Below are 56,329 nucleotides of genomic sequence, written 5' to 3' on the forward strand. Positions count from 1 at the left end.
AATTCTGTGGCCCCGCGAATACGGTGCGGCAGAACATGACCGAGTACGACGAGGGCATGATCTTCATCACCGCAGCCGGTGAGGGCGCCCTGATCGGCGTCTCGACCATGCCCGACGTCGACGTCAGCATGGTCGCGCACCGGATGAACGAACTCGCTGTCAGAGTCGGCCGCGAACTCGGCAGCCTGCCCCGCCACAGGCCCGGTAGCGATCGGGCATGAGCAAGCACCGGCGCGATCCCGACCTGGTCCGTGCCTACGTACGCACGGGCGGACGTACCCGTGCGAGTCGTTCGGTCGACCTGGTGACACTTGTTGTGGCAGCACAGGATCCGACGCCCGGTGCCAGTCCGGACGCGCGCCGGGTTTTGAACGTCTGTAGTCGGCACGCTGCACTGTCGCTCGCCGAGGTGGCCGCATATCTCGACCTGCCGCCCTCGGTAGTGAAGATCGTGGTATCGGACCTGCTCGACAGCGGCCATCTGGTCAACCCGACCCCGGCGGATTATGTGCCGGAGGTCGCCCTGCTCGAGGAGGTACTGAATGGGCTCCGCGCTCTCGCCGTCTGAGCGCCCGACTGCCCTGTCCGAACGACCCGCCGCTGTGACCGACCGTACGGTCGACTATGTACCGGAAACGGTCACACGGTCGGTGAAGCTGTTGGTAGCAGGCAATTTCGGCGTCGGTAAGACCACGTTCGTCAGCAGCGTCTCGGAGATCCGTCCGCTACGTACGGAAGAGACCATTACCGAGGCCAGCGTCGGTATCGACGATATGGCCGGACTCCCGGGCAAGCAGACCACCACGGTGGCCATGGATTTCGGGCGCATCACGCTCAATCCGCAACTGGCGCTGTATCTGTTCGGTACGCCGGGGCAGCGCCGATTCCTGCCGTTGTGGGAGGAGCTGGCCAACGGCGCACTCGGTGCGCTGGTACTGGTCGACACCCGCCGCATCGACAAGGCGGACGAGGTGCTGTCCATCCTCGAGGAACGCGGCGTGCCGTATTCCGTGGCCATCAACGAGTTCGACGGTGCGCATCGCTTCCCGCTCAGCGAGATCCGCGATGCGCTCGATCTGGAACCGGGCACCCCGCTCACCGCGCTGGACGCCCGTGACCGCGGCACCTGCCTGCGCTCGCTGATCACGCTGGTGGAATTCCTGTTCCACCGGCTCGAACCGCGATCCTGAACGTTTCCGACCCGAGCAACGCCGCACCGGCCTCCGGTGCGGCGTTGTTCATATCAGGAGCTGTGCAGAGCGGCCAGCAGGGTGGTCAGGATCGGTGAGCGCCGGATATCGCCGCGGAGCACGGCCGACACCGGAATGCGCAGCGGCCGGCCCGCGAGTTTCAGGGTGGCGATACCTTCGGTGGCACTGTCGGCGTACAGGATGGTCCAGGCGTCCGGCCGGTTGATCAATTCCATCGTCGCGGTGTGATCCGGGGGGATCGGCGGACCGTAACTGGGCCGGGTCGGCAGTTCGGCGAACGCGTGCCGGACGACGTTGTGCAGAAGCACCTGTTCCGCCTCCGGGGGCAGCAGCAGCGGATATTTCCCCAACTCGGCCAATGTCACATCACCGCGGCCGGCCAGCGGGTGGGCGGTGGAGGCGGCGATCACGAGGTCCTCCACCCACAGCTGTTCGACCGTGAGACCGGGCTGTTCGACACTGCCTCTGATGAGAGCAAGATCACAGTCGCCGTCCGCGACCGCGGCGATGCGCTGCCGGAAAGGCTTGATGACGAACTCGATTTCGGCACCCGGATGCGCTTCGCGTGCTCCGGCTATCGCAGATAGCGATCTTGTTGCGAAAGACATGTTCGCCGCCAGGCGAATGCGCGGCCCCGAGTCGCGTACAGCTGCGCGAATAGCGGATTCGAGGCTCAGCATTTGTTTCGCAAGGGGAAGTAGCCGAATGGTTGCCTCGGTCGGAACAACGGAGCGCGTGGAGCGTTCGAAGAGCTGAACACCAAGATCATGTTCGAGCCGCGCGATTTGATGACTGATAGCCGATTGCGATATGAAGCAGCGCACAGCGGCGCGACTGAAGCTCAACTCCTCGCACACCGCGACGAAGTAGGTGAGCTGACGCAGTTCCATCAAGATCTCCATTCATGAATGATCTAGATAAGAGTCATCAATATTATGCGCCCTGACCCCCGAAACATCCAGCCTATGAATCGCGTTTACTCATGACAGAAGGAGGCTGTCATGCAACACGTGGATGCGGGAATCGAAACCACCGATGTGGTCATCGTGGGTTCGGGGTTCGGCGGGCTCGCCGCCGCGAAGCAGCTCAGCAAATCGGGAATCAATTACGTGCTCATCTCGGCGACGCCGGAACACCTGTTCCAGCCGCTGCTCTATCAGGTAGCGACGGGTGTGCTCCCGTCCACCGATATCGCCCCGCCGATCGCGCAGATCCTGCGCCGGCACAAGGGCTCGGATGTGCGACTGGGCAAGGTCGTCGATATCGACGCCGATGCCGCCGTACTCACCTACGACACCGAGCAGGGCCCGCGCAAGATTCGCTACGGCTCGCTGATCGCGGCCACCGGGGCCACCCAGTCGTATTTCGGCCGCGACGATTTCGCGGAGAAGACGTTCTCGCTCAAGACCATCGACGATGCCACCCTGCTGCGGGCGCAGATCGAGCGCGTATTCGCCGAGGCGGCGAAGGCCGATCCGGAAACCCGTGAACGGCTGCTGAGCTTCGTGGTCGTCGGCGCGGGCCCGACCGGCGTCGAGGTCGCCGGCCAGCTCAAGGAGCTCGCGAAACGCCACTACCACCAGGAGATCTCGGTAACCCTGGTGGAGGGCGCCGGCGCGGTGCTGCCGCCGTTCGGCGGCAGCCTTTCGGAGTATGCGCGCACTTCGTTGAGCCGCAACGGCGTCGAGGTCCTGCTGGACACCTTCGTCACCGATATCGAGGCCGGCAAGGTGACCGTGAAGACCAAGGACGGTGTCGAGCGCGGTATCGGCGCCGAGACCGTGGTGTGGTCGGCGGGTGTGGCGGCCGGCGGATTCGCCACGCTGCTGGCCGAGGCCACCGGCTGCGAAACCGACCGTGCCGGACGGCTTCTCATCAACCCGGACTGCACGGTGGGCGGGCACGCCGATATCTACGCCATCGGCGATATGACCTCGCTGAACGGCTATCCGGGCCAGTCGCCGACGGCCATGCAGGAAGGCCGCCACGTCGCCGACATCATCCGTCGCAAGAAGCAGCCCGGCACCCCGTTCGTGTACTGGGACAAGGGCTCGATGGCGGTGATCAGCCGGTTCAGCGCGGTCACCAAGATCAACGACCGCGTCAAGTTCACCGGCACCATCGCCTGGGCCACCTGGCTCGCCGTCCACCTCTTCTACCTGGTCGGCTTCCGCAACCGCTTCGTCGCGGTCCTGTCCTGGCTGGTGGCGTTCATCGGCACGGGCCGCCCGGGCTTCGACGAGAGCGACAAGCCGCGGACGACGACGGTTCCCGAGAACCGGCAAGCGGCTTAGCGTCATTCCCACCGAAGTTCCACCTTCCGGCCCGCGACAACGATGCGGGCCGGAACGCGCGGCGGCGGAGTCTCAGGCCGCCCGCTCGACTTCCGCGTCGGTGGTGGCCATGGTGAACAGATCCTCGGCGAGGACATCGGGATGTACGCGCCGAATGTCGTTGGGTTCCACCGTGGCGAAGCGGCCGGAATCGAACAGCTGTTGTGCCGCACTGTTTTCGATGAGGCGGCTGATGAGCAGAGCGCCCACCCGCACGCCGCTCGTACGCACCTGCTGGTCGATCGAGTGCAGATAGTTCAGCAGGGCCGACTGCGGCACGCTCGAACTGGCCAGCGCCGCCTGCGGTTCGCGCACCGATCCCCCCTGAGCGATGAGGACGGCGCCGGAGCCGCGGGCCGCCATCGCGGGCACCAGCGCGTGCGCGATGCGCACCGGGGTGGTCAGGTTGATCGGCAACCAGCTGCGCAAGGTGTCCGCGTCCAGCGACAACGCATCCACCGGTAGCCGGCTCACATCGCCCGGGCTGTAGATCACCACGTCCGGAAGCCCGTGCGCCGCCTGCAGTTCGGCGAGTGCGTGGTCGACCCGGGTGTCGTCGGCGAGGTCGGCGAGCAGCACATCCACCTCGATCTCCTCGGCCGCGAGCCGCGCCCGCAACCGTTCGAGTGTCTCGGGGTTGCGCGCGATCACGGTCACCGAATAGCCCGCACGCCCGAAACGCAGCGCTGCCGACAATCCGAGCGCGGGACCGGCACCGAACACTGCCAGATGTGGCATGACCGAACCTCCGTAATATGAGAGGGCGCTCAATTTGAGCACCCTCTCAAGTTAAGGCCAAGTCGAGTGGGTTTTCAAGTTGTTAGGGTGAGGCCATGGCCGAGAAGGTGGCGAGCACCGGGGATGCGACCGTCGGCGCGCGGCCGCGGCGTCGTGACGCCCGGGACAATCGGGACAAGATCGCCGCGGCGGCCCGGCGGCGGTTCACGGCCGAGGGCCTCGACGCCTCGCTGAATCAGATCGCGCGCGACGCCGGAGTCAGCATCGGCACGCTCTACAACCACTTCCCCACCCGCGAAGCGCTGATCGACGACGCGCTGCTCGAGCTGGTCGTGGCGTCGGGCCGCAGCGCGGAGGAGGCACTGCGGGCGGACGACCCCTGGACGGGCCTGGTCGACCATCTGATGAAGCTGGCGCAGTGGCAGGCGAACGATCGCGGCTTCACCGATATCTGCGTGTACTCACTGCCCGCCGACAGTCCGATCGAGGTGGCGAAACATCAGGGCCACACCCTGTTCCGGCAACTGGTGGCCCGGGCGCAGGAGGCCGGGCAGCTGCGTAGCGACATCACCGAAACCGATCTCGGTCTGCTGCTGTGGTCGGTGGTGCGGGCGACCGACGGCGTGCGCGACGTCGCCCCCGAGGCGTGGCGCCGGCATCTGACGGTCCTGCTCGACGGCTTACGCGCCGAGGCCGCCCATCCCCTGCCGGGCAGCGCGCTCGACCCCGAACAGGTCCGCGCGGCAATGACTCTCGGGTGAAGGACATTCGGCCGAAGACCCCCCGGACAGAGCAGTCCCCGGTAGTCTCCATCGATACCTGAACTTCAGTCGTCGCTGATTGTTCTGGATATTCGACTGGCTTGCCGGGGGCCTGGCCAGATCCTGGAAACCATCTCGTTGGTCGATCAACGTCTCGATCGACTACGTGATGATTTCCGGTGTTCCGGTGTATTACTAAGTCTCCTCCAGATTCTTCTCCAGTCAAGACTTCAGGAAGGAAAAACTACAGCTTGGCGAGCACTTTTTGCACCGTGAGCCAGGTGCGGGTGGTGATGTCCTTGCCGTAGACGGTCTCCATCCACGCCATGTGATTGGGAGTCCCCGCGACGGAGTTGTCGATGACCGCCAGCAGGGCCCGCGCCGGTTCGTCGAAGCGCACGATCCGCACCGCCGAGGCCAGGTCACCGGGTAGTTCGGGCGGCGCGGAGCCCGCGCGGTCCTTCACGAACGTCGCGGTGAGGTAGGTGCCGCGGCAGTGCGTGAGGCCGGGAAAGGGATCCGAATCGACCAGTTTCTGCACTTCGTCGCGGCTGCGGATGATGGTGCCCCCGGCGATGCCCAGCTCGGCCTGCAACGCCGCCTGAATACGCGATTCCATTGCGGCGATATCGGTTTCGGTGCTGCCGAAGACGATATTCCCGCTCGCCAGCACCGACCCGACGCCCTCGTAGCCGAGTCCCTCGAAGACCGCCCGCACCTTCTCGTTGCGCATATTCGGGTTGCTGGGCATGATCCCCCGCAACCAGGCCGCATACCGGTTCATGAGCGGAAGGCTACCCGGCGCCACCGACACCGAAGCCCTCGATCCGACTCCGCGGACGAGGCTCGCGCGAGGGCGTAGGTGAGATGGGCCAGCCCCGCGCCCACCGGCCGGATACCGGTGAGACGCAGGGGCCGCGGTGTCACCGGCAGCGCGTCGTCCCCGTGCTCGAAGAGGCGACTGCCGGCGCCCACCACCACCGGGAACACGGCCAATCGCAGCTCGTCGACCAGGCCACTCGCCAGGAGGGCATGGACCAGTTCGGTGCTCGCGTAGACCCGGATCTCACCGTCGAGCAGATGCCTCAACTTCGACACCTGCTCGGTGAGATCGCCCCGCAGCACGGTCGTGTTGTTCCACTCGGGATCCGACAGCGTCGCGGACACAACGTATTTCGGCATACCGTTCATCCGGTCCGCGGTCGCGCCGGTGCGCCGCGGATACCGGGCGGCGAAGTATTCGTAACTGCGCCTGCCCAGCAGCAGTGCCTGCGCGTCCAGCACATCGTCGTGAATCAGCCGGGCCCATTCCGCGTGGTCTTCCGGCGACAGCGCCGCACGCCAATCCGCGGCGCCGAAACCCTCCTCACCGGTCGGATCCTGGGTCACTCCGTCGAGCGACACATTCTCGAAGACGACAATCTTTCCCATGGCGGTGCTCCTCTCGTCGGTGGCGAACTGCCACAGAGACAGACACCGCCGCATCGGCGGAAATGGTCGCGTCCGGACCGACACATTCACCGCCGCCGCGGTGTCCATATTCGGTGGAGGTGTGTCATGACAGACGAAGAGGGTGACGTGGTGGCGACCGGCGACCTGATGGCAGCGGCGCGCGCCGGCGACGGTGCGGCGTTTCGGGCCTTGACCGGGCCGTACCGGGCGGAGTTACAGGTGCACTGCTATCGGATGCTCGGCTCGTTCCAGGATGCCGAGGACGCCCTGCAGGACACGCTCCTGGCCGCGTGGCGAGGCATCGGCGCATTTCAGGAGCGCTCCTCGTTGCGCACCTGGCTGTATCGGATCGCCACCAACCGGTGTCTGAACGCGCGCCGGGCCTCGGGCCGGCGCCGGGCGAAGGAGTGGGACGTGCCCGATGTGGAACCACCGGAGCCCTCCCGGCTCGGCGAGGTCGTGTGGTTGCAGCCCTGCCCCGACGCACTGCTCGAGCAGGCGCCTCCCGGCCCGGAGGCACGCTACGAGCAGCGCGAGTCCGTCTCGCTGGCATTCCTGACCGCACTGCAACTGCTGCCGCCGCGGCAGGTCGCCGTCCTCGTGTTGCGCGATGTCCTCGGATTCCGCGCGACCGAGACCGCCCGGATGCTCGACACCACCGTCGACTCGGTCAACAGTGCCCTCGCCCGGGCCCGCGCGGCACTCGAGCGCCGCCGCCCGACCGGCCGATCACCGGCCCCGGGATCGGCGGACGAGGAGGCCGTCGTGGCGAGATTCGCGCACGCGTGGGAATCGGCCGATGTGGACGCGCTCGTGCGACTGCTGACCGACGACGTCTTCATCTCGATGCCGCCGATCCCGTTCGAATACGTGGGCCGTGAGGTCGCCGGCCGCTTCTGCGCCGACATCTTCGCCGCCGGGCGGCGATTCGACCTGGTTCCGACGCGGGCCAACGGCCAACCGGCGTTCGGCGCCTACCTGCGCGGCACGGACGGCAGCAGTCACGGGACCGGACTGTACGTACTGTCGCTCGTCGGTGAGCGCATCAGCGCGCTGACCCGATTCGAGAGCACCGTGCTGCCGTGGTTCGGGCTGCCCCGCACGCTGCCGAGTCGATAGGGCTTCGAGTACGACAGCAACGCAGGTTCGCCGGATCAGTCCGATCCGGCGCCGACTCCCGCCTTCTTGCGTTCGATATCGGCCAGGGCGGCGGCATGCCGGGCCCGCTCCTCGGCGGCGTCGTCCCAGGCCTTCTTGCGGTTCTTGACCACCCGGGCCGGAGCGCCGACGGCGATGCTGAAGTCGGGGATCTCACCCTTCACCACGGCATGGGCCCCGAGCACGCAGCCGCGGCCGACCCGGGTCTCGCGCAGCACGGTCACCTTGGCCGCGATCCAGGTGTCGGGGCCGATGCGGACCGGACTCTTCACGATGCCCTGATCCTTGATCGGCATCGTCACATCGTCCATCCGATGGTCGAAGTCGCAGATGTAGCACCAGTCCGCGACCAGGGTCGACTCGCCGATCTCGATATCGAGGTAGGTGTTGACGACGTTGTCCTTACCGAAAACCACCTTGTCGCCGATGCGCAGCGAACCCTCGTGGCAGCGCAGCGCGTTCCCGTCGCCGATGTGCACCCATTTGCCGATCTCCATGCGGCCGAGCTCCGGGGTGGCGTGGATCTCGACATTGCGGCCCAGGAAGACCATGCCGCGCAGCACGATATGCGGATTCGCCATCCGGAATTTGAACAGCCGGTAGTACCGCACCAGATACCACGGCGTGTACGCCCGATTGGCGAGGACCCAGCGCAGCGACGCCACGGTCAGAAAGCGCGCCTGCTCCGGATCCCGGCGGCGCGAACCCCGCCAACGCGAACGCAACGGTGCGCCCCACATGCTCGTCACGGGCCAGCTCCCTTTCCTCGGGCGACGGTTACCTCGGTGGTCACCTGATCGAGGTACCAGCGTACTTTCGCACCGGGGACACGCGCTTGCGCCCCGGGAAATCGGGTCGCCGCCACTCCCCGGCGGCCGGAGGGCCGGTCGCATTCTCACCCAGCACGCTGTCACGGCGGTGAATGTTCTAGTCTCGTGCAGGCCCGTTACGAACAGATGGGAGTCCAGCAGGTGCGAAGCGGCAGCCGGCGACCCGAGCGCAGCGAGCACGACCGCGGCGGACACCACCCGACGATCTTGCGCCACTCGGTGATTCGGGGAGGCGCCCCGAGGCGCGTGATCGCGGCGGTGGGCACCCTGGGCCTACTGATGCTGACCGGATGCGGCAGCAGCACCGTCGACGACATCAAGGTGGGTTCCGGCAAGGGCTGGCAGTCGGCGTTCCACGACGCCCGCAACAGCGGCGCGAGTTCGGTCACCGGCGCCCGCCATCTGAGTCTGAGCTGGTCGCGGCCGATCGGCGGCCCGTTGGCGAATGCGACCACGATCGGCCCGGACGGCCAGCTGTTCGTCACCTCCCGCACCACCACCGACTGTGTCGGCAAGCCGGGGAGCACCGGCACGATCTTCTCCTTCCAGATGCCCACCGGCCGCAAGCGCTTCTGCAATGCGCTGGGACCGGATGCCGTCGCGGCGGCCTCGGCAGTCGACGGGGCGAGCAATGTGTACGTGGGTGACGACGGCGCGGTGTTCTCGTTCAACCCGCTGGGGCAACCGCGCTGGCGCACTCCCGTTGCCGGCGTTCCGGTCTCGGTGCAGTTCACCCACGACGGCACCGTGTTGTCGGTGTCGCAGTCCGGTCAGGTCGACGTTCTGGACCGCCAGACCGGCGACCGCGAGGTGTCGACCTATCAGGTGCTGGGCGACCCCGACTTCCTCGCCCATCCGAACGTCACGCGCCCGCCGGACGGGCAGGGCATCGACGACTGCGCCGTCGGCGGTCCGCAGTGCGCGGTGGCGAATGTGTCTGCGCTCGACCCGAATTCGGGCCGTTTCTATCTGACCGCCTGGCGCACCGGCGCCCCTGCGGCGTCCCTGGTGGCGCTGCACTACGCCGACAGGAAGGTCACCCAGGACTGGAGCGTCGACATCCTCACCGACGGCAGCGCGACGAGCCCGGCGCTGTCGGCGGACGGGAAGACGCTGTACGTGGGCGACAACAGCGGACGGCTGCTCGCCGTCGACACCGCCGACGGCCACACGAAGTGGACGCAGCCGCTGGGCTTCACTCCGCGCGGCGGCATCTCCCTGCTCGACGGCCTGCTGATTCCGGCCGGCGACGACGGACATCTGATGGCGTTGCGCGACACCGGCGACCGCGTCGATATCGCCTGGGAGCGCAAAGATCTCACGCTGCGCGGCCGTCCGGTGCAGACCGCCGGCGACACCGGCTACGTGGTGGTGCCGATGGGTGAGGCGCTGCATCTGCTGACCTTCGACACGAAGTCGGGCAAGACGATCGCCTCCGCTCCGCTGCCGGGTGCGCAGGGCACGACGGTGTCCACCGCGATCGGGCCCGACGGCCAGGTCGTGGTCGGCACCCGGATCGGCGAACTGTTCGCCTTCACACCGGACCGCTGATCTCCCCGCTCACCGGGCCGGCGGGGTTTCGCAGACGAATGCCGTTGCGGTCCGGCCGATCCGGGTGATCACCACGGTGTGCGGGGTGCTGCCCCGCGGTTTGATCCGGCGGCGCAGCGCATCGGGATCGACGTCGACGCCGCGGATCAGGATCTCGAGCGGACCGCAGTCGCGGCGGTGCAGTTCGGCGCGCAGCGCCTTCTCCCGGAATTCCAGCCGATCCAGAATGCGGAACCCGCGCACCCCTGGCGGCACAGTGTCGCCGGTGAGGTAGGCGATGCGCGGGTCCAGTTGCCACAGGCCGTATCTCGCGGCGTAATGGCGGACCAGACCGGCCCGGACCACCGCGCCGTCCGGGTCGACGAGCCAGGTTCCGGGCTCCCGTTCGGGAAGGTCGTCGGGCTCGGCATCGGTCAGCGACCACGACGAACCGTCGCTACGCAGCACCGTCGCCCGCCTGGTCACGCCGGATTCGGTGAGTCCGCGCGACCACAGGCAGGCTTCGCGCACGGCGCCGTCGAGGGACACGACCTCGACCTCACCGTCCCAGGAGAGCCCCGCGTAGCCGTCGGCCGCCGACCGATCCGTTCGCGCGGGCAGGGGTTGCGCGTCCGGCCGGCGCAGCGCGAAACGGTCGAAATCCAGTCCGGGAGCGCATTTCACGACCAGATCGCGGTCACGATGAGCGGCCAGCAGCTGCGGTAACGGTGGTTGCAGCCGATCCGGATCGTGGGTGCGTCGGCCTCCCGCGCGGCGTGCCGGATCGGCTATCACCACGGTGCCGGTACTGCACGGCCGCAGCGCATCGGCCTGCAGCAGAGCGACATTCGGCGCGTCGGCCAGATTGTGCGCGGCCATCGCCAGCCGCACCCGGTCCAGATCGCTGCCGAGCACCGCCGGGCATTCGCGCCGCAGCGCGGCCAGTTCCGCGCCGACCGAGCACGTGACGTCGTGCACGGGACGCCCCGCCAGCCGCCGGGCCCGATGCCGCGCCACGAGACTCGGCGTCGCCTGCTGCAGGGCGTCGTCGGTGAACAGCCACCCGGCCGCGTCGTCGAGTTTGGCCGCCGCGCGCCGGCGCAGCCGCACGGTCTCCACCAGTGCGGACGTGCGGTCGCCGTAGTCACGCCGCAGAGTATCCAGATCCCGCAGCATCGTCGCGGGAGTCAGCGCGTGTTCTCCGACCGCGGACAGCGCGTCCCGGCCGGCCGCACTGTCCAGATAGTCGACGTCTCGCGAGGTGAACGAATATCCCATCAGCGCGGCCCCGGCCGGTGCGAAACAGCCTGCCGCCCACTACTTTCCGGCGGCACCCGGCTTCACGCCGGTGATCATGGCGTTGTAGAAGAACTGGCGCGGCACCACGTGGCGCAGCACCTTCTCGTCGAGCTTGCTCAGACCGAGCCACGCCTTGTACTGGGCCATCCGGTAGCGCCAGGTCAGTTTCTCCTCCGGCACCGCGGCCTCGAAGGTGCGCACCGGCCAGCCCCACAGCGCGGCGGCGAATTCCTCGGTCTCGGCATGCACCTGCACGGCGCCCGCGCTGCGGGCGATCTGCTCGAGTTCGGAGGGATCGAAGGTGTGCAGGTCGACGACGGCCTCCAGGGCCGCGGCCCGCGACGACTCGTCCAGTTCGGCCTGCGGTCGCCGCCAGTCGGACAGGAACGGCAGCTTGGTCACCTCGGTGGTGACCTTCCAGGTGATCTGGCCCAGTTTGCGGGCGTAGAAGTTGCCGATGGTGGTCGGCTCACCGGCGAAGACGAAGCGGCCGCCCGGCTTCAGCACCCGCAGGCATTCCCGCAGCGCCTGCTCCACGTCCGGAATGTGATGCAGCACAGCATGTCCCACGACCAGGTCGAAGGTGTCGTCCTCGTAGGGGATGGTCTCGGCGTCGGCGACGCGGCCGTCGACATCCAGCCCCAGGTTCTGCGCGTTGCGGGTGGCGACCTTTACCATGCCCGGCGAAAGGTCGGTCACCGAACCGGTTTTCGCCACCCCGGCCTGCATCAGATTCAACAGGAAGAAGCCGGTGCCGCAACCGAGTTCGAGGGCCCGCTCGTACGGCAGCGGCGCATTCGGGGCGACGGCGTCGAAGCGGCCGCGCGCGTACTCGATGCACCGCTCGTCGTAGGAGATGGACCATTTGTCGTCGTAGGTCTCCGCCTCCCAGTCGTGGTAGAGGACCTGCGCAAGCTTGTTGTCGGTGAGCGCGGCCTGGACCTCGGCCTCGGTGGCGTGCGGGTTCGGCGCGGGGTCGTCAAGACGTGCGGTCATGGTCGCACAGCGTATCGAGTGATCACACGGAGTGGGTCAGCGGCCCAGGAATTCCGCGGCGCCCGGACCGGACGCCGAATAAGAACGTGTTCCTACGCTGCGGTCTTCTGTTTCGAACAGCTCCGCCCACTCGGCGCGGGCGCGGTCCAGGCCGTGCGGACCGGCCTCGAAGACCCGTTTCGCGGCGGCCAGCGCGCGGGCCGGGCCGGTGGTGAACTGCCGCGCCCACCGCAGCGCCGCACCGAAGACGTCGTCGGGGGCGACCACCTCGTCGACCAGCCCGATCGCCGCCGCCTCCTCGGCATCGACATAGCGGCCGGTGTACACCAGATCCTTGGCCGGGCCCGGGCCCACGAGCAGCCCCAGCCGGCGGATGCCGGCCACCGGGATCAGGCCCGCCCGGATCTGCGGCAAGCCCAGTTTCACGTTGTCACCGATCAACCGGCGGTCGGCGCCCAGAGCGAGCTCGAGTCCCGCACCGACCGCGTACCCGGTGATGGCGGCGATCGTCGGCTGCGGAATCCGGGCCAGACAACCCAGCGCCTGCTGCAGATCCGCGGCGACGGCGCCGGCCTGCCGGGGCGTCCACCGCGCGAGTTCATCGACGTCGTCGCCCGCGCTGAAGATTCGCTCGTCGCCGTAGACGATCACGGCCCGCACCTCGTCGTCCGCCGCGAGGGCGTCGGCGGCCGCCGCGAGTTCCAGCGCCAGCTGCAGATCGATGAGATTCAGCGGCGGCCGCGCGAAACGCAGTACGGCGATTCCCGCCTCGACACGGTCCACGGTCACGAATTCGGCCACGGCGGCGAGCCTACTGTGCGCGGCGGGACGCACCGGACGTCGGGATGTTCGCGCGGGCTCAGTCTCGCTTCGAACCCTGCAGCCGCGACGCGTCCGGCATATCGGCGAAATAGCGGGTGTTGTTCGGGAACTGCAGCATCGGCTGACCGTCGACCGGTTCGAAGATCGGCATGATCGGGCTGATCGCGCGGTCGTCCGCGAGAATCTCTGCGGTGGAGGCGAATTCGGCGATGGAGCTCAGCTGGGTCCAGGTCGGCGGCAGCAGGACGTCCTCGCCGGCCCGCCAGCGATCCAGCGCCTGCGCCGGGGTCCGCCACGCGACGTCGTGCGCCTCGGTGGTGGCGCCGTCGGCGCGCTGCCCCTCGGGCAGGACCGCGACGAAGAAGTAGGTGTCGTAGCGGCGCGGTTCCACCACCGGGGTGATCCAGTTGTCCCACGGGCGCAGCAGATCCGCACGCAGGATCAGATTCTCGTTCGCCAGGAAATCGCCGAACGACAGTTCGCGGCGCTCGAGCTTCTCCCGGGCACTGCGGTAGGCGACGGTGTCGGAGACGACGGTGTCGGCGGTCGGGCCCGCCAGCAGCACACCGCATTCCTCGAAGGTCTCCCGGACCGCGGCACACACCAGCGCCTGCGCGCGAGCGCGATCGACCCCGAAACGCTGCCCCCACCACGTCGGGTCCGGCCCGGCCCAGCCGATTTCCGCATCGGCGTCGGAGGGGTCGACACCACCGCCGGGAAAGACCGTCATGCCGGCCGCGAAAGCCATCGCCTTGACCCGTCGTTGCAGGAAAACCTCCGGACCGGATGCGCCGTCACGCACGAGCACTACGGTCGAAGCGTCCTTCGGCGCCGGTGGCTGGGCCGGGGTTTCCGCAACAGATTCACTCACAATCGCACCATAACGCGCGCTCGGTTCCGATCGGCAGCAGGTGTCCGAAAGCAGCGCCGGCGCCCGCCGCTCGGGGTTCAGGCGCGGTGGCGGCCGAAGCGTTGCGAGCGCCGCGCGAAATACCGTCCGTCGATGCGATCGAGAGCGATGGACTGACGGAAGGCCTCGCTGAGATTCTCCGCGGTCAGCACATCCGCGAGCAGGCCCTGGGCGATCACATCGCCCTCGTTGAGCAACAGCGCGTGGGTGAAGCCGGGCGGAATCTCCTCGACGTGATGGGTGACCAGCACGGTCGCCGGAGCATCCGGGTCGGCGGCCAGATCGCCCAGTTGCTCGACCAGTTCCTCGCGGCCACCCAGATCCAGCCCGGCGGCCGGTTCGTCGAGCAGCAGCAGTTCGGGATCGGTCATCAGGGCGCGGGCGATGAGGACACGTTTGCGTTCGCCTTCGGACAGCGTTCCGTAGGCGCGGTCGGAAAGATGTTCGGCGCCCAGGCTTTCCAGGATGTCGACGGCGCGATCGGTGTCGACCTCGTCGTAGCGCTCGCGCCAGCGGCCCATCACGGCGTACCCCGCCGACACCACCAGATCCGACACCTTCTCCTCCACCGGGATCCGGCTGGCCACCGCGGCCGACGACAGGCCGATGCGCGGACGCAGTTCGCTGATATCGGTCTTGCCGAGCACCTCACCCAGCAGCGTGGCCGACCCCGAGGTCGGATACAGCTCGGCGGCGGCCATCCGCAGCAGCGACGTCTTCCCGGCGCCGTTGGGGCCGAGCACGACCCAGCGTTCGTCGAGCTCCACCTGCCAGGTGACGGGACCCACCAGCGTGTGGCCCGACCGCCGGACGGTCACCTCGTTGAAGTCGATGAGCAGATCGGGATCCGGTTGCGGCACGAGCTCCATCTTTGCCGACGCGCTCGATCCGTTGCCAACGTGGTCGGTGTGCACGCTATCCGTCATAGTCGGCCTCCCGCTCCCTCACGATCCGAATCGGCCATTGCCGCAGTGAGATTCCGCACGTTTGAGCACCCTACGGTGCCACCGCGATCACCGTCATCGAACCCGGCGCCACTTCGGTGAATCCGGCATCCCGGACCGCGGCGACCGTCTCCGGCCCGGCGCCGCCGTTCACCCGGGCGCACAGCCGGGCCCAGTGATCCGGCTCCGCGTCACGGACCACGCAGCGGAATCCGCGCTGCGCCCAGGCGAAGGCCTGTTCCACCGGCAGCGCACCGGCCAGCAACATGCTCGCGTGACCGACCTGCGCCGCCGCCTTGCCGACGGTCATCCCGAGAGCCGAATTCACCCACAGCACAGGCGATTCCGGGGCCGGTGGGCCGGGTTCGTCGTGTTCGAGGTCGGTGCCGCCGATCTGCAGTTTGCGGATGCGCGGGTCGACCTCGCCCACCGGGCCCGGCACGAGGGCGCGGGCCTGGGCGCCGTCCACGTCGATCGTGATGCCCTCGACATCTCCGGCCGAGATCCACTGCGCACCCCGAGCTCGCCGCGCCACCTTCCGTATCCGCGACCGCTTCCACGCGAGATAGCGCGGCTCCCACTCCCCGCCCGGGCCGACGCGTGGATCCAGGCACAGCGCGACGGCCGCAGCTGCGGCCGCCTCCAGCACCGCACTGCGCAGCGGCGGTTCGGCTTTCGGAATGTGCAGGACCATCTGCATCGCCTGCACCTGCGCGGGATCGTCCGGATCGCCGCCGCCACCGTAGCCGAGCGCCAGCTCCGCATGCCGGGCGCGGAAACCGGAATCCAGCACGAGCGGCGGTGCGGCGCCGGGGCCGGGCGCGTCGAGCTCGGGTTCGGTCATCAGCTCAGCGGCACCCGGCGCAGCAGACCGTCGCGGGCGTCCGCGGCCTCGACCTCGTCGCGGGTGACACCGAGGATGAACAACACCGCGTCCAGGAACGGGTGCGACAGTGCCGTGTCGGCGACCTCCCGCAGTGCGGGCTTGGCCTGGAAGGCGATACCCAGGCCGGCCGCGTTGAGCATGTCGATGTCGTTGGCGCCGTCGCCGACCGCGACGGTCTGTTCCATCGGCACGCCGGCCTCGGCCGCGAAACGCCGCAGCGCCACCGCCTTTCCGGGCCGGTCGACGATCTCGCCGATGACCTGACCGGTGAGCTTGCCGTCGACCACCTCGAGGGTGTTGGCGTGCACGAAATCCAATTCCAGCTCGTGCGCCAGCGGTTCGATGACCTGCCGGAAGCCGCCCGAGACCACGCCGCAGCGGAATCCGAGCCGGCGCAGGGTGCGAATGGTGGTCCGCGCGCCGGGGGTCAGTTCGATCCGCTCGGCGACCTGATCGATCACCGTCTCGTCCAGTCCGGTGAGGGTGGCGACGCGCTGGCGCAGCGATTCGGCGAAGTCGATCTCCCCGCGCATCGCGGCCTCGGTGACCTTGCGGACCTCCTCCTCGACACCGGCGTGCGCGGCGAGCATCTCGATCACCTCACCCTGGATGAGGGTGGAGTCGACATCGAAGACGATGAGCCGCTTGGCCCGCCGGGCCAGCCCCGCGCGCTCGACGGCGACGTCGACCTTCTCCTTCGCGGCGACCTCGGCCAGCGCCGTGCGCAGGCGGGTTTCGGCCAGCGGGTCCTCGGTCGCCGGCGCGGTGACCATCAGCTCGAGGCCGGTCACGGGATAGTCGGCGATGCCGCGGATGGAGTCGATGTTGACCTCCTGCGCGGCCAGCGTGCGGGCGATCGTACTGAACGCGCGAGCGGTCACCGGGCTGCCGAGCACCACCACCGCGTGTGTGGACAGCGGCGCCCCGGAGACCGAGTTGGCGCCGATCTCGACATCGACCTGCATGCCGACCGTCGCCATCGCGTCCTCGAGCTGATCCTGCAGGTCCTCCGGATCGCCCGGACTCGTCACCAGCACACCGAGGGTCAGCCGGCCCCGGATCACGACCTGCTCCACGTCCAGCAGGCTCACGCCGTGCCGGGACAGCGCCGCCAGCAGCACCGAGGTCACGCCCGGTTTATCGGGTCCGGTGACCGTGATCAGCACCGTCGTCTCGGTGGCGGTGCCACGATCGGACTCGGACGTGCCCACGCGCAACTCCATCTCTTCGTCACAGCTCCTCGCGCCGGCGATCGCGGTCCGCCGGCGGCCAGCGAACATTCTCTCAGGTCGGGTGCGGCCACCGGCGCGCACCGGTCACCGGAGGCACCGCCACACCCTCCGGCCCGGCGCGGCACCCCCGAAACGCCGAACGCGGCGGCCGTCGCACTGGACGGCCGCCGCGCCGGGACTTCGCTACTCGATGCGGGGTACTAGCTCGGCACCTTCTCGAGCTCGGCCACGTGATGAGACTTCGAGCCCCAGCCCACGTGCGCCTCGGCCCGCATGCGCTCCACCATGTGCGGGTAGTGCAGCTCGAACGCCGGACGCTCGGAGCGGATCCGCGGCAGCTCGTAGAAGTTGTGCCGCGGCGGCGGGCAGGTGGTGGCCCACTCCAGCGAGTTGCCGTAGCCCCACGGATCGTCCACGGTCACGACCTCGCCGTAGCGGTAGCTCTTGAAGACGTTCCAGATGAACGGCAGCGTCGAGGCACCGAGGATGAAGGCGCCGATCGTGGAGATCGTGTTCAGGGTGGTGAAACCGTCGGTCGGCAGGTAGTCCGCGTAACGACGCGGCATGCCCTCGTTACCCAGCCAGTGCTGCACCAGGAAGGTGGTGTGGAAGCCGACCATGGTCGCCCAGAAGTGCCACTTGCCCAGGCGCTCGTCCAGCATGCGGCCGGTCATCTTCGGGAACCAGAAGTAGATACCGGCGAAGGTGGCGAACACGATGGTGCCGAAGAGCACGTAGTGGAAGTGCGCGACCACGAAGTAGGTGTCGGACACGTGGAAGTCCAGCGGCGGGCTGGCCAGGATGACGCCCGACAGACCACCGAAGAGGAACGTGACCAGGAAGCCGACCGAGAACAACATCGGTGATTCGAAGGTCAACTGGCCCTTCCACATCGTGCCGATCCAGTTGAAGAACTTCACACCGGTCGGAACCGCGATCAGGAAGGTCATGAACGAGAAGTACGGCAGCAGCACCGCACCGGTGGCGTACATGTGGTGCGCCCACACCGCGATCGACAGCGCGGCGATGCCCAGGGTCGCGTAGACCAGAGTGGTGTAACCGAAGATCGGCTTACGGCTGAAGACCGGGAAGATCTCGGACACGATGCCGAAGAACGGCAGCGCGATGATGTACACCTCGGGGTGGCCGAAGTACCAGAACAGGTGCTGGTAGAGCAGCGAACCGCCGGTGGCCGGGTCGTAGATGTGGCCGCCCAGGTGACGGTCGTAGGCCAGCGCCATCAGCGCGGCGGTCAGCAGCGGGAAGGCCAGCAGCACGAGGACGCTGGTGACGGCGATGTTCCAGGTGAAGATCGGCATCCGGAACAGGGTCATACCCGGGCAGCGCAGGCAGACGACGGTGGTCAGCATGTTGACACCACCGAGGATGGTGCCCAGACCGGAGACGGCCAGACCCAGAATCCACAGGTCGGCGCCGACACCCGGGGAGTGCACGATGTCCGACAGCGGGGTGTAGGCGGTCCAGCCGAAGTCGGCGGCGCCACCGGGGGTGATGAAACCCGCGGTCGCCATGGTCGCGCCGAACAGGTACAGCCAGTAGCTGAACGCGTTCAGACGCGGGAAGGCGACGTCGGGCGCACCGATCTGCAGCGGCAGCACGATGTTGGCGAAGCCGAACACGATCGCGGTCGCATAGAACAGCAGCATGATCGTGCCGTGCATGGTGAACAGCTGGTTGAACTGCTCCGGCGACAGGAACTGCAGACCCGGACGAGCGAGCTCACCACGCATCAGCAGGGCCATCAGACCGCCGATCATGAAGAACGACATCGCGGTCACCAGGTACATCACACCGAGGACCTTGGGGTCCGTGGTGGTGACGGCCTTGTAGATGAACGAACCCTTCGGGCCCAGTCGTGCCGGATACGGCCGTGTCGCTTCCAGCTTGGGGACTGGCTGGGGCTCTACAGCAGTCACTGATCCTCCTGAAGGTGTGCCTTCTGCTCGTTTCGCACGCTCGTGCGTTCCGGCGCATGACGAAACGACGGTGGCTTGCGCTAGAGGCATCGTAAACCGTGGCGTCGCAGGCGTCCGACGGGGTCCTACTCTGTGTCGTATTCGCCGCGCGGACGGTGCCGCAATCATCCTGCACGTGGGCGCATGTACCCTACGCTGCATGCCGGTGAGCGAACGCGTCTCCACCCGAAAGCCCAAGACCCGCAAGCGCACCAGTGCGCGCCGGCTCGCGCTCGGCGGTGCGGCCGCGGGCGCCGTGGCCCTCCTGGCCACCGGCTGCGGCACCGGGGGCGACGACGCGTCGAGTTCGATCGTCCGGACCACCACCAATATCGCCGGCGCGAGCGTGGTCGGCATCGAGCGCGACACCACCCGCGCCTGCGCCCTGCCCAGCGCCCCCGACCAGGCCTCGGGCACCCACACGGTGGCGGGGACCCAGGTGCCCGCGGATCCGAAACGCATTGTCGTGCTGGATACCGCCGCGCTGGACGCGGTCTGCGCGGTGGGCCTGTGGGAGCGGGTCGTCGGCACGACCACCGCGGCCGGACCGGCGCCGCAGCCGAACTATCTGGGCACCGGCGTCCTGAAGATCCCGAGCGTGGGGACCTCGGGGGCGGTGGACACGGCCAAAATCTCCACGCTGCAACCGGATCTGATTCTCGGCGCCGCGGGTGACGGGGATCTCGCCGCGCTGCGCGGGATCGCCCCGACCGTGCTGGTCGACCATCGCGGCTGGCAGGACGATTTCACCGCCTACGCCGAGGCGCTGGGACGCGGTTCGGCCGGCGCGAAGGCGCTCGCGGACTACCGCACGGACGCCCGCGAAACTGGGGCCTCGATCGCCGCCAACCTGTCGCAGGCGTCGGTGATCCGCTTCTCCCCCAAGGATATTCAGGTCCAGGGCACCGACACGTTCGCGGGACAGGTCCTTGCCGACGCCGGCGTGCAGCGCCCCGGCGCCCAGCGCGATCGCTCGTTCACGGTGGACAGCCTCGCCACCGAAAGCGACCGCAACAAGATCGAGGGCGACATCATCTATCTGATGTTCGACGGCCCCGACGGTAAGAGCCACGGCGAATCAGTGATGAAGGGCGACGACTGGAAAGCGCTCGGCGCCGTCTCCGACAAGCGCGATTTCGCCGTCGAGGACGATCTCTGGCACGGTTCCGGGCTCACCGCCGCGCGGGCGATCCTCGACGACCTGCGCAAGACGCTCAACGGGTACGTGACGGACTGAGCCGAGGACGCGCGGCAGGCGTCGCGCCCCGGTTCAACGACCGTCCGCGTCGCCCGCCCGTCTCTCGATACGCGACGACGTATTCGGCCGGCCCGGCGGTGGTTGGCGCGGATCGTCGGCGGCCGCGCGTGGGCGTAGCGCGTAGGCGGGCACCAACTGGTCGGTGAGATGCAGCGGCGTCCGCCCGTCCGCGTAACAGACCGAGAAATTCACCCGGCCCAGCCACTCACCGCTGAACGAGGGCACCCAGTGCGTCAACGTCCCCGGCCGCTCCCCCGTCATATCCAGCCCCGCCCCGTTGACGTGCCGGGGCGTGCCCGGATCCCGGATCAGAATCGCATCCAACCGCACCCACACCGGTTTCGGCGGCTGCACGAGCACCCGGTAGTAATAGCCGGCCTCGTTCGGATACTGCAGCTGCGGTTCGGTCCCCTCGGTCCGCGGAACACCGTCCGGAAGCCGTCGCGGCGCCCGGCCGGAGAACCCATCGCCCGTCCCCTCCGACGACACACCCCCACCGGCACTCGAACACATATTCGAATAATACCGAGCGGTCGGCCCGATCGACACTCACCCCACCGCATCCGGGCCGTACCGCGTCCGGGCACGTCATGATGGGACGGGTGGGCAGACTTCTCGTGCTGGTGAACGGTCTTCCGGGCGCCGGTAAATCGACCGTCGGACAGGCGCTGGCACGGGTCCTGGGCGCCCGATTCCTTTCGAAGGACACGGTCAAGAAGGCGTTGGCGGCCTGCGTCGACGACCCCGCCGGTCTCCCGGATCTGGGCGGTGTCGCGATGGACGCGGTCTGGTCCCTGGCCCGAACCAGCCCCACCTCGGTCGTCATCGATTCCTGGTGGTTCGCACCGCGCGACCGGGAATTCGCCCGCGCCGGTATCGAGAAGGTCGGCGCGGACCGGGCCGTCGAAGTCTGGTGCGACGCGCCGGCGGCGGTGGCGAGGGCCCGCTACACGCGACGGCGCCGTGCCGACTTCTTCCACGACAACGAGCGCCTGAGCACGCACTGGGACCTCTGGGCGGACCAGGCGACGCCCTTGGGACTCGTCCCGCTCGTCGTCGTCGACACGACCATCCCGGTCGACTACGCCGATTTGACCGAACGGATCGACCGAGCCACCGACGATACCGAGCCCGGCCGGGCATCGAATCTCCTTCCACCCCAGCGCACTTGACCGATACCAGCTTCGGCAGCGACCGGAGCCTCCGCCCACCCCGAGCCCCTCGGTGACGCGGACAACGTCCGAGCGCTTGCGCACAGCGCCTCAGCCTCGACTACCACCTGTTGCCGCCATCTGATTGGCGACCGCGGAGCCCTCGAGATGTCGCCGACCTCAGGCGCGGTCGTGGATGGTGACGGCATATCCATCGGGATCGGCGAAGGTGAAGGTTCGGCCGAAGGGGCCGTCGACGGGTGCGGCGAGGATCGAGACTCCGGCAGCGGCCAGATGATCGTGCATTTGCTGCGCGTCGCCGGCATGCAGCCACAGTGCGACACCGGCGCCCGGGCGCGGCGCGACGGCATCGAGATCGACGCCCGGCAGCGGCGTCCGCACCGCGAAAGACACCGGGGCCGTGTCGAATACGACCGCACCGGGCGGGCTCGCCGGAGCGCGGCGCAATCCGAGATGCGTCTCGTAGAACTCGGCCGCCGCATCCACATCACGCACCTGCAGGGCGATGAAATCGGGTCCGGTCACAGTAGACATGAGCTTTCTCCTTCTATGTCAGGGTTCTGACATAGAAGGATATGTCAGAATCCTGACATGTCGCAAGAGAAGGTGGACCTCGATTCGTCCGTGGGTTATGTCCTCAAACAGGCCGCGGCGGCCTTGCGCGGCGCCATGGACACCGCCCTGCGGCCGTTGGGCCTGAGCGTGCCGCAATACGCATGCCTCGAACTGCTGGGTCAGCGACCGGGCCTGTCCGCGGCGGAGCTGGCTCGCGGCGCGTTCGTCACACGCCAGTCCATGCATACGGTGCTGCAAGGTCTGGAGGATCGCGGTCTCCTGGAACGTCCGTCCGCCGCACCGCACGGGCGGGCCTTACCGACTCGACTCACCGCCGAGGGCGCCCGCCTGCTCGCACGGGCCAGTCACCTCGTCGCCGAGGTCGAGAGTCGGATGATCGCGGCCCTGCCCGCAGGCAACGCAGAACGCCTGCACCGCGACCTGACCACGTGCGCGGAAGCTCTCGATCCGACGAAGCACTGAACGACTCCATCCGCCCCAAGGGTCGACCGGCACATCGGCCCTGCCCTACATAAGCGAAACCCGGACGTACGCAATGCGATACGCCCGGGTTGTCACGTGAGAGCGAAACTCAGAACTCCCAGTCCTCGTCCTCGGTGTTGACCGCCTTGCCGATGACATAGCTGGAACCGGAGCCGGAGAAGAAGTCGTGGTTCTCGTCGGCGTTCGGGGACAGCGCCGAGAGGATCGCCGGATTGACGTCGGTCTCGTCGCGCGGGAACAGACCCTCGTAGCCGAGGTTCATCAGCGCCTTGTTGGCGTTGTAGCGCAGGAACTTCTTGACGTCCTCGGTGAGGCCGACCTCGTCGTAGAGGTCCTGGGTGTATTCGACCTCGTTCTCGTACAGCTCGAACAGCAACTCGAAGGTGTAGTTCTTGAGTTCGTCACGCTCGGGCTGAGTGAGGTCCTCGAGACCCTTCTGGTACTTGTAGCCGATGTAGTAGCCGTGCACGGCCTCGTCGCGGATGATCAGGCGGATCAGGTCGGCGGTGTTGGTGAGCTTGGCGCGCGAGGACCAGTACATCGGCAGGTAGAAACCGGAGTAGAACAGGAAGCTCTCCAGCAGCGTGGAGGCCACCTTGCGCTTGAGCGGCTCGTCGCCCCGGTAGTACTCGAGCACGATCTCGGCCTTGCGCTGCAGATTCGGGTTCTCCTCCGACCAGCGGAAGGCGTCGTCGATCTCACGGGTGGAGCACAGCGTGGAAAAGATGGAGCTGTAGCTCTTGGCGTGCACCGACTCCATGAACGCGATATTGGTGTACACCGCCTCCTCGTGCGGGGTGCGCGCGTCCGGAATCAGGCTCACCGCGCCGACGGTGCCCTGGATGGTGTCCAGCAGGGTCAAGCCCGTGAACACCCGCATGGTCAGCTGCTTCTCCTGCGCGTTCAGCGTGGCCCACGACGGAATGTCGTTCGATACCGGAACCTTCTCCGGCAACCAGAAGTTGCCGACGAGCCGGTCCCAGACCTCGGCATCCTTCTCGTCGGGCACCCGATTCCAGTTGATCGCAGACACTCGATCGATCAGCTTCACGCCCGCTCACTCACCCTTCCCGCTTCGCCGGTCATTGTACGCTCGGACACTACTCCTAGTGGACCTCCGCTCAGCACAGCACAAGGGCTTGTGTCTCCCATGTCCTGGGCAAATGCGTTCCGGGGTGGGAAGTTCCACACCGCGGCCGCGAGCGAATGACGAGCGCGCGATGCACAGGCTACTGCCGCCGCCACGATCGCAGCAATGATGCCGAGAGTTTGCCGGATGCCCGCAGGAATCGATGGTCCCGGACGGGGTTTGCTCCCGACCGAGACTCGGCACCTCGACCCGGCGACCGTTTCGCACGCCGGTGGTGTGCACTAATCGTGCAAACCTGGTCGGCTTCAGCAGTTTTCTCACATTTTCACGGAGGTTTGCACGAAAAGTTCACCCGGACGAGCCGCCCTCACTCGCTCAGCAGCAGTTCGGCCACGGCCTGCGGGGCCTCGTGCATGGCGTCGTGGCCGGTCGGGAGGTCGTGGACCAGCCATTCGGGGTCGGCTTGGAGGCGGGTGCGGAGGCCGGCGAAGGGGGTGTGGTCTTCCCAGCCGGAGCAGTAGACGAACTCTCGGCGCGGGACTCGGGCGAATGCGCCGGTGAGCCGGATCGTCTGCATGAAGGACGCGAGGGGGTGGGGGCGGCGGCGGGGGTCGCCGTTGCCGGGTGGGCGGACGGCGTAGCCGGTGGTCGCGGCGCCCGCGGCGAGGACCTCGCGGAAGTAGTCGTTCGTTGCGGACCAGCACGATTCGCCGTCGCGGGGGACGTACGCGTCGAGATGCACCAGGCGGGAGATCCGGCCGCCGGCGCGGTCGGCGGCCGCGGCGATCACCATTCCGCCGTAACTGTGACCGACCAGCGTCACGCCGGTGAGGCGGGCGTGGTCGAGGAATCGCACGACGTCGTCGGCGTGGGTGTCGAGGGTGGTCGTCGCGACCGTCGCGGCGTCGTCGTCCGGCCGCAGGCCGGTCAGGGTCAGGGCGTGGACGGTGTGACCGGCTTGCTCCAGGAGTGGAACCACCGTCTCGAACGACCAGGAACCCTTCCAACCGCCGGGCACCAAAACGTATGTCCCCATGTGCTTTTCCCACTTTCTCCAGCCGCGGAGTCGAGGCACGCTACCTCGATCACTTCGCGTGGAGACAGTCTCACCGGCGAGGAGTGTGGCTTGCTACCGATAGAAAGCCATGTGATACCTGTTCGCCGCCAAGCTCGGCAGGTGCCCTGTATCTGCTCCCGAAGTGCGCAGTCCCGACTCAGATCCCCAGTACGAGCTTCGCGGTCGTGAAGTAGATGATCAGCCCGGTCGCATCGACCAGCGTCGTCACCATGGGCGCGGAGATGACCGCCGGGTCGATGCGTAATTTCTTGGCCAGCAACGGCATCGTGCCGCCGATGGTCGCGGCCCAGCCACAGATGATCACCAGGGTGATGCCGACGACCAGCGCGATCTGCGCGCCGACGAACGCCGCTCCGATGACCGTGCCGACCACCGCGAGCATCGAGCCCAGCACCAATCCGACCCGGCATTCGCGCCAGATGACCTTCAGCAGATCCGACACCCGCACCTCGCCGACGGCCAAGGCCCGCACGCACGAGGTCGCCGCCTGCGCACCGGCATTGCCGCCCGCGCCGATCAGCAGCGGAATGAACAGCGCCAGATTCGCGGCCTGGGCCAGCGTCGCCTCGAACGCGTCGGTGACCGTGACCGTCAGGGTGGCCGCGACCAGCAGCAACAGCAACCACATCGCGCGGTAGCGGGCCAGCTGGAACACACCGGCGGCCATGTAGTGCCCGGACCAGGGGCTGGCACCGGCCTGCCGTGCCACATCCTCGCTGTCGGCGGCCTCGATGACCTCGACCGCGTCGTCGATGGTCAGCAGTCCGACCAGCCGGTCCTCACTGTCGACGACCGGCAGGTTGATCAGGTTGGTCTCGCGCATGAGCCGCGCCGCCTTCTCCGCGGCATCGGTCGCGCGGGCGAAAACCGGTGCGGTGACGACGAGTTCGGTCAGCATCGTGCCGGGATCGCTGAGGACCAGTTCACGCATCTCGACCACGCCGGTGAGCCGGCGACCGCCGTCCACCACCGGCAGCGTGTACACGGTCTCCGCATGCGCGCCCTTGGTGCGAACCACCCGCAGCGCCTGTTCGACGGTCAGATCACAATGCAGCGCAACGGCTTCCGGCGTCATGTAGCGACCGACCGACCCCTCGGGGTAGCCGAGCAGCGCCGCGGTCATCCGACGTTCGCGTGGGCTCAGCCCGGCCAGCACCTTCTTCGCGACCGTCGCGGGGGCTTCGCGCAGCATCCGGGCCCGGTCGTCGGGGTCCATGCCTTCGACCAGTTCCCGGAAGCTCTGATCGCGCATTCCGGACAGGATCTGCTGCTGGTCGACCGGCTCGAGCTCCTCGAACACCGCCAGCGCCCGGTCCTTGTCGAGCAGCCGGAACGCGATGCCGGCGTGCACGGCGTCCATGCGCGCGAGTTCGTCGGCGATCCGATGCGGGACGTGGTCGTCCAGCCAGTTCAGCGCGGCGTCGACACGGCGGTCGTCGATGAGGTCGCGAAGCGAGACGTGATCCGAATGCTGTTCGGCGACAGTCGTTTCGGCAGTGGCGGCACTGTGGACCGCCGTATCGGCCTGCGTAGGGGTCGCCGCGTGTCCGTCATCCGGGACATCAGGGCGTGCGGGCGCGACAAAGAACAGATCGGTCGACATGACAGAACCTCGGCATACTGCGAGTGGGTACGGGGTCACGGATCACACCGCGAGGCACCGACCTCGCCACCGAAAGCTCTACCGGCAGAACAGGAGGACGGCGCCGCGCGGCCTTCGACTCGGGGGTTCGCTACGCACAGCCACCCACCTCCTCATCGCCAGCACTTCACCGTCAGAGAATTTCGGATGCCCTCCCGGCACCCCGATAACCTGCCTCGTCGCCTGGTCATCGCCCGGACGCACAGCGCCCGGATGCAGGTTACACCCCCAACCGCCGCCGCGCCGAACCACGAAACTTCGATTTCGCGCATGCACCGAGCGAGGGGTGATCACTACGACGGCCGCCGCCCCCCTCACTCGTCCTTCGTTTCGGCCGCATCCTCGACGCAATATCGACATGTCTCCTTGAAGACACCCTTGTTCGTGTGATGTCGGGTGTGGGCATTGCGCCTGCTCGAAGGCATCGGTCGTCCCTTGCGGGCGGCGGACATCTTCGCCCGAGTCTCAGGGCTGGCCGTCCGCCCGAAGTTCGGATTTCCCGCACCCATTCGCATTTCCGAAAGACGCCGACGCGATTCTTCCGGCATCGCATGGCCGAATCCCGGGTGCGCGGCGCCGAACTTCCCGAAGTTGGGGTTCGCTTCGCCTCGAAACGAGCCGTTGCGGTCGACCGACCATTTCGCGCGTTGCGATGCCGAGTGTGTGCGGCCGAAAAACGGATTCTCGTCACCGAAACGACTCACACCCGGACGTCCGGTCGACCGAATCCGCGCGGCCTCCCGCATTTCGGCGGTCCAGATCACACCAACAGGCCCCAGTCCACCCTCGGACAGGTTGAGTAGCGGCTGACCTTCTTTCCGTAGATAGGCGATCCATGCGATTTCAGCCCGGCCCAGATCCTCGAGGCCGTAAACCCAGTCCAGGACATCCGCAACGACGGCGTCACGGTCCTGTTTGCGCAGCCAGTCGTAGAACGGCGTCTTGCGACCTGCCGCAGCTGCCTTGAAGTGTTGACGGAGCCGTACGTGCTCCAGCTTCGTCGTGAGCCCTACATAGCGATAGTCGTACTCGGTGCGGAGGCGAACTCCGTAGATGACACCGTATTTCGGCTTATCCATCGCACCCCCGCACCGAATCGACTATGCGCGATTACAACATGCAGGAGACACAATTCTCAATTTCAGTCCCTTGCAAAGCCATTTGGCGGATGCGGATGTAGTACAGGGTCTTGATTCCCTTGCGCCAGGCGTAGATCTGGGCCTTGTTGACATCGCGGGTGGTGGCGCTGTCCTTGAAGAACAAGGTCAGCGACAGGCCTTGGTCCACATGCTGGGTGGCCGCGGCGTAGGTGTCGATGATCTTCTCGTAGCCGATGTCGTAGGCGTCGGCGAAGTAGTCGAGATTGTCGTTGGTCAGGTAGGGGGCCGGGTAGTAGACGCGGCCGATCTTGCCTTCCTTGCGGATCTCGATCTTCGACGCCACCGGGTGAATCGAGCTGGTGGAGTGGTTGATGTAGGAGATCGACCCGGTCGGCGGCACCGCCTGCAGGTTCTGGTTGTAGATGCCGTGCTCCATGACCGAGGCCTTCAGCTCGCGCCAGTCCTCCTGGGTCGGGATGTGCACGCCCGCCTCGGCGAAGATCTCCCGCACGCGGTCGGTCTTCGGCTCCCATGCCTGTTCGGTGTACTTGTCGAAGTATTCGCCGCTGGCGTACTTCGACTCCGGGAAACCGCCGAAGGCCGTGCCGCGCTCGATGGCGAGCTTGTTGGAGGCCCGCACCGCGTGGTAGGCGACGGTGTAGAAGTAGATGTTGGTGAAGTCCACACCTTCTTCGGATCCGTAGTGGACCCGTTCGCGCGCCAGATACCCGTGCAGGTTCATCTGGCCCAGGCCGATCGCGTGGGATTCGTTGTTGCCCTGTTCGATCGAGGGCACCGAGTAGATGTGGGTCTGATCCGAGACCGCGGTCAGCGCCCGGATCGCGACCTCGATGGTCTGCCCGAAATCCGGTGAGTCCATGGCCTTGGCGATATTGAGCGAACCCAGGTTGCAGGAGATGTCCTTGCCGACCTTCGCGTAGGACAGGTCGTCGTTGAACACCGACGGCGTGGAGACCTGCAGGATCTCCGAGCACAGGTTGGAGTGGGTGATCTTGCCCTTGATCGGGTTGGCCCGGTTCACCGTGTCCTCGAACATGATGTAGGGGTAACCGGATTCGAACTGCAGCTCGGCGATGGTCTGGAAGAACTCGCGGGCGTTGATCTTCGACTTGCGGATGCGCTTGTCGTCGACCATCTCGTAGTACTTCTCGGTGACGTCGATATCGGCGAACGGCACACCGTAGATGCGCTCGACGTCGTAGGGCGAGAACAGGTACATGTCCTCGTTCTTCTTCGCCAGCTCGAAGGTGATGTCGGGAATCACCACACCCAGCGAGAGCGTCTTGATGCGGATCTTCTCGTCCGCGTTCTCCCGCTTGGTATCGAGGAAGCGGTAGATGTCGGGGTGGTGCGCGTGCAGGTACACCGCACCCGCACCCTGGCGCGCGCCGAGCTGATTGGCGTAGGAGAAGGAGTCCTCGAGCAGCTTCATGATGGGGATGACGCCGGAGGACTGGTTCTCGATCTTCTTGATCGGCGCGCCGTGCTCGCGAATGTTGCTCAGCAGCAACGCGACTCCGCCGCCACGCTTGGACAGCTGCAACGCCGAGTTGATGGAGCGCCCGATGGACTCCATGTTGTCCTCGATGCGCAGCAGGAAGCAGGAGACCGGTTCGCCGCGCTGCTTCTTGCCCGAGTTCAGGAACGTCGGGGTAGCCGGCTGGAAGCGGCCGTCGATGATCTCCTCGACGAGCTGCTGCGCGAGGACCTCGTCACCGGCGGCCAGGGTCAGCGCGACCATGCAGACCCGGTCCTCGAACCGCTCCAGATAGCGCTTCCCGTCGAAGGTCTTCAGCGTGTAGGACGTGTAGTACTTGAAGGCGCCGAGGAAGGTCGGGAACCGGAACTTCTTGGCGTAGGCCTGCTGGAACAGCTTCTTGACGAAGGCCCGGCTGTACTGGTCGAGCACCTCGGGCTCGTAGTAGTTCTCCTCCACGAGGTAGTCGAGCTTCTCGTCGAGGTTGTGGAAGAAGACGGTGTTCTGGTTGACATGCTGCAGGAAGTACTGCCGGGCGGCGGCGACATCCTTGTCGAACTGAATCTCGCCATTCGGTCCGTACAGATTCAGCATCGCGTTGAGCGCGTGATAGTCCAAGCCCTCGGTCGAGGTCTCGGTGCTGACCGGGCGCTCTAGGCGGGCCGTCTTTCCGGCCGGTGCTGTTGTCGTTGCCAAAACAATCCCAATCCCTCTCGGACGCGCTCGACGTCCTCGGCGGTTCCCATCAGTTCGAATCGATACAGGTACGGCACCCCGCATTTGCGCGAGATCACCTCTCCCGCATAGCAATACGTATCGCCGAAGTTCGTGTTGCCGGCCGCGATCACCCCGCGCAACAGCGCACGATTATGCGGATCGTTGAGGAATTTCGCCACCTGCCTGGGGACGAATTCCTTGTCCGAACGCCCGGCTGCCCCCTCGCCGCGCTGCGCGTCGAACACATGCCGGCCGCCACCGTAGGTGGGGCAGATCAGCACATAGGGCGTGTCGACGCGCAGCGAATCGGCGGTGTGGAGCGGAATGCGAACGGCCGGCAAACCCAGCCGTTCGACGAAGCGGTGCGTGTTCTCCGAAGCGCTCGAGAAGTAGACCAGAGCGGGCGTCGATTGGGTCCCTTCCCCGGACAACCCAGCCATCCCACTCCCCCTTCCCACATCGGACGAACGGTGACCGAAGCGGATCAGGCCGCTGCGGTCACCAGGGACTTGATGCGGTCCGGACGGAAACCGGACCAGTGCTCGTCGCCGGCGACGACGACGGGGGCCTGCAGATATCCCAGCGCCATCACGTAGTCGCGGGCCTCGGGGTTCTCGGAGATATCGACGACGTCGTACTCCACACCGGCCTTGTCGAGCGCGCGGTAGGTGGCGTTGCACTGGACACAAGCGGGCTTGGTGTAGACCGTGATACTCATGGGTGACCCTCTCTCCTTGCCTTATCCGATGCAGCCTTGAATCGGTACGCCATCTGCTGTGAGCATCCGTACTGAGCACGATCCATCTGGTACTGCGCAAACCCCTGGAAGTAGGGGCACCACCGGCGATCACACGGTGGTGATCGGCTCGGAGTTCGTCTCCCCTTCCAGCGTTCAAGACACTACACCTAGTGGCCGACAGATTCATACAACACGACATGTTGCGAACCACAAAGATGAAATTCGGCGGCCGTAAGTACCAGGACAGTCGATTCGCAACCCGACACGACAGTGGCGCAGATCACGATTTCATGTCGCAGCTCTCTCCCAGCAAACCCAATGCCACCTCTGGTCACACCGGTCACACCGACCTCAGCAGGCGCGTTCGTGCACACCCGAAACGGCCGAATGCCGCATCCGTCCGAGGGGACGAACGCGGCCTTCCGCCACCTACTCCGGCGTGTCGCAGCCGGACCGGATCAGCCCTGGCGAGCCTTGAACCGCGGCTCCTTCTTGTTGATCACATAGGTCTTGCCATGGCGTCGCACCACCTGGGCACCCGGCTTGTCCTTCAGCGAACGCAGCGAGTTCCGCACCTTCATGACGACCTCCTATTGGAAATGGTTTTCATATCCTATAACGCCGTGGACCTCGGCCGTTAGGACGCCCGTCACGTCACGCCCGACCGATGACCGGCCCCGACGCCACAGAGGGGCCGCACCGTCGGGTGCGACCCCTCGAAAGCTCGAGCCGGTTACCGTCTCACACTCAGGCGTTGACCGATTCCCGCGCGGCGACCAGTTCGGTGATCGCGGCGGCGAGCTGGGTCAGAGCCTCGGCGTCCTCGCGCGGATGGGCCTCGCCGAAGCGCTGGCCGATGGTGCCGAAGTGCAGGTGCGCGCTCTCCACGACGGTGCCGCCGGCCACGCCGACCGCCTTCACCGTGTCACCGTGCGCCCACTTCGCGGCGTTCTGGCTGATCGAGGCGCTGACCACGGCGACCGGCTTGGCCTTGATCGAACCCGCGCCGTAGGGACGCGAGGCCCAGTCGATGGCGTTCTTGAGTACGGCCGGGATGGTCCCGTTGTATTCGGGGACGAACAGCACCAGCGCGTCGGCGGCGGCGACGGCGTCACGCAGCGCCTGCGCCGGCGCGGGCACCTGACCCGGTACGTCGATGTCCTCGTTGTAGAAAGGAATATTGCCGAGACCGTCGTAGATATCGACCTCGACACCTTCCGGTGCGGTCTGGGCGGCGGCCTCGGCCAGCTGCCGGTTGATCGAACCGGCACGCAAGCTGCCGACGAGAGCCAGAATGCGAGTCTGTGACATGATCACTCCTTGTGCGGTGGGACGGCGGTGGCTTCCGCTTTCACGACACGTTAACCGGACTACGGTCCGCTTTCATTCCCGGGTCATGGGGTAACCGAACTGTGAACTGCGACACTCCGGATTCGCCATCGTCGAATTCGTCCCATTCGTCCGATCCACACGCCTCGGATCCGGTCTTCGCCGCCGCGCCGCGTCCCGGCATGCTGCCGCTGGAGGCCGTGGCCATCGAACTGCCGCCGTCCGCGATCACCACCGCGCTGCCGGTAGCCGAGCACTCCGAGCGCAGCGATGCCGTGCGCAACCGGCAACTGCTGCTCGACGCCGCCGAGGAACTGGTCCGCGAATTCGGCGCGGACGGCGTCACGATGGACGCGGTCGCCAAGCGCGCGGGCGTCGGCAAGGGCACCGTGTTCCGGCGATTCGGCAATCGCTCCGGTCTCATGCTGGCGCTGCTCGACCAGTCCGAGCAGAAACTGCAGGCGGCGTTCATGTTCGGGCCGCCGCCGCTGGGTCCGGGCGCCCCGCCGCTGCAGCGGCTGATCGCCTACGGACGCGCCCGTCTGGCCGGGATCGAGGTGGAGGGCGAAATGCGCCGCGCCGCCGACGAATCCGGCCGCTACGCCAGCGCCCCGTACAACATCTCGAAAACCCATGTCTCGCTGCTGCTTCGGCAGCTCGAGGTGGGCGGCGATATCGCGCTGACGGCCGACACACTGCTGGCCATCCTGGACGCCGGCCTGGTGCTGCATCAGCTGCGGGTCCTGGGTTATCGGCCCGAACAGATCGCCGACCACTGGGAAAACGTGGTGCGCGCACTCGTGGCGCCCGCCCAGTAGAGTGGCCGCATGGGGAATCTGCGCGAACAGATCATCACCGAATTGGGTGTCGCGGCCGAGATCGAGCCGAAGGTCGAGGTGCGCCGCCGCGTCGAATTCCTGGCCGACTATCTGAGTTCCACCCCGGCAACGGGTTTCGTCCTCGGCATCAGCGGTGGTCAGGACAGCTCCTTGACCGGCAAACTGTGCCAGCTGGCCGTGGACGAGTTACGCGCCCGGGGACAGGAGGCGACGTTCGTCGCGGTCCGGCTTCCCTATGGTGCCCAGGCCGATGCCGACGACGCGCAGCGGGCACTGGATTTCATCGGCCCGGACCATGTGGTCGAGGTCAATGTGAAGCCCGGCGCGGACGCCGTGGCGGCCGCGACCGCCGAGGGCGTGCGCAAACTACTGGGACACGAGACCGAGCTGCGTGATTTCGTCCGCGGCAACATCAAAGCGCGCGAACGGATGATCATCCAGTACGCGATCGCGGGGCAGTTGAATCTGGTGGTCGTGGGCACCGACCACGCGGCCGAGGCGGTCACCGGCTTCTTCACCAAGCACGGTGACGGCGGGGTCGACATCACTCCGTTGACCGGCCTGACCAAGCGCCAGGGCGCGGCATTGCTCCAGGAATTGGGCGCTCCGCCGAGCCTATGGGAGAAGGTGCCAACCGCCGACCTCGAGGATGATCGCCCGGCACTGCCGGACGAGGAGGCGCTCGGCCTGAAGTACGCCCAGATCGACGATTATCTCGAGGGCAAGGATGTGACGCCGGAGGTGGCCGAGCGCGTCGAGGCGATCTACTGCAACACCCGCCACAAGCGGACGGTGCCGGTGTCGCCCCTCGATACCTGGTGGAAGAACTGAGGGCGACCCCACCGTACGAGAGAACGGGCGCTGCTCAGCCGCCCGCGAACGGCGGTAGTACGTCGACGCGGGCGGTGAGGAGCGTGCTGTCGTCGCGGGTGAGTTCCTCGCCCACCAGATAGGCGCAGACCCTCAGCATCGGATCCAGGTCGGCGCCGTAGGCCGAGCGCAATGCGGTGCGCAGATCACCGACCGTTGCCGACTCGGGCAGGTCGAGATGTTCGCTCGATTTGCCGACCGCGTCGGCGATCGCGGCGAAATATCTGACCTCAACCACCGATGGCTCCCATCGTGCGTTCCGGGGGGACGAAATCGGCGGCATCGATGCCGTGCCCGGCCCATTTGTTCCACATCGCGCCGCGCCACAGCTGCGCCAGGTCGTCGTCGCTCGCGCCGGCGCGCAGCAGTGAACGCAGATCGTATTCCTGGTCGCTGAACAGGCAGGATCGGATCATGCCGTCGGCGGTCAGGCGGGTGCGGTCGCAGTCGCCGCAGAATCGGCGGGTGACCGAGGCGATGATGCCGACCGTGGCCGGACCGCCGTTCACCAGCCAGGTCTCCGCCGGGGCGGACGGGTCGGCGCGCCCGGCCTCGGTGAGGGTGAAGGCCGTGCCGAGAACGTCGAGCAGTTCGGACGCGGTGACCATGTTGGTCCGCGCCCATTCGTGATCGGCGTCGAGCGGCATCTCCTCGATGAAGCGCAGTTCGCATCCCTCGTTCAGACACCACCGCAGCAGATCGACCGCACCCGAGAGGGTTTCGCGCATCAGCACGGCATTGACCTTGACCGGGTAGAGCCCGGCGGCATGGGCGGCGCGGATGCCGGTCAGCACCGAACCGAGCCGATCCCGGCGGGTGAGCCGGGCGAATCCGGCAGGGTCGACGGTATCGAGGGAGATGTTGACTCGGCCGAGTCCCGCGGCCGCCAGCGCGCGAGCGCGATGTTCCAGCCCGACGCCGTTACTGGTCATGGCCAGCGGTGTGTCGGGAACGGCGGCATGGCATCCGGCGATGATCTGCTCGAGATCGCGCCGCATCAGCGGCTCGCCGCCGGTGAAGCGCACCTCGCGGACACCCAGCCGCCGCACCGCGAGTTCCACCAGCCGCACGATCTCCGTGGCCGAGAGCAATTCGTCGGCCGGAATGGCCGGCAGCCCCTCCTCCGGCATGCAGTACGTGCAACGCAACGAGCACTTTTCGGTGATCGACACGCGCAGATCCCGGGCCGTGCGCCCGAATCTGTCGACGAGCAGGTCCGTGTCGGGCCGTCCGTTCAGCGAGGGCCGCCCGCCCCGGACGGCGGGAATCCCCATGAGAACGACGGTCACTCCTCCATTATGCGGGCCACCCCCACCTCACGTCCCGCAAGTCACCACCTGTGAGGTATGCGGGGCTCTGCCCGAAACCCCGCCGGAGCGAAGCGAAGGCCATCTACACAGCTAGGCTGACGTCTATGAGTCAGCCTGCCAAGACTGTGGCTCGGTCCGTCGAGGATCATCGGGAGCGGATCGAACAGTTGCTGCGACCGCTGGCGGCGCGGCAGGTGGAGCAGTTGGCGTTGCACGGGGCGCGGGGGCGGGTGCTGGCCGAGGATGTGCGGTCGCCGCTGGATCTGCCGGTGTTCCGCAATTCCGGGATGGACGGATATGCGGTCCGGGCGGAGTCGGTGGCGGTGACGCCTGTGACGCTGCCGGTGGCCGGTGTGGTGGCCGCCGGTCAGGGCGGCCCGGACCGATTGCCGGACGGGGCGGCGGTCAAGGTGATGACGGGTGCGCCGATTCCGCCGGGCGCCGATTGTGTGGTGCCGGTGGAGGACACCCGCGCCGTCGACGGCGGGGTGTCGATCGAACGCGGCCGCAACGCGGGCGATTTCGTGCGCGAGGCGGGTACCGATATTCGGCGCGGCGAGTTGCTGGTGGCGGCCGGGTCGTTGTTGTCGCCGCATCGGATCGCGGCGCTGGCGGCGGTGGGGGTCAGCTCGGTGGCGGCGGCGCGGCGGATCCGGGCGGCGGTCCTGACGACGGGCGACGAGTTGGTGTCTGCGGGTGTCGCGTTGCGCCCGGGTCAGATCTACAACTCGAATGGCATCGCGCTGGCTGCGGCGTTGGGCGCCAACGGGATCGATGTGGTGGACGTGTCGCACAGCCGTGACGATCCGGGCGAGTTCCGTCGCAAGTTGTCGGTCGCGACGGCGGCCGCGGATGTGGTGTTCACGTCGGGTGGGGTTTCGCAGGGCGATTTCGAAGTGGTCAAGGAGGTGCTGGCCGATTTCGGCGGCGAGTTCGGTTCGGTGGCAGTGCAGCCCGGCGGTCCGCAGGGCGTCAGTGTGGTCGACGGGATTCCGATTCTGAGTTTTCCGGGTAATCCGGTGAGCACGATGGTGTCGTTCGAGGTGTTCGCCCGGCCGATCCTGCGGCAGCTGAGCGGTTTGGCTCCGGTGCCGAATTACGATGTGGCGCTGTTGGATCCGGTACGTTCCCCGGCGGGCCGGCGCCAGTTCCTGCGGGGCCGGCGCGAAGGTGCGGGGGTGCGTTCGGTGTCGGGCCCCGGGTCGCATCTGGTGGCGGCCATGGCCCAGGCCGATGTTCTGATCGAAATTCCGGCCGAGGTCACGTCGGTGGCGGCCGGCTCGCTGGTGAGGGTGCGCGAACTGTGAACGACCTGCCTGATGCCGCGGCTTTGTCGCATGTCGATGCGGAAGGCCGGGCGCGCATGGTCGATGTGAGCGCCAAGGCCGAGACGACACGGGTGGCCGTCGCCGCCGGCCTGTTGCGCACGACGCCCGAGGTGGTGGCGCTGGTGCGCGCGGACGACCTGCCGAAGGCCGATGTGCTGTCGACGGCCCGCATCGCCGGTATCTCCGGGGCGAAGAAGACCTCGGAGCTGATTCCGCTGTGCCATCAGCTGGCGCTGTCGTCGGTGGATGTGCGCTTCGGTTTCGCCGAATCGGCCATCACCATCGAAGCGCGGGCGAAGACGAAGGGCCCCACCGGCGTCGAGATGGAGGCGCTCACCGCGGTCGCGATCGCCGGGCTCACGCTGCACGACATGGTGAAGGCGGTGGATCCGGCGGCCGTCCTGGACGGTGTGCGCCTGCTGACGAAAGACGGTGGTAAGCGCGGTCATTGGGAACGGCCGGACAGGGACCCGACCGAGGACCGGCCGGTTCACCATGACTCGGAATCGCCCGGGAACGCCCACTCCCCTGCCGACCCGAGCCACAGCGATGCGGCGCACGGCGCGTCGCACGCCGGCGAGGGCTCCCGGACCGCGGTCGTGGTCGTCGCCTCGACCGGCGTCGCGGCCGGTACCAGGGTCGACAAGACCGGTCCGGTTCTGACGGAATGGCTTACGGGACTGGGCTTTTCCGTACGCGGACCGCTGGTCTACGCCGATGCCGAGATCGAGGCCGGCCTGCGCGACGCACTCGACGGCACGCCGGGACTGGTGATCACCACCGGCGGCACCGGCGCCTCGCCCTCCGACGCCACTCCGGAGGCGACGCTGGCGGTGCTGGATCGGGAATTGCCGGGCGTGGCCGAGCTGATCCGCCAGCGCGGCACGGCCGCGTTTCCGTTGGCCGCCTTGAGCCGTGGCGTCGCCGGCCTGTCCGGCACTACGGTGGTCGTGAATCTGCCCGGTTCACCGGGTGGGGTCCGCGACGGGATCGCGGTCCTGGAACCGTTGCTGGATCATCTGCTGGCCCAGGTCGCCGGAGGAGGCCGCCATGAGTGAGTACACGCCGCTCACCCGCATCAGCGATCAGCCGTTGCAGCCCGAGGAGGTCGAGCGCGCGGTCACCGGACCCGAATACGGCGCGGTCGTCGTCTTCACCGGCAAGGTCCGCGATCACGATGGCGGACAAGCGGTTTCGGCCCTGGAGTATTCGGCCCACCCCGAGGCGGAGAAGTTCTTGACCCGGGTGTGCGCCGAGGTCGGGAAGTCCGTCGGCCTGCCGGTCGCGGCGGTGCACCGGGTGGGCGCGCTGACCGTCGGCGATCTGGCGATCACCGTGGCGGTCGCCGCACCGCACCGCCGCGAGGCCTTCGAGACGTGCGCGGAATTGGTCGACCGCATCAAGCACGAGGTGCCGATCTGGAAACGCCAACTGTTCGCCGACGGCATGTCCGAGTGGGTCAACGCCTGCGGCTAGGCCGGCGGAGTCAGCGCGCTTGCCGGCCGGGGTTCGCCTCGGCGGCGGGCGCGGTCTCGGTGAGATTCGCTTCGATGCGGCGCAGCGCCCGGAAGAGCGCGGCGCGTTCGGCGGCGCTGAACGATGTCAGCGCCCGTTCGGTCAGCCGCGCACTCTCGGCTTCGATCTCGTGCTCCAGGTCGCGCCCGCGCGCGGTCAGGTGCAGCCGGACCAGTCGGCGGTCGGTGGGATGCGGTTCGCGCCGGACCAGTCCGGCCGCTTCCATCCGGGTGGTCGCCCGGGTGACCGTGGGCGTCGCCAGGCCGAGTCGTTTGGCCACCTGACCGGGCGTCAGACCGTCTTCCTGCCAAAGCTGTCGCAGGATGAACTGCTGGCCCTCGTACACGCCGTGCCGGGCGTAGGCAGCGGCCGCCGCCACGGCGAGGGCGTGTTTGGTGGACCAGAACGCGGTCTGGAAGTCGTCGTCGGTCATGGTGTGTTCAGCGTAAAGGTATTGTTTTCGTTAGCCGACTCACGTTATATTCGTTGTCCGGCTAACAACATTGAACGGAAGACATACGTGAAAATCGGCATCGCACTCACCGACTTCTCCTGGCCCGTCCCGGGCAGCGGCATCGGTTCCGCGGTCACGGAACTCGCGCAGGCTGCCGACGCGTCGGGGATCGACAGCCTCTGGGTGATGGACCACTTCTTCCAGATCGGCATCAGCGGCCATCCGCCGGAGTCGCCGATGCTCGAGGCCTATGCCGCGCTGGGATTTCTCGCCGGAATCACCGACCGCATCCGGCTCGGCACCCTGGTCACGGCGGTGCCGTATCGCCACCCCGGCGTGCTGATCAAATCCGCGACCACCCTCGACGTACTCAGCGGCGGCCGCCTGATCTTCGGCGTCGGCGCCGGGGCACCCTTCGATCCGGAACCGATGGGACCACGCACCACATTCGAGGCCGAGGGCCTGGGCATTCCGTTCCCGCGCCTGCCGCGACGCTTCGAACAGCTGGAGGAACTCCTGCAGATCGCACACCGCATGTGGAGCGAGGACGAGACACCCTATCGGGGCAACCATTACGAATTGGCGCGGCCGCTCAATTCACCGAATTCGATCCAGCGCCCGCATCCGCCGATCCTGATCGGGGGCAGTGGCGAACGCAAAACCCTGCCGCTGGTGGCGCGATATGCCGACGCCTGCAATCTCTTCGACCTCCCCGGCACCGGCTACGCCGACAATCTCGCGCACAAACTCACGGTGCTGCGGCGCCGATGCGACGAGATCGGCCGCGACTATTCCACGATCGAGAAGACCGTCACCACGGCCCTGGATATCGACGCGGATCACGGACCGGTGCTGGAGCATCTGAAAACACTGGCCGCCACCGGTATCGACCACGTGATTCTCGGACCGGACGGGCCGTGGACCCCGCCGCGACTGGAACGCCTCATCGAAATAGCGCCCGATATTCACGCCCTCTGATATTCAGGCGCTCCGATCCGTGTCGTCCCTCGGCACATACCGCCACACCGGCAGCAACGCCTGTTCGTCCAGTGGTTCGGGTCCGGTATGGGCGGTGGCGTGCAGACGGGCGGTCGCGGCTTCCGAATCGAGTCCGGATCCGATGAGTACCAAACGGGTTTCGCGGGTTTCGCCGCGCGACCACACCGCCGGCTCGAAGACCACATGCCGGCCGACCATGTGCAGCAGGAACTTTCGGCTCTCACCGTCCACAGCGAAGGCGGTGGCACCCTTGGCGCGGAACAACCCCGGCGGCGGATCCTCCAGGAACCCCACCAGGCGACGCGGGTCGAGATCGGTTGTGGTGGTGAAGGATACGCTGTCGTAGCCGTCGTGCAGATGGTGGTGTCCGGGTTCCTCGTGATCATGATCGTCGAGCAGTTCGTCGAACGACAGCTGGCGGGCGACCGTCGATTCGCCGCGTTCGGGCACATCGAACAGCAGCGGCGGATCGATGCGGCCGTGCGCGGTGGCATAGACCGGCGCCCCCGCGGTGATCCGCTCGATCTCGGCGCGCAATGCGTCCAGCCGCGCGGCCGGTACCCGGTCGGCCTTGTTCACTACGATCAGATCGGCCAGGCGTAGATGTTTGGCCAGTTCGGGATGGCGGGCGCGGCTGTCGTCGAAATGCTCGGCATCCACGACCTCGATCAGTCCGCCGTAGCGAATGCGCGGATTGTCACTGCCGATGACCATACGGATCAGATTGCGGGGTTCGGCGAGGCCGCTGGCCTCCACCACGATCACGTCGATGCCGTGGCGCGGCTCGGCGAGCTGGGCGAACATCTCGTCGAGTTCGGTCACGTCCACCGCGCAGCACACACAGCCGTTGCCCAGCGAGACCATGGCGTCCACCTGGCCCGCGACCAGCATCGCGTCGATGTTCACCGCACCGAAATCGTTGACCACGACCCCGATCCGGGCTTCGCGTCGCCGCAGCAGATGGTTCAGCAGCGTGGTCTTACCGGCTCCCAGAAATCCCGCGACCACCAGAACAGGTATGCGCCGATCCATTCGGCCGAGCTTACCCAGGCCCGGACCAGGACGTGCCCGCCCCTTCGTGCGGAGGGGCGGGCACGAACGGGACCGATTACTTGCTCGGCCCCAGGAGGGTGGAGACCAGGGTGTAGGCGAGATTCACCAATTCGGAATCGAGCGCACCGTCGCCCAGGCCCAGCGATTTCGCCAGCGGCAGCAGCAACCGCATCGCGGTGGTGGCGAGATTACCGGCCGCGGAACCGGATTGCGGCGTCTTCTGGGTGCCGTTGGTTCCGGGTGCGGTCGAGGTCTGCGGCGCGGCCCCGGACGTGCCCGGATCGGTAGTCGAATAGGTCCCCGGCGCCGTGTGATAAGTGCCGGCCGGAGCGCCCGCCGGATCCGAACCCGGTTGCGTCGTGGCCGGCGCGGACGGCGAGGTGGACGCCGGTGCGGACTGCGTGGTGCCGGAGTTCGGTGTGCCACGCAACGCGTCGGTTGCCGAATTCTGCTGCGGTGCAACCGAATTCTGACCGCCCGAACTCTGAGCGCCGGAACTCTGAGCGCCAGAACTCTGGGTGCCGGAATTCTGGGTGGTCGAATTCTGGGCATCCGAATTCTGCGTCGTCGTCCCCTGCGGGGACGCACTCTCCGGCGCGGCATTCTGCGGTGCCGGACTCTGCGTGGTGGTGCTCGGCGACGTAGCGCCCTCCGACGCACCGGGCTGCGGCGCGCTCGCGGGACCGTCGGCCGGCGATGCGGCCGGCGACGTACCGCCCGGGGCCACTCCGATCAGATAGCTCACCAGCCCGGTCGTGATCGCGATGGCGTGTTTGAGTTGCCCGTCCGGCGACTCGAGCATTGTCGCGTCGTCGACATTCGCACCGTTGCCCATTTCGATGAAGACATCGGGCACCTCGGTCAGCGCCGGACCCGCGATATCGGACCGGGTCTGCAGACCGTCGACCGCGCCGGCGTAGTTCGCGGGCGTGAATCCGGCCTGTTTGTAGGCGTCGCGCACGGCGTTCGTGGCGACCTGGCCGGGACCGGATTGCGCCTGATTCGCCTTGGCGTCCGGGACCGGCAACTGCGGCACGATCAGATGGAATCCGTGATCCTGTTCCGGTGCGCCGTCGGCGTGGATGCTGACGGCCACCGCGGCGCCGGAGCTGTTGGCGGCGGCCGCGCGTTCGTCGACGCATCCGCCCCAGCCGGTGTCGTCCTGGCGGCTCATCACGACATGCGCGCCGAGCGCCTCGAGCGACTGCCGGACCAGCTGCGCCACATTCCAGTTGATGGTGTGCTCGGGCACGCCGCCACGGCTGGTCATGCCCGTCGTCTGGCACTCCTTGGTGCCGCCGCGCCCGTCGTTCACTTGACGATCTAGGTCTTCGGAGTGGTTCGTACCCTGATGGCCCGGGTCCAGAAATACCGTCTTACCCGCCAATCTGGTCGACATATCGGGATCTGCGGGCGCGGCCGGCGCGGCGAGAGCGGCGGCGGGCGCCAGCACACCGGCCGTGGTGACCGCGGCGACGGCGAGCCTGACTCCGGTCTTGATGATGCGTGGATGGTTCATGTTCGGACGGCGCACCCGGGACGGGCACACCCCTCCCTTCCCACTAGTAACATCAAACCCAGTGGTTCACTGTTGCAACGGCAGCATCACATGCGCAAGCTCAGTTACTGAACCGTTACCCCTATCAGAGCAGTAGCGACACGCCATTTCCGCAGACACGCCGGTCGCACGGCGAATCCGATGTCAGCCCCGGCGAGAAACGGACACTTCAGAGCTATCTCACTGTTGCCCGGACCGGCCACGTCGCGGAACAACCGGCAGGTTTGTGTCGCTGACCACATCCGGCGGCATCCGAACCGAATGCGCATCATTGCCCGAATGTCGCTGCCGCCGTGCGATTCCGCGCAATCCGCCGATATCCAGGCCCGCGAGCGAAAAAGCCGGAATGCTGAATCGGGATGATTCGCCAGAGTAATTTAATTCTGAAATACCGTTGTGTTGCACTCGCTGTCGACGCTGCAGTACGTTCCCATCTCGCACCTCGGTGGTCGAACCGCATGTGGGTGCCGTCCCCGTGGGCGCGAGGGGATCCCGCGGGGACGTTCAGCGACGGCATTTCCGGACCTCCCACACACCGCTCGCCGGGCGTTGTCGAATCTCCAGATATTTCATCGATCCGGTCCGCGCCTATCGGAATTCTGATAGACCAAGGCCCCGGAAGATGCGGGGATCTTCTGCGGCCGCCCGATAGTCGACGGCCGTCTGCGAGATCGAGGAGGACCGCCGTGCGTGGACGCACGTTTGTGATCGCCGGGACCGTCGCGTCCGCGGTGACGATGCTCGGATCAGGCTCCGCGGCCGCCGATCCGGCGACGACCATCCCCGGGGACGGGATGTACCGGGTCGGGGTCGATATCGCGCCCGGTATCTATCAGTCCGCGGGGCCGGCGGACCCGGCGCACGACTGTTCCTGGGAGCGCCTGTGGAAGATCCCCGAACCCGGTGATCCGCCGGACCCGAACGCCGCCATCGTCGCCAGCGACCGCACCCACATCACTCCGGTGCGGGTGCTGATCAAATCGTCCGATGTCGCGTTCGCCTCGGCCAACTGCGGCGGCTGGGTGATGATGCCGGCGCCGCCGGCGACCGGTTCCTACGGGCCGGGAGGGCCGTTCGGCAGCGAGTACTGAGCGAGGCCGATCCGGCGCGGTTCGTCCGATCGGATGCGCCGCGCCGGATCCGGCACCCGCCGCCTGCCGCGGCCGCGGTGTTACTGTCCGCTGAGATCCGGTGGATCGAGCGGAGGGATGCGATGGCGCGGCCGAGTCCGGTGGTGAGTCGTCGGTCGCTGGCCGACGGCCGCGAGATCATCTACTTCGACAGCGAGCCGGTGCCGCGCACCGCCGCCGACACCCGGGCCCTGCCCCGGACCAGCACGCATTCCCAGGCACGTTTTGATCCCCTGCTGGGCGAGTGGGTGGTGATCGCCTCGCACCGCCAGAGCCGGACCTTCCTGCCACCGGCGGATCTGTGCCCGCTGTGCCCCTCGCGTCCCGGCCATCCCACCGAAATTCCCGAGGCCGACTACCAGGTGGTGGTGTTCGAGAATCGCTTTCCGTCGCTGTCGACCGGCCGCGCCGAACTTCCCGACCATGTCGAAGGGTCGCCGGAGACGTTGCTGCGCAAGGGGTTCGGCCGCTGCGAGGTGGTGTGCTTCACCAGCGACCACGACAGTTCGTTCGCCGGGCTCGATCCGGGCCGGGCACGGCTGGTGGTGGACGCCTGGGCCCAGCGCAGTGCCGAACTCGGGGAGCTCGACGGCGTGGCCCAGGTGTTCTGCTTCGAGAATCACGGCGAGGAGATCGGCGTCACGCTCTCGCATCCGCACGGCCAGATCTACGCCTACCCCTTCCCCGCCCCGCGCACGGCGACGATGGTCGCGAACGCCGCCCGCCATCGAAAGGCGCACGGCAGCAATCTGTTCGGCGATCTGCTGGGCGCCGAGCGGGCCGCCGGTATCCGGGTGGTCGCGGCGAACGAGGAGTGGACCGCCTTCGTACCGCCGTTCGCCCGCTGGCCCTACGAGGTCCAGCTTTATCCACACCGCCGGGTGGCCGACATCCCCGATCTCGACGATGCCCAGCGCGACGGTTTCGCACATCTCTACCTGGATGTGCAGCAACGCTTCGCGCGCCGGTTCGACACCCCCATGCCCTATGTCGCGGCGTGGAACCAGGCACCGAAATCCCGTGTGCCCGGCGATGATTGGTGGCTGCACCTGCAGCTGTTCTCGATCCGGCGGACGGCGCACAAATTGAAGTATCTGGCCGGTTCGGAATCGGGGATGAACGTGTTCATCAGTGACACCACCCCCGAGACGGTGGCCGCCGAGTTGCGGGGGGTGCGGTGAGCGCGACACCCGGGCGCGGGGTATGGGTGGCGCCCGGCCGGGTCAACATCATCGGCGAGCACACCGACTACAACGACGGTTACGCACTGCCGATCGCGCTGCCCCAGGTCGTGACCTGCACCGCCGAGGTCACCACGGACGGCGCGGTGCGGGTGAGTTCGAAACAGCACGCCGGGCAGGTCCGCGAATCGCTCGACGGACTCGCCGAATCCGCGGTCACCGGCTGGGCCCGCTATCCGCTGGGCGTGGTGCACGAATACCGGCGCCGCGGGTACGAACTGTCCGGGGTGGTGCTGCAGATCGACGGGGCGGTGCCGGTGGGCGCGGGGCTGTCGTCCTCGGCTGCGCTGGAATGCGCTGTCGCACTGGCGATTCGCGATCTGTTCGGGATCGACGCCGACAGTGCGGAGCTGATCGACATCGGGCGGGCCGCGGAGAACTCGTACGTCGGCGCCGCGACCGGGACCCTGGACCAGTCCGCCTCGCTGCTCTGCACGGCGGGGCACGCCCTGTTCCTGGACTTCGCCACCGGCGACTCCGCGCAGGTTCCCTTCGATCTCGCCGCGGCCGGTTTGCAATTGCTGGTGGCCGATACCGACACCCCGCACCGGCTGGCCGACGGCGGGTACGGCCGGCGCCGGCGCGAATGCGAGCAGGCCGCGCACGCCCTGGGCGTTCATTCGCTGCGGGCCGTCACCGATCCGGCGGAAACCGAGCGACTGGCGGATCCGGTGCTGCGGCGGCGCGCCCGCCACGTCGTCACCGAGAACGCCCGGGTGCTGACCGTCGTCGGACTGCTGCGCGACGGGTGCGACCCGCGCGCGATCGGGCCGCTGCTGACCAGCGCCCACACCTCGCTGCGCGACGATTTCGAGGTCTCGACGCCGGAACTGGATGCGGCGGTGGCGGCCGCGCTCGACGCCGGCGCCCACGGTGCGCGCATGGTCGGCGGCGGATTCGGCGGCAGCATCATCGCCGTGGCCGACATCGACCGCACCGAGTCGATCGCGGCCGCTGTCCGGCGGCGATTTCGCGACGACGGTTTCTCACCACCGCGATTCTTCGTCGCCGTGCCCGCCGCCGGAGCCCGCCGGATTTCCTGATCACGCGGCCGGGCCGCACTAGGGTGGGATGCCATGACCAGGCGCAGAATTCTCATCACCGGTGCGAGTGCGGGCCTGGGGGCCGAAATGGCCCGGCAGTTCGCCGCGCGCGGACGCGATCTCGCGCTGTGTGCGCGCCGCATGGAGAACCTGCGCACACTGCGGGACGAATTGCTGGCGGCCCATCCCGATATCCGGGTTTCGCTGCGGACGCTCGATGTGGACGATCACGAGGCGGTCCCCCGCGTATTCGGGGAATTTCGCGACGAGTTCGGCGGACTCGATCGGGTGATCGTCAACGCCGGCCTGGGCAAGGGCGCCGCCCTGGGCACCGGCCGGTCGGATGCCAATATCGCGACGGCCACAACGAATTTCGTGAGCGCGCTCGCCCAAGCCGAGGCCGCACTGCAGATCTTCCGTGAACAGCGCGCCGGCCATCTGGTGCTGATCTCGTCGATGAGCGCGGTGCGGGGACTGCCCGGGAAGAAGGCCGCGTATTCGGCGAGCAAGGCCGGATTGTCCGCGCTCGGTGAGGGTTTGGCGCTCGAACTGCGCCGCAGCCCGATCGCGGTGACCACCGTGCAGCCGGGCTTCATCGCCACCGAGATGTCCGCACGCGCCGACGACGCGCGGCTGGTCGTTCCGCTCGAGCGCGGGGTGGCAGCGATGGTCGCCGCGATCGAGGCGGAGCCCGTGCGCGCCTGTGTGCCGCAATGGCCTTGGCGCGCACTGAACCTCGTGCTGCCGCGACTGCCGCGCGCGGTCATGGCACGGCTCGGCTGAGCCGGGTCACGGCAGCCCCGGAGCCGGTGAGGTCTCTCACAATCGACGGGCCCGGCCGATGTGAAGTTTCACCAATAGTCCGACACTCTGCCAGTTAGCGGGATGCTCGATGTGCGCCCGGCTGCGGCAAAGTGCCGTCGTAGAGGCGACTCACATCGATAGCTGAATAGTTACTACTTCCTGCGACTTGCTGTCACAAATACATCTTCTGCGCCCGCACCGCGTCGAAGCGTCGAGATGCGGATCAAGAATGCGCTAGTTACTCTCGGGTAGCATCACGTCCCGAACAAATTTCGCAAGCATTCGTCATGTCAATTCAGGAGGCGGCGTGCCGCATTCTCGTTTCGAAGCGATCGGCGCATATCTACCCGAAAAAAGGGTCACCACCGAGGAATTGATATCGCGCCTCGCCGTACCGCCCGCCTTCGATCTCGAAACGATCACAGGTGTGCGCGAACGCCGCGTTCACGACACCAGCCCGGAATCCTACGAGGACTCGTTCGTCCTGGCCGGCAAGGCCCTGGACGAGTGTTTATCCAGGTCACAGTACTCCGGGTCGGAGATCGAGGTGGTCATCTCCACCTCCATCACCCGCAGTAAGGATGCCGACAAAATATATATGGAGCCGTCGTTCGCCTCGGCTCTGGCACAACGGATCGGCGCGCAGAACGCGATCACCTTCGACCTTTCAAATGCCTGTGCGGGAATGCTCAGCGGAACCTACATTCTCGATCGTATGATTCGATCCGGAATGGTGCGCAACGGCATCGTGGTGAGCGGCGAAGCCATTACTCCGATCGCCGATACCGCAGTGCGCGAAATTTCCGACAAATACGATCTGCAATTCGCGTCGCTCACCGTGGGAGATTCCGCGGCCGCGGTGGTGCTCGACCGCTCCGTCGACGAGGCCGACCGTATCGACTACATCGAGCTGGTCACCGCCTCGGAGTTCTCCCACCTGTGCCTGGGCATGCCCAGCGACAAATCCCAGGGCGTCGCGCTCTATACCGACAACCGCAAGATGCACAACGAGGCGCGTTTCCTGCTGTGGACCGACACCCAGCGCATGTTCTACGACAAGCGCGGCACCACATTCGCCGAGGAGAACTTCGACTTCGTCATCCACCATCAGTTCGGCGCGGCGGCGATCCCGTACATGAACGCCATCGCCGAACGGGAATTCGGCGCACCGATGCCGCCCGACCTCAATGTGCTGACCGAATACGGGAACACCTCCAGCACTTCGCATTTCATCGTGCTGCACGACCACCTGAGCCGCGGGGAGATCCCGGCCGGCTCGAAACTGCTGATGGTTCCGGCCGCCTCCGGTGTGGTCGGCGGCTTCCTGTCCACCACGATTTCGTCTCTGAAGGTCTGAGGTACTGGTCATGGGCGTTGCCATCACATCCACCGGAATCAGTCGCGAGGGCGACACATTCAGCATCGTCGAGCACAGTGGCCGGGCCGCGCGCCGCAGCCTAGAACGCGCCGGGGTGGCGCCGGAGCAGGTCGGGGTGCTCATCAACGCGGGCATCTTCCGCGACTCCAACACCGTGGAACCGGCGGTGTCGGCGCTGATCCAGAAGGAGGCGGGGATCGGACTGGACTATCGGTTCGGCGATCCGCGCTCGTTCTCCTTCGACCTGATGAACGGCGCCACCGGTGTGCTCAACGCGGTCCAGGTCGCCCAGTCGATTCTCGAGACCGCCGGGTCCGGCCATGTCCTGATCGTCTCCGGGGACACCCATCCGTCACTGGCCCGATCGGCGGCCGACGACGAATTCCCCTACGCCACCGCCGGTGCCGCGCTGCTGCTCGAGCACACCGACGAACCGGTCGGCTTCGGCCGGGTACACACCGTCGCGGGTTCGGGCTCCCCCGCGGTGCAGTCGTATGTCGACGTCACCATGATGGGTACGGCCGGACGCGGACTGATGACGGTGGAACGCGAACCCGGATTCGAGGATCGGCTGCTGGAGATCGCGGCCGAGGCCGGCCGCCGCGCCCTGGACGCCGACGAAATCGATCCCGTCGCAACGGTTCTCATCGCGTCCACACCCACGCCGAAGTTCCCGCAGTTGCTGGCCGAGACCCTCGGTATCGGAGCGGTCCGCACGCCCGACCTGTCCGCCGGCGATCCGCACACCGCCTCGCTGCCGCTGGCCTATCACCGTGCGGTGGAGGAGGATTCGCTCATCGGCTTCGATACCGTGCTGTTCGTCGCGGCGGGCGCGGGACCGTCCGCGGCGGCCGCGGTGTACCGCCTGCCGGTCGCGGCCGGTGCGGCGGCGTGAGCGGTACCTACTGGCGCGCGGTCGACCGGTTCCGCGTGGTCGCCGCCGCGGCGCCGGACCGCACCGCGGTGTATTTCGCCGACGCCGGGCACACCCCCACACCGCACTATCGGCGGCTGAGCTACACCGACCTGGACCGCTGGTCCGACGCGATCGGTGAGCGGCTCACCGCCGCGGGCGTGGGCAGCGGCACCCGCACCATCGTGCTGGTGCTGCCCGGGCCGGAACTGTACGCGATCATGCTGGGCCTGTTGAAGATCGGTGCGGTTCCGGTGGTCATCGATCCGGGCATGGGACTGCGCCGCATGCTGCGGTGCCTGCAGGCGGCCGACGCCGAGGCGTTCATCGGCATTCCGCAGGCGCATGCGGCGCGAGTGCTGTTCCGCCGCTATTTCCGCGGGGTGCGGGTCGCGGTCACGGTCGGGCGGCGCTGGTTCTGGGGCGGAGCGACCTTCGACAGCTGGGGTCGCCACCCGTCCGGCACCGCGCCGGAGCGCACGCCGGCGCCCGACGGCGACCTGCTGATGATCGCCTTCACCACCGGGAGCACCGGACCCGCCAAGGCCGTGGAGATGACCCACGGCAATCTGTCGGCCATGGTCGAGCAGGTCCACGCCGCGCGCGGCCATGTGCCGCCGCAGACCTCGCTGATCACGCTGCCGCTGGTCGGCATCCTGGATCTGCTGCTCGGCTCCCAGTGCGTCCTGCCGCCGCTGATTCCCAGCAAGGTGGGTTCGACCGATCCGGCGCACGTGGCCGACGCCATCGGCCGATTCGGGGTGCGCACCATGTTCGCCTCCCCTGCCGTGCTGATCCCGCTGCTACGCCACCTCGAGCAGACCGGCACCCGGCTACCGACGCTGCGCAGTATCTACTCCGGGGGCGCACCGGTCCCGGACTGGTGTATCGCCGGCCTGCGCGCGCTGCTCGACGAGGATGTGCTGGTCTACGCCGGATACGGATCCACCGAGGCGCTGCCGATGTCGACGATCGAATCGCGCGAACTGCTGGACGGCCTGTCCGAACGCGCCCGCGCCGGTGCGGGCACCTGCATCGGCCGCCCCGCCGACCGGGTGCGGGCGCGCGTCGTGGCGATCACCGACGACCCGTTGCCCACCTGGGCGGACGCCCAGGGGCGCGAGGGGGACGTGGCGACCACCGGCGGCATCGGCGAACTGGTGGTGGCCGGGCCGAATGTGAGCACCCGCTACTACTGGCCCGCCGCGGCGAACGCGACGGGCAAGATCGTCGACGGCGTGACCGTCTGGCATCGCACCGGCGACCTTGCGTGGATCGATGATCAGGGCCGAATCTGGTTCTGCGGGCGCAAATCCCAGCGGGTACGCACCGCCGACGGCCCGATGTTCACGGTGCAGGTCGAACAGATCTTCAACGCCGTCGCCGGTGTGGCGCGCACGGCGCTGGTCGGGGTGGGCCCGGCCGGAGCGCAGCGCCCCGTGCTGTGTGTGGAACTGCGCCCGGGCGCCGATCGCGACGACGTGACCGCCGCCCTACGTGCGCGCGGCGCGGAATTCGAGCTCACCACGAAGATTTCGGAGTTCCTGTTCCACCCGAGCTTCCCCGTCGATATCCGGCACAACGCCAAGATCGGACGAGAACAGCTCGCGGTATGGGCGGCCCGGCAGATCGCGAAGGCGGCGCGATGACAATGAAAGTGGTTGCGCTGCGGTCTATTCCGATCGCGGGCTGGTTGTTTCTGCTGGCCGGTCCGGCGGTCCGGGGCTCCGGCCGCCGGTGGCTGCGAACGCTGTGGTGGATCGACGCGGTGCTCAGCATCGGTGTGCACGCCGCCCAGATTCCGGTCGCGGTGCGCGCCGCACGGGGCAGCGGGCGGTCCCGCCTGTACACCGCCGTCATGACGCAGCTGTTCGGCCTCACCTGGTGGCGTACCGAAACAGTGCGCAGTACGGCATCTTTCGAGGAGAACCAACGGTGAAGGCACTCGTCACGGGCGCATCCGGATTTCTCGGCGGCGCGCTGGTCCGCCGCCTGGTACGCGAGGGCGGCCACGAGGTGACCGTGCTCGCGCGGCGCACCAGCAACCTCGGCGATCTGCCCGATCTCGACGGGGTGCGGGTCGCCTTCGGCGACCTCACCGACGAAGCGTCGCTCGAAAGTGCCTGCGTCGGAGTCGATGTGGTGTTCCACAGTGCCGCCCGCGTCGACGAGCGCGGCACCCGCGCACAGTTTCGCGCCGAAAACCTGCGCGCCACCGAAGTTCTGCTGCGCGCCGCCCGGGCCGCGGGTGCGACGCGATTCGTGTTCATCTCGAGCCCGAGCGCCCTGATGGATCGCGACGGCGGCGATCAGATCGACATCGACGAATCGGTACCGTATCCGCGCCACTATCTGAACCTCTACTCCGAGACCAAGGCCGCCGCCGAGCGGGCCGTATTGGCCGCCGACACCGAGGGTTTCACCACCTGTGCGCTGCGGCCGCGCGCGATCTGGGGAGCCGGCGACCGCTCCGGGCCGATCGTGCGCCTGCTCGGCCGGACCGCGCAGGGGCGCCTGCCCGATCTGTCGTTCGGCCGCTCGGTCCAGGCATCGCTGTGCCATGTCGACAACATCGTGCACGCCTGCCTGGGCGCCGCCACCTCCGACCGGGTCGGCGGCAAGGCCTATTTCGTCGCCGACGCGGAGAAGACCGACGTGTGGGCCTTTCTCGCCGAGGTGGCGGGCGGGCTCGGCTACCCAGCGCCCAGCCGGCAACCCGATCCGCGGGTGCTGGCGGCCGCCGTCTCGGTGATCGACACCGTCTGGCGCGTACCGGCGATCGCACGGCGCTGGTCGCCACCGCTGTCGCGCTACGTGGTGGCATTGCTGACCCGCACCGCGACCTACGACACCGGCGCGGCGGCACGGGATTTCGGTTACGCGCCGATCATCGGCCGCGAACAGGGCCTGGCCCGGTTCCTGTCCTGGCTCGAATCCCAGGGCGGCATCGAGCAACTCACCCGCGAGCTGCGGTAACGCATAGTCAGGAGCCGATCATGAGCACCGTCTTCCGGCGGCGGATCTCGCCCACCGAGCGCATGTACTTCCCCATGCGGGATATGGCGCCGCCGTTTCTGATGCAACTGGCGATTCCGGGAACCGGAACCCTCGACGCGGAGCGGTTGCGCCGTGCGGTCGCGGTCGCGGCCGCCGCCTGCCCGGGCGCGCGGCTGCGGCGCGAGGGCAAGTACTGGGTGGACACCGGTGTGCCGCCCGCCGTGCGCGAGATTCCCGGTCACGTCGTGAACTACGACCGCCTCGAGGCGGATCCGGTCCTCGCGTCGGCGATCGGCCCCACCCAGGAGACCACCTGTGAGGTGTTGCTGCTGACCGGCGACCCGGTCACCGTGATCTTGCGGGTGTTCCACGGCGTCATGGACGGGATGGGCATGGTGCTATGGGCCCGCAACGTCCTCGCCGCGCTGCGTGGTGAACAGCCGGAGGAGCTTCGCGACCCGGTCGCCGATCGAGAACTGGTGCGGCGCCTCGGCGCACCCGGCCGCCCCACCGCGATGATTCCCCGCTTCCGCTCGGCGGTCGGCCACGGCCGTCAGGAGGTGGGCAGCCCCCGGCATCTGCTGCGGCATCGCAGTATCGCCGCCACCGGTTCCGGTGCGGTGGCGCGGGTGTCGGCGCTGCTGGCCGACGCCGCGGGCAGCACGCAGCGGATCATGGTGCCGGTCGATCTGCGCCGCCACGACCCGCAACTGCGGTCGACGGCGAATCTGGCGTTGCCGCTGTTCCTCGACATCCGGCCCGGCCAGGATTGGCGGCAGGTGCGCGAAGGCATGCGCGCGGGTCTGCGGGAACGCACCGAACTCAACCAGTTGGCCGCCAGCGCGATCGCCACCGCGCCGCATGCCGTCGGCCGCACCATTCTGCGCACCACCAATGCGCTCGGCGCCCGTTTCGGGCGCAATCTCGCCTCGGCGACGGTCTCGCATATGGGCCGCTTCGATCTGGGGGAACTGGCGGTGCCCGGCTGGTCGCCCACGGCGGTGCGGGTGCTGCCGCAGCACAGCGTCGCGATGCCGCTGCTGTTCGCGATGGTGGAGGCCGGCGGTCGCACCGAGCTGACGGTCTCCGCGCGCAACGGCCACGGCATCGAGGATCGGCTCGAAACATTGCTGGACCGCATCGCGGCAACCCTGGAAAGCGAACTGCCGCAGCCGGATCCGGTCCTCGCATGACGCGCTGGGCGCGGCTCGTCGGTACCCGACCGACACTGGTACTGCTGGCGGCGATCGGTGTGGCGATCGTGTGCGGACTGTTCGGCGCCGACGTCCAGCAACGAGTGAGCGCGGCCGGATTCGCCGATCCCGGAAGCGAATCCGCGCTCGTCGACCGGGTGGTCACCGCGCATCTGGGCCGCCAGAACCCCGATGTGATCGCGATCTACACCGCGCCCGACGGACAGGACCTCACCACACTGGGCCCGCGCGTCCAGCAGGCGGTGGACCACATCGATCCGGCGCTGCTGGCGCAGCCGGTGCAGACCTATTGGAACAACGCCCCACCGCGCCAGGGTTTCCTGCGGTCGGCGGACGGCCGGCAGGGGCTGGCCGTGGTGTTCGCCGCCGGCGACGACAATCAGCGCATCGCGGCCTACCACGACATCGCCGCGGCGCTGACCGTATCCGGTGTCTCGGTGCGCTTCACCGGCTACAGCGCACTCGCCGACGAGATCGACCGCCAGTCCCGCCACGATCTGATTCTCGCCGAATCAGTCTCGCTACCCATCACATCGGCGATTCTGGTGCTGGTGTTCGGCGGGGTGGTCGCCGCCGGCCTGCCGCTGCTGGTGGGTGTGCTCGCCGTCGTGGGCTCACTGGGCGCGGTCGGAGTGATCGCGCACCTCACCGAGGTGAGTGTGTTCGCCGTCAACGTGGCCTCGCTGCTGGGGCTCGGGCTGGCCATCGACTACGGGCTGTTCGTCGTGACTCGATTCCGGGAGGAACTCGCCGCGGGCGCCGCGGTCCCCGAGGCGGTGACCCGCACCCTGGCCACCGCCGGCCGCACCGTCGGATTCTCGGCGCTGCTGCTGGCCTGCGCCTTCGCCGGGACGTTCGTCTTCCCGCAGGCCGTGCTGCGATCGCTGGGCTTCGGGGCCATCGCGGCAGTGCTGCTGGCCGCGGGGCTGTCGCTGACCGTTCTGCCGGCCGCGCTCGCGCTGCTCGGTCACCGCGTCGGCGCCTGGAGCTGGCGCCGAGACGCCTTCGACCGCGGACAACGGCGTGCCGAGCGATGGTGGGGGCGGGTGGTCGACGCGGTGGTGCGCCGGCCCGGAGTCGTGGCCGTCACCGTCGGCGGACTGCTGCTCGTACTCGCCACCCCGGTGCTGGGCGTCCGGCTCGGCGATGTCGACCACACGGCCCTGCCTGCGGGCAATGGCGTGCGCGCCGGCGTCGACGAACTCGCCACCCGTTTCCCGGAGGCCGGCAGCGGCGCGACCGTCCTGCTGCGCGGTGACGGCGCCCCACCCGACGCCCGGCCCACCGCCGCCGCGATCCGCGCGCTCGGCGCGATCCCGGGTGTGCACGACGTGCAGCGACTCGCCACGGTGGACGACGCGGTCGTGCTGCACGCCGCGCTGGACGACCCCGACCGCTCCCCGGCCGCAACCGAAACCGTCACGCGCATACGGGAACTCGACCCACCCGACGGCGTCGACATCCAGGTGGGCGGCGACACCGCGGCCACCGTGGACAGCGTCGCGGCCATCACCTCCCGGATGCCGCTGATGATCGCGGTGATGGTGCTCGCCACGCTGATCCTGCTCGGCGCGGCGTTCCGCTCGGCGGTGCTTCCGGTCAAGGCGGTACTGCTGGCCTTCCTCAGCCTGGCGGCGACCTTCGGCATCCTGACCTGGATCTTCTGCCGGGGCCATCTGGCCGATCTGCTGCACGTGAGCGTGGGACCGCTCTCGGCGGGGATGATGGTGCTGATCATCGCCGTCGTCTTCGGGCTCTCCACCGACTACGAGGTCTTCCTGCTCTCACGCATGGTCGAGGCGCGCCACGCCGGTTGCGACACCGTGTCCGCGGTCCGCACCGGCACGGTTCGCACCGCACGCGTGATCACCGCCGCCGCAACGCTTCTGGTGTTCATCACGGGTGCCTTCACACTGTCCCCGCTGACCCCGATGCGGTTCCTCGGCCTCGGCATGATCCTGGCGCTGATCATCGACGCCACGCTGGTGCGGATGCTGCTGGTGCCGGCGCTGGTGCGCTTGATGGGCCCGCTGAACTGGTGGCCGATGCGGCCCGCCCGCGATCGTTACCCCGAAGGTAATGGACCTCGCGCACGCGTACGGGCAAGCTCGACATCATGATCGATACCGAAGGAACCCGGCTGTTCCACAGCACCATGCCGTTCACCGAGAAGCTCGGCGTCGAGGTGCTCGAGCACGGGCCGAAGCTGGTGCGCAGCCGGCTCGCGTGGGACGCGAGCCTGTGCACGCTGGGCGGCGCCCTGCACGGTGGGGTGCTGATGTCGCTGGCCGACGCCACCGGCGCGGTGTGCGCGTACCTGAATCTGCCGGAGGGCAAACAGGGCACCACGACCGTGGAGTCGAAGACGAACTTCCTGCGGGCGGTACGGTCCGGTTACGCGGTGGCCTCGTCGACGCCGCTGCACGCGGGGCGCAGTTTCATCGTGGTGGAGACCGAAATCCACGACGACGCCGGCAAACTCGTCGGCAAGGTCACCCAGACCCAAGCGGTGTTGTGAGCGCGCGAGCGCGCTCATCACACGCCGGGCCCGGCGCTGATCGCCATCCGCCCCACGGTGCGGCGGGTGGCGATCAGATCGACGACGCCGTCCAGTTCGGTCCAGTCACGCACCTCCACGTGCGGCCGTAACACATTCTGCTCCAACAGCTTCCACAACTCCGCCCGATACCGCTCGATCAGCTCGGGCTCGGTCCGCGACAGCAATCCCATCGAGAAGCCGGTGACCGTTTTGAGGTCACCCAGCAGCGTGGAGGTGTCGACCGCGCCGCCGCCCGCGCTGAAGGCGACCAGCGTGCCGCGCGGTCCCAGGCTGTCCACCCCGCGCTGCACCACGTCGCCGCCGACACCGTCGAGCACGATGTCGAAGGTCTCGGACCACGGACGGTCGTAGGTCAGCGCGGCATCGGCGCCGCACTCCCGCACGAAATCGAACTTGCCGGCCGATCCGACCGCGCCGACCACCCGGGTCGCTCCGGCCGCCCGGGCGAGCTGCAGCGCCAGATGTCCGGCCCCGGAGGCGGCGGCGGTGATCAGAACCGAGCTGCCCGCAACGGATTTCGCGGCCCGCACCACGCCCATCGCGACCAGGCCGCCACGCACCACGGCCAGGGCGTCGGCCGCCCGCACACCGGCCGGGATCTCGGTGACCATCGCCGGTGTGGCACAGACGTATTCGGCATACAACGAGGCGAACACCACACCGCCGACGCGGGTGCCGATCCAGGATTCGTCGAGGCCGGAGCCCACCGCGACCACCGTTCCGACCATCTCCCCGCCGGGATTCGCCGCGGCGTCGGCCCGCAGCATTCGCACCAGTCCGACACTCACACCGGTCAACTCGGTGCGGACCAGCACTTGCCCAGGGCCGGGCACGGGACGCTCGACCTCCACCATCCGGGCGTCGGCGATGCGATCCGCGGCGGGGGTGAACTGAATTGCGCGCACTGACAGCGCCTTTCGACCTGGGCGGCATGCGGCCGCGAACTGATACTCGGAGATGCCTCGGCAGCTGTTGCGGGCAACCTCATCGAATACTTACTACCGACGTAAGATTATGCAGATGCGTCAACATACGTCAAGGCGATTTTTACGTCGGTATAACCTTCTTCCATGACCAGCGCACCCCCGGGACTACGGGAGACCAAGAAGCAGCGGACCCGCCAGGAGATCTCCGACACCGCGACCAGGCTGTTCATCGAGCGCGGATTCGAGGCGACCACGATCGCCGAGATCGCCGAGGCCGCACGAGTGGCGAAGAAGACCGTCACCAACTACTTCCCCCGCAAGGAGGATCTGGCGCTGGACCATCACGAGCAGTTCGTCGGAGCTCTCGCCGCAGCGGTGACCGCCCGCGCCGCGCACGAATCGGCCCTCGACGCGCTACGGCGCCGGTTCCGTACCGC

59 protein-coding genes (2 of these 59 running past the window's edge) are annotated in these 56,329 nt (G+C 67.7%); 29 read left to right on the forward strand and 30 right to left on the reverse strand.

Annotation, left to right across the window (positions count from 1 at the left end; translation table 11 throughout):
• The 3 genes in view from C8258_RS10410 to C8258_RS10420 are tightly spaced (each overlapping or abutting the next) and all read left to right on the forward strand, a layout consistent with a single transcriptional unit that may run on beyond the window.
• Positions 1-221, forward strand: the 3' portion of a protein-coding gene (locus tag C8258_RS10410) for a roadblock/LC7 domain-containing protein (protein WP_051024835.1). Its footprint begins 208 nt before the window's first position; 221 of the gene's 429 nt are visible here — the last part of the coding sequence; its start codon lies off the left edge, out of view; it ends in the stop codon at positions 219-221.
• Positions 218-568 (forward strand): DUF742 domain-containing protein, encoded by a 351-nt coding sequence (locus C8258_RS10415; protein WP_036504052.1) that lies wholly within the window; start codon positions 218-220, stop codon positions 566-568. Before C8258_RS10410 ends, C8258_RS10415 begins: the two co-directional genes overlap by 4 nt.
• Positions 543-1,190: an ATP/GTP-binding protein gene (locus C8258_RS10420; protein WP_083871019.1), complete on the forward strand. Its 648-nt coding sequence runs from the start codon at positions 543-545 to the stop codon at positions 1,188-1,190. The genes C8258_RS10415 and C8258_RS10420 overlap by 26 nt, the downstream gene beginning before the upstream one ends.
• Before the next feature lie 53 nt (positions 1,191-1,243).
• Here C8258_RS10420 and C8258_RS10425 read toward each other — a convergent pair whose 3' ends face one another.
• Positions 1,244-2,101 (reverse strand): LysR family transcriptional regulator, encoded by an 858-nt coding sequence (locus C8258_RS10425; protein WP_106955170.1) that lies wholly within the window; start codon positions 2,099-2,101, stop codon positions 1,244-1,246.
• 111 nt (positions 2,102-2,212) lie between these two features.
• Here C8258_RS10425 and C8258_RS10430 point away from each other — a divergent pair, with 111 nt between their 5' ends.
• Positions 2,213-3,505, forward strand: a complete 1,293-nt coding sequence (locus tag C8258_RS10430; protein WP_106955001.1) for an NAD(P)/FAD-dependent oxidoreductase — start codon at positions 2,213-2,215, stop codon at positions 3,503-3,505.
• Between the two features lie 72 nt (positions 3,506-3,577).
• Here C8258_RS10430 and C8258_RS10435 read toward each other — a convergent pair whose 3' ends face one another.
• Positions 3,578-4,282: an SDR family oxidoreductase gene (locus tag C8258_RS10435; protein ID WP_106955002.1), complete on the reverse strand. Its 705-nt coding sequence runs from the start codon at positions 4,280-4,282 to the stop codon at positions 3,578-3,580.
• Between the two features lie 95 nt (positions 4,283-4,377).
• On the opposite strand from C8258_RS10435, the gene C8258_RS10440 reads away from it, so the two are divergent.
• Complete coding sequence (locus tag C8258_RS10440; protein ID WP_106955003.1) at positions 4,378-5,043, forward strand: TetR/AcrR family transcriptional regulator; 666 nt, start codon at positions 4,378-4,380, stop codon at positions 5,041-5,043.
• 244 nt (positions 5,044-5,287) lie between these two features.
• Here C8258_RS10440 and C8258_RS10445 read toward each other — a convergent pair whose 3' ends face one another.
• Both C8258_RS10445 and C8258_RS10450 read right to left on the reverse strand, forming a co-directional pair.
• Positions 5,288-5,827: a DUF1697 domain-containing protein gene (locus C8258_RS10445; protein WP_106955004.1), complete on the reverse strand. Its 540-nt coding sequence runs from the start codon at positions 5,825-5,827 to the stop codon at positions 5,288-5,290.
• Complete coding sequence (locus tag C8258_RS10450) at positions 5,824-6,474, reverse strand: dihydrofolate reductase family protein (protein ID WP_106955171.1); 651 nt, start codon at positions 6,472-6,474, stop codon at positions 5,824-5,826. The genes C8258_RS10445 and C8258_RS10450 overlap by 4 nt, the downstream gene beginning before the upstream one ends.
• A 150-nt stretch (positions 6,475-6,624) precedes the next feature.
• On the opposite strand from C8258_RS10450, the gene C8258_RS10455 reads away from it, so the two are divergent.
• Positions 6,625-7,614, forward strand: coding sequence for an RNA polymerase subunit sigma-70 (locus C8258_RS10455; protein WP_106955172.1), 990 nt, complete (start codon positions 6,625-6,627; stop codon positions 7,612-7,614).
• 35 nt (positions 7,615-7,649) lie between these two features.
• Here the strand turns inward: C8258_RS10455 and C8258_RS10460 are convergent, their stop codons facing one another.
• Positions 7,650-8,393, reverse strand: coding sequence for an acyltransferase (locus tag C8258_RS10460; RefSeq protein ID WP_199195665.1), 744 nt, complete (start codon positions 8,391-8,393; stop codon positions 7,650-7,652).
• Between the two features lie 336 nt (positions 8,394-8,729).
• Between C8258_RS10460 and C8258_RS10465 the strand changes: the two genes are divergently transcribed.
• The gene (locus C8258_RS10465) at positions 8,730-10,034 is read left to right on the forward strand and encodes a PQQ-binding-like beta-propeller repeat protein (protein ID WP_233224999.1); all 1,305 of its coding nucleotides are present in this window, start codon (positions 8,730-8,732) and stop codon (positions 10,032-10,034) included.
• A gap of 9 nt (positions 10,035-10,043) precedes the next feature.
• Here C8258_RS10465 and C8258_RS10470 read toward each other — a convergent pair whose 3' ends face one another.
• From C8258_RS10470 to ctaD, 8 genes are all read right to left on the reverse strand, one after another.
• On the reverse strand, positions 10,044-11,291 hold the full coding sequence (locus C8258_RS10470) for an SAM-dependent methyltransferase (protein ID WP_106955006.1): 1,248 nt from the start codon (positions 11,289-11,291) through the stop codon (positions 10,044-10,046).
• A 39-nt stretch (positions 11,292-11,330) separates the two neighbouring features.
• Positions 11,331-12,308, reverse strand: a complete 978-nt coding sequence (locus C8258_RS10475; protein WP_036504065.1) for a class I SAM-dependent methyltransferase — start codon at positions 12,306-12,308, stop codon at positions 11,331-11,333.
• Positions 12,309-12,344: 36 nt separating this feature from the next.
• Positions 12,345-13,109, reverse strand: a complete 765-nt coding sequence (locus tag C8258_RS10480) for an enoyl-CoA hydratase-related protein (protein WP_106955007.1) — start codon at positions 13,107-13,109, stop codon at positions 12,345-12,347.
• A gap of 58 nt (positions 13,110-13,167) precedes the next feature.
• A complete protein-coding gene (locus tag C8258_RS10485) occupies positions 13,168-14,001 on the reverse strand; it encodes an NUDIX domain-containing protein (protein WP_106955008.1) in 834 nt (277 codons plus the stop codon).
• Between the two features lie 77 nt (positions 14,002-14,078).
• Positions 14,079-14,909 carry an ABC transporter ATP-binding protein gene (locus C8258_RS10490; RefSeq protein WP_106955009.1) on the reverse strand — a complete coding sequence of 277 codons (831 nt, stop codon included), beginning with the start codon at positions 14,907-14,909 and terminating at the stop codon, positions 14,079-14,081.
• Positions 14,910-15,036: 127 nt separating this feature from the next.
• Entirely contained in the window at positions 15,037-15,828 is a 792-nt protein-coding gene (locus C8258_RS10495) for a peptidyl-tRNA hydrolase (protein WP_106955010.1), read from the reverse strand.
• Positions 15,828-17,081 (reverse strand): phosphoserine phosphatase SerB, encoded by a 1,254-nt coding sequence (gene serB, locus C8258_RS10500; RefSeq protein WP_036504167.1) that lies wholly within the window; start codon positions 17,079-17,081, stop codon positions 15,828-15,830. The genes C8258_RS10495 and serB overlap by 1 nt, the downstream gene beginning before the upstream one ends.
• A 221-nt stretch (positions 17,082-17,302) precedes the next feature.
• Entirely contained in the window at positions 17,303-19,039 is a 1,737-nt protein-coding gene (ctaD, locus tag C8258_RS10505) for a cytochrome c oxidase subunit I (protein ID WP_063010105.1), read from the reverse strand.
• A 199-nt stretch (positions 19,040-19,238) separates the two neighbouring features.
• On the opposite strand from ctaD, the gene C8258_RS10510 reads away from it, so the two are divergent.
• Positions 19,239-20,315: an ABC transporter substrate-binding protein gene (locus tag C8258_RS10510; protein ID WP_106955011.1), complete on the forward strand. Its 1,077-nt coding sequence runs from the start codon at positions 19,239-19,241 to the stop codon at positions 20,313-20,315.
• 33 nt (positions 20,316-20,348) lie between these two features.
• On the opposite strand, the gene C8258_RS32865 is transcribed toward C8258_RS10510, so the two are convergent.
• Complete coding sequence (locus C8258_RS32865) at positions 20,349-20,849, reverse strand: hypothetical protein (protein ID WP_199195657.1); 501 nt, start codon at positions 20,847-20,849, stop codon at positions 20,349-20,351.
• Between the two features lie 89 nt (positions 20,850-20,938).
• On the opposite strand from C8258_RS32865, the gene C8258_RS10520 reads away from it, so the two are divergent.
• Entirely contained in the window at positions 20,939-21,508 is a 570-nt protein-coding gene (locus C8258_RS10520) for an AAA family ATPase (protein ID WP_158271243.1), read from the forward strand.
• A 159-nt stretch (positions 21,509-21,667) separates the two neighbouring features.
• On the opposite strand, the gene C8258_RS10525 is transcribed toward C8258_RS10520, so the two are convergent.
• Positions 21,668-22,042, reverse strand: a complete 375-nt coding sequence (locus C8258_RS10525; RefSeq protein WP_106955013.1) for a VOC family protein — start codon at positions 22,040-22,042, stop codon at positions 21,668-21,670.
• A gap of 57 nt (positions 22,043-22,099) precedes the next feature.
• On the opposite strand from C8258_RS10525, the gene C8258_RS10530 reads away from it, so the two are divergent.
• Entirely contained in the window at positions 22,100-22,546 is a 447-nt protein-coding gene (locus tag C8258_RS10530; RefSeq protein WP_106955014.1) for a MarR family winged helix-turn-helix transcriptional regulator, read from the forward strand.
• A 109-nt stretch (positions 22,547-22,655) separates the two neighbouring features.
• On the opposite strand, the gene nrdF is transcribed toward C8258_RS10530, so the two are convergent.
• The 9 genes from nrdF to C8258_RS10575 form a co-directional block, all read right to left on the reverse strand.
• Positions 22,656-23,618, reverse strand: coding sequence for a class 1b ribonucleoside-diphosphate reductase subunit beta (gene nrdF, locus C8258_RS10535; RefSeq protein ID WP_036504083.1), 963 nt, complete (start codon positions 23,616-23,618; stop codon positions 22,656-22,658).
• Positions 23,619-24,024: 406 nt separating this feature from the next.
• A complete protein-coding gene (locus tag C8258_RS10540) occupies positions 24,025-24,693 on the reverse strand; it encodes an alpha/beta fold hydrolase (protein WP_106955015.1) in 669 nt (222 codons plus the stop codon).
• 178 nt (positions 24,694-24,871) lie between these two features.
• Positions 24,872-26,338, reverse strand: coding sequence for a magnesium transporter (gene mgtE / locus C8258_RS10545; RefSeq protein ID WP_106955016.1), 1,467 nt, complete (start codon positions 26,336-26,338; stop codon positions 24,872-24,874).
• Between the two features lie 353 nt (positions 26,339-26,691).
• Positions 26,692-27,456: an NUMOD3 domain-containing DNA-binding protein gene (locus C8258_RS10550; RefSeq protein WP_106955017.1), complete on the reverse strand. Its 765-nt coding sequence runs from the start codon at positions 27,454-27,456 to the stop codon at positions 26,692-26,694.
• Between the two features lie 31 nt (positions 27,457-27,487).
• Complete coding sequence (gene nrdE / locus C8258_RS10555) at positions 27,488-29,593, reverse strand: class 1b ribonucleoside-diphosphate reductase subunit alpha (protein WP_039780005.1); 2,106 nt, start codon at positions 29,591-29,593, stop codon at positions 27,488-27,490.
• Positions 29,594-29,628: 35 nt separating this feature from the next.
• On the reverse strand, positions 29,629-30,132 hold the full coding sequence (nrdI, locus tag C8258_RS10560; protein WP_051756104.1) for a class Ib ribonucleoside-diphosphate reductase assembly flavoprotein NrdI: 504 nt from the start codon (positions 30,130-30,132) through the stop codon (positions 29,629-29,631).
• Positions 30,133-30,176: 44 nt separating this feature from the next.
• On the reverse strand, positions 30,177-30,410 hold the full coding sequence (locus tag C8258_RS10565; RefSeq protein WP_039780008.1) for a redoxin NrdH: 234 nt from the start codon (positions 30,408-30,410) through the stop codon (positions 30,177-30,179).
• A 479-nt stretch (positions 30,411-30,889) separates the two neighbouring features.
• A complete protein-coding gene (ykgO, locus tag C8258_RS10570; protein WP_106955018.1) occupies positions 30,890-31,012 on the reverse strand; it encodes a type B 50S ribosomal protein L36 in 123 nt (40 codons plus the stop codon).
• Positions 31,013-31,178: 166 nt separating this feature from the next.
• Complete coding sequence (locus C8258_RS10575) at positions 31,179-31,742, reverse strand: NAD(P)H-dependent oxidoreductase (protein WP_106955174.1); 564 nt, start codon at positions 31,740-31,742, stop codon at positions 31,179-31,181.
• Between the two features lie 200 nt (positions 31,743-31,942).
• On the opposite strand from C8258_RS10575, the gene C8258_RS10580 reads away from it, so the two are divergent.
• Entirely contained in the window at positions 31,943-32,578 is a 636-nt protein-coding gene (locus tag C8258_RS10580) for a TetR/AcrR family transcriptional regulator (RefSeq protein ID WP_051024853.1), read from the forward strand.
• 9 nt (positions 32,579-32,587) lie between these two features.
• Positions 32,588-33,430, forward strand: a complete 843-nt coding sequence (gene nadE / locus C8258_RS10585) for an ammonia-dependent NAD(+) synthetase (protein WP_106955019.1) — start codon at positions 32,588-32,590, stop codon at positions 33,428-33,430.
• A gap of 34 nt (positions 33,431-33,464) precedes the next feature.
• Here nadE and C8258_RS10590 read toward each other — a convergent pair whose 3' ends face one another.
• Both C8258_RS10590 and moaA read right to left on the reverse strand, forming a co-directional pair.
• Positions 33,465-33,707 carry a MoaD/ThiS family protein gene (locus C8258_RS10590; protein WP_106955020.1) on the reverse strand — a complete coding sequence of 81 codons (243 nt, stop codon included), beginning with the start codon at positions 33,705-33,707 and terminating at the stop codon, positions 33,465-33,467.
• Positions 33,700-34,758, reverse strand: coding sequence for a GTP 3',8-cyclase MoaA (gene moaA / locus C8258_RS10595; protein WP_106955021.1), 1,059 nt, complete (start codon positions 34,756-34,758; stop codon positions 33,700-33,702). The genes C8258_RS10590 and moaA overlap by 8 nt, the downstream gene beginning before the upstream one ends.
• Positions 34,759-34,883: 125 nt before the next feature.
• On the opposite strand from moaA, the gene glp reads away from it, so the two are divergent.
• From glp to C8258_RS10610, 3 genes are read left to right on the forward strand one after another with little or no spacing between them, the layout of a single operon-like run.
• Entirely contained in the window at positions 34,884-36,086 is a 1,203-nt protein-coding gene (gene glp / locus C8258_RS10600) for a gephyrin-like molybdotransferase Glp (protein ID WP_106955022.1), read from the forward strand.
• A gap of 56 nt (positions 36,087-36,142) precedes the next feature.
• Positions 36,143-37,165 (forward strand): bifunctional molybdenum cofactor biosynthesis protein MoaC/MoaB, encoded by a 1,023-nt coding sequence (gene moaCB, locus C8258_RS10605; RefSeq protein ID WP_199195667.1) that lies wholly within the window; start codon positions 36,143-36,145, stop codon positions 37,163-37,165.
• Positions 37,158-37,583: a molybdenum cofactor biosynthesis protein MoaE gene (locus C8258_RS10610; protein WP_106955024.1), complete on the forward strand. Its 426-nt coding sequence runs from the start codon at positions 37,158-37,160 to the stop codon at positions 37,581-37,583. Before moaCB ends, C8258_RS10610 begins: the two co-directional genes overlap by 8 nt.
• Before the next feature lie 10 nt (positions 37,584-37,593).
• On the opposite strand, the gene C8258_RS10615 is transcribed toward C8258_RS10610, so the two are convergent.
• Positions 37,594-38,055: a MarR family winged helix-turn-helix transcriptional regulator gene (locus tag C8258_RS10615; protein WP_106955025.1), complete on the reverse strand. Its 462-nt coding sequence runs from the start codon at positions 38,053-38,055 to the stop codon at positions 37,594-37,596.
• An 87-nt stretch (positions 38,056-38,142) separates the two neighbouring features.
• Here C8258_RS10615 and C8258_RS10620 point away from each other — a divergent pair, with 87 nt between their 5' ends.
• Positions 38,143-39,054 carry an LLM class F420-dependent oxidoreductase gene (locus C8258_RS10620; protein ID WP_106955026.1) on the forward strand — a complete coding sequence of 304 codons (912 nt, stop codon included), beginning with the start codon at positions 38,143-38,145 and terminating at the stop codon, positions 39,052-39,054.
• Positions 39,055-39,057: 3 nt separating this feature from the next.
• Here C8258_RS10620 and C8258_RS10625 read toward each other — a convergent pair whose 3' ends face one another.
• On the reverse strand, positions 39,058-40,107 hold the full coding sequence (locus C8258_RS10625; RefSeq protein WP_106955027.1) for a GTP-binding protein: 1,050 nt from the start codon (positions 40,105-40,107) through the stop codon (positions 39,058-39,060).
• A 76-nt stretch (positions 40,108-40,183) separates the two neighbouring features.
• Positions 40,184-41,647 carry an N-acetylmuramoyl-L-alanine amidase gene (locus C8258_RS33625; RefSeq protein ID WP_106955028.1) on the reverse strand — a complete coding sequence of 488 codons (1,464 nt, stop codon included), beginning with the start codon at positions 41,645-41,647 and terminating at the stop codon, positions 40,184-40,186.
• 725 nt (positions 41,648-42,372) lie between these two features.
• Here C8258_RS33625 and C8258_RS10635 point away from each other — a divergent pair.
• The 12 genes from C8258_RS10635 (at position 42,373) to C8258_RS10690 (ending at position 54,924) form a co-directional block, all read left to right on the forward strand.
• Complete coding sequence (locus C8258_RS10635; protein WP_106955029.1) at positions 42,373-42,777, forward strand: hypothetical protein; 405 nt, start codon at positions 42,373-42,375, stop codon at positions 42,775-42,777.
• A gap of 158 nt (positions 42,778-42,935) precedes the next feature.
• Positions 42,936-43,997: a galactose-1-phosphate uridylyltransferase gene (galT, locus tag C8258_RS10640; protein WP_199195668.1), complete on the forward strand. Its 1,062-nt coding sequence runs from the start codon at positions 42,936-42,938 to the stop codon at positions 43,995-43,997.
• On the forward strand, positions 43,994-45,100 hold the full coding sequence (gene galK / locus C8258_RS10645; protein ID WP_106955031.1) for a galactokinase: 1,107 nt from the start codon (positions 43,994-43,996) through the stop codon (positions 45,098-45,100). The genes galT and galK overlap by 4 nt, the downstream gene beginning before the upstream one ends.
• Positions 45,101-45,133: 33 nt before the next feature.
• Positions 45,134-45,883: an SDR family oxidoreductase gene (locus C8258_RS10650; RefSeq protein ID WP_106955032.1), complete on the forward strand. Its 750-nt coding sequence runs from the start codon at positions 45,134-45,136 to the stop codon at positions 45,881-45,883.
• Positions 45,884-46,211: 328 nt separating this feature from the next.
• A complete protein-coding gene (locus tag C8258_RS10655) occupies positions 46,212-47,261 on the forward strand; it encodes a 3-oxoacyl-ACP synthase III family protein (RefSeq protein ID WP_106955033.1) in 1,050 nt (349 codons plus the stop codon).
• Positions 47,262-47,271: 10 nt separating this feature from the next.
• Complete coding sequence (locus tag C8258_RS10660; RefSeq protein ID WP_106955034.1) at positions 47,272-48,177, forward strand: hypothetical protein; 906 nt, start codon at positions 47,272-47,274, stop codon at positions 48,175-48,177.
• The gene (locus C8258_RS10665; protein ID WP_106955035.1) at positions 48,174-49,844 is read left to right on the forward strand and encodes a fatty acid CoA ligase family protein; all 1,671 of its coding nucleotides are present in this window, start codon (positions 48,174-48,176) and stop codon (positions 49,842-49,844) included. Before C8258_RS10660 ends, C8258_RS10665 begins: the two co-directional genes overlap by 4 nt.
• Entirely contained in the window at positions 49,841-50,134 is a 294-nt protein-coding gene (locus C8258_RS10670; protein ID WP_199195658.1) for a hypothetical protein, read from the forward strand. The genes C8258_RS10665 and C8258_RS10670 overlap by 4 nt, the downstream gene beginning before the upstream one ends.
• Positions 50,131-51,171 carry an NAD(P)-dependent oxidoreductase gene (locus C8258_RS10675; protein ID WP_106955036.1) on the forward strand — a complete coding sequence of 347 codons (1,041 nt, stop codon included), beginning with the start codon at positions 50,131-50,133 and terminating at the stop codon, positions 51,169-51,171. Before C8258_RS10670 ends, C8258_RS10675 begins: the two co-directional genes overlap by 4 nt.
• Before the next feature lie 20 nt (positions 51,172-51,191).
• Positions 51,192-52,385: a peptide synthetase gene (locus C8258_RS10680; protein WP_106955037.1), complete on the forward strand. Its 1,194-nt coding sequence runs from the start codon at positions 51,192-51,194 to the stop codon at positions 52,383-52,385.
• Positions 52,382-54,526, forward strand: coding sequence for an MMPL family transporter (locus C8258_RS10685; protein WP_106955038.1), 2,145 nt, complete (start codon positions 52,382-52,384; stop codon positions 54,524-54,526). The genes C8258_RS10680 and C8258_RS10685 overlap by 4 nt, the downstream gene beginning before the upstream one ends.
• Positions 54,523-54,924, forward strand: a complete 402-nt coding sequence (locus C8258_RS10690; RefSeq protein ID WP_106955039.1) for a PaaI family thioesterase — start codon at positions 54,523-54,525, stop codon at positions 54,922-54,924. The genes C8258_RS10685 and C8258_RS10690 overlap by 4 nt, the downstream gene beginning before the upstream one ends.
• Positions 54,925-54,941: 17 nt before the next feature.
• Here C8258_RS10690 and C8258_RS10695 read toward each other — a convergent pair whose 3' ends face one another.
• Positions 54,942-55,871 (reverse strand): zinc-binding alcohol dehydrogenase family protein, encoded by a 930-nt coding sequence (locus C8258_RS10695; RefSeq protein WP_106955040.1) that lies wholly within the window; start codon positions 55,869-55,871, stop codon positions 54,942-54,944.
• A 165-nt stretch (positions 55,872-56,036) separates the two neighbouring features.
• Here C8258_RS10695 and C8258_RS10700 point away from each other — a divergent pair, with 165 nt between their 5' ends.
• On the forward strand, positions 56,037-56,329 hold the start of the coding sequence (locus tag C8258_RS10700; protein WP_106955041.1) for a TetR/AcrR family transcriptional regulator. The gene runs 331 nt beyond the window's last position; only the first 293 of its 624 coding nucleotides appear in the window; the start codon lies at positions 56,037-56,039; its stop codon lies off the right edge, out of view.

Source organism: Nocardia sp. MDA0666, from assembly GCF_003023875.1.
In the GTDB taxonomy this organism is placed as follows: Bacteria; Actinomycetota; Actinomycetes; order Mycobacteriales; family Mycobacteriaceae; genus Nocardia; species Nocardia aobensis.

Bases quoted from the DNA above. Each gene is read 5' to 3' on its own strand.
- C8258_RS10415 (WP_036504052.1), top strand. From the start codon at position 218: ATGAGCAAGCACCGGCGCGATCCCGACCTGGTCCGTGCCTACGTACGC.
- C8258_RS10420 (WP_083871019.1), top strand. From the start codon at position 543: ATGGGCTCCGCGCTCTCGCCGTCTGAGCGCCCGACTGCCCTGTCCGAA.
- C8258_RS10425 (WP_106955170.1), bottom strand. From the start codon at position 2,101: ATGGAACTGCGTCAGCTCACCTACTTCGTCGCGGTGTGCGAGGAGTTG.
- C8258_RS10430 (WP_106955001.1), top strand. From the start codon at position 2,213: ATGCAACACGTGGATGCGGGAATCGAAACCACCGATGTGGTCATCGTG.
- C8258_RS10435 (WP_106955002.1), bottom strand. From the start codon at position 4,282: ATGCCACATCTGGCAGTGTTCGGTGCCGGTCCCGCGCTCGGATTGTCG.
- C8258_RS10440 (WP_106955003.1), top strand. From the start codon at position 4,378: ATGGCCGAGAAGGTGGCGAGCACCGGGGATGCGACCGTCGGCGCGCGG.
- C8258_RS10445 (WP_106955004.1), bottom strand. From the start codon at position 5,827: ATGAACCGGTATGCGGCCTGGTTGCGGGGGATCATGCCCAGCAACCCG.
- C8258_RS10450 (WP_106955171.1), bottom strand. From the start codon at position 6,474: ATGGGAAAGATTGTCGTCTTCGAGAATGTGTCGCTCGACGGAGTGACC.
- C8258_RS10460 (WP_199195665.1), bottom strand. From the start codon at position 8,393: ATGTGGGGCGCACCGTTGCGTTCGCGTTGGCGGGGTTCGCGCCGCCGG.
- C8258_RS10470 (WP_106955006.1), bottom strand. From the start codon at position 11,291: ATGGGATATTCGTTCACCTCGCGAGACGTCGACTATCTGGACAGTGCG.
- C8258_RS10475 (WP_036504065.1), bottom strand. From the start codon at position 12,308: ATGACCGCACGTCTTGACGACCCCGCGCCGAACCCGCACGCCACCGAG.
- C8258_RS10490 (WP_106955009.1), bottom strand. From the start codon at position 14,909: ATGGAGCTCGTGCCGCAACCGGATCCCGATCTGCTCATCGACTTCAAC.
- C8258_RS10495 (WP_106955010.1), bottom strand. From the start codon at position 15,828: ATGACCGAACCCGAGCTCGACGCGCCCGGCCCCGGCGCCGCACCGCCG.
- C8258_RS10510 (WP_106955011.1), top strand. From the start codon at position 19,239: ATGCCGGTGAGCGAACGCGTCTCCACCCGAAAGCCCAAGACCCGCAAG.
- C8258_RS32865 (WP_199195657.1), bottom strand. From the start codon at position 20,849: ATGTGTTCGAGTGCCGGTGGGGGTGTGTCGTCGGAGGGGACGGGCGAT.
- C8258_RS10525 (WP_106955013.1), bottom strand. From the start codon at position 22,042: ATGTCTACTGTGACCGGACCCGATTTCATCGCCCTGCAGGTGCGTGAT.
- C8258_RS10530 (WP_106955014.1), top strand. From the start codon at position 22,100: ATGTCGCAAGAGAAGGTGGACCTCGATTCGTCCGTGGGTTATGTCCTC.
- C8258_RS10540 (WP_106955015.1), bottom strand. From the start codon at position 24,693: ATGGGGACATACGTTTTGGTGCCCGGCGGTTGGAAGGGTTCCTGGTCG.
- mgtE (WP_106955016.1), bottom strand. From the start codon at position 26,338: ATGTCGACCGATCTGTTCTTTGTCGCGCCCGCACGCCCTGATGTCCCG.
- C8258_RS10550 (WP_106955017.1), bottom strand. From the start codon at position 27,456: ATGGATAAGCCGAAATACGGTGTCATCTACGGAGTTCGCCTCCGCACC.
- nrdI (WP_051756104.1), bottom strand. From the start codon at position 30,132: ATGGCTGGGTTGTCCGGGGAAGGGACCCAATCGACGCCCGCTCTGGTC.
- C8258_RS10565 (WP_039780008.1), bottom strand. From the start codon at position 30,410: ATGAGTATCACGGTCTACACCAAGCCCGCTTGTGTCCAGTGCAACGCC.
- ykgO (WP_106955018.1), bottom strand. From the start codon at position 31,012: ATGAAGGTGCGGAACTCGCTGCGTTCGCTGAAGGACAAGCCGGGTGCC.
- C8258_RS10575 (WP_106955174.1), bottom strand. From the start codon at position 31,742: ATGTCACAGACTCGCATTCTGGCTCTCGTCGGCAGCTTGCGTGCCGGT.
- C8258_RS10580 (WP_051024853.1), top strand. From the start codon at position 31,943: ATGCTGCCGCTGGAGGCCGTGGCCATCGAACTGCCGCCGTCCGCGATC.
- nadE (WP_106955019.1), top strand. From the start codon at position 32,588: ATGGGGAATCTGCGCGAACAGATCATCACCGAATTGGGTGTCGCGGCC.
- glp (WP_106955022.1), top strand. From the start codon at position 34,884: ATGAGTCAGCCTGCCAAGACTGTGGCTCGGTCCGTCGAGGATCATCGG.
- moaCB (WP_199195667.1), top strand. From the start codon at position 36,143: ATGGTCGATGTGAGCGCCAAGGCCGAGACGACACGGGTGGCCGTCGCC.
- C8258_RS10610 (WP_106955024.1), top strand. From the start codon at position 37,158: ATGAGTGAGTACACGCCGCTCACCCGCATCAGCGATCAGCCGTTGCAG.
- C8258_RS10615 (WP_106955025.1), bottom strand. From the start codon at position 38,055: ATGACCGACGACGACTTCCAGACCGCGTTCTGGTCCACCAAACACGCC.
- C8258_RS10625 (WP_106955027.1), bottom strand. From the start codon at position 40,107: ATGGATCGGCGCATACCTGTTCTGGTGGTCGCGGGATTTCTGGGAGCC.
- C8258_RS33625 (WP_106955028.1), bottom strand. From the start codon at position 41,647: ATGAACCATCCACGCATCATCAAGACCGGAGTCAGGCTCGCCGTCGCC.
- C8258_RS10650 (WP_106955032.1), top strand. From the start codon at position 45,134: ATGACCAGGCGCAGAATTCTCATCACCGGTGCGAGTGCGGGCCTGGGG.
- C8258_RS10660 (WP_106955034.1), top strand. From the start codon at position 47,272: ATGGGCGTTGCCATCACATCCACCGGAATCAGTCGCGAGGGCGACACA.
- C8258_RS10670 (WP_199195658.1), top strand. From the start codon at position 49,841: ATGACAATGAAAGTGGTTGCGCTGCGGTCTATTCCGATCGCGGGCTGG.
- C8258_RS10680 (WP_106955037.1), top strand. From the start codon at position 51,192: ATGAGCACCGTCTTCCGGCGGCGGATCTCGCCCACCGAGCGCATGTAC.
- C8258_RS10685 (WP_106955038.1), top strand. From the start codon at position 52,382: ATGACGCGCTGGGCGCGGCTCGTCGGTACCCGACCGACACTGGTACTG.
- C8258_RS10690 (WP_106955039.1), top strand. From the start codon at position 54,523: ATGATCGATACCGAAGGAACCCGGCTGTTCCACAGCACCATGCCGTTC.